Raw genomic sequence first — 57,671 nt, forward strand, 5'->3', positions numbered from 1 at the left:
AAAGGAATGAAGTAGAAAATGACGATTAAAATACCTAACATCTCACTTGGAGAATATGGATATGAGGGCACTATTACTCTAGACGCTTGGAGTGGCTATCTTACAAAAAAGAACGGGGCATTCGGCCTAGATTTCGGTGGAGATATGGTAATAGACAGTCCTATAATTGAAGATGAACACATTGCAGCATATCGTTATATTGTCGATAACCAATATGCAATTAGAGATGCAGTTCTTGAAGCGCTATTGAAAAATTATAAAGATTTGCAGGAACATTACGGCTATGAAGATGAAGAGGCAGAGCAATATATGCCGGATGTAAATGAAATGGGTGACTTTAAAAAGTTAATTGGTTTAATAAATGTACATGTAATGAATGTGTATAAAAATGGAATGGCATATTTCGGTTTAGAATTCGATTGTACCTGGGATGAGGAACATGGATTTGGAGTAATGATGTATAAGGACAACGTTGTTGAGTTGGGAGGGGCAGACAAGTCAATTTTGACATGGGTTGCTGAACGGGCTAAGAATCAAATAGGTAATAATCATGACTAGGTCATTTCTTTTTTTCATAACGATTATTGTAATAATCGGACTGACAGCATGTGATCAATCAAACAGTCTAGCAGGAAGCCAACCTTCTGCAAGTTCTGTTATTGAAAAGCAGGTCCAGCCTAGCTCTAATGTAAAAATTGAGAAACCTAAGTCCGTTGAGGAAATAAAGGATTTTCTCATAAAGAATGTAGTTGAAATACAGAAATACAAACAGATGATTGAGACTAACAAATCCAAAGTGATATTTTTAAACGATGGTTTAATAAATATCCCTGAAAGCACGAGAAAGTATTACGATTTATATATTGGTGAGGATCTTAGTGATCATATTGTTAGGTGGCATACGTTTTATTTAAGTGAGGATTTGAAAGAGATCCTTGTTGATGATGTAATCACGGGTGACATTATTACTTTAGATGAGTGGAGGAAACAAGGAGCACATTAATTTTTGAAACAATTTTAGCGGCTTGTCGTTCCGTTAAGACCAACTATGACCCATAAGGACCTCCCCTTATTGGCGGAAGTCCTTATGGATACGTGTAACTCTCTTTAAGGAACTATATCATTGTCATTGAGATACATAACTGAAATAAGATATGGCACGCTTTAAACCTTTTACGAGAGCATCAATATCTTCTTCCGTATTGTAAATATAAAAGCTTGCACGTGCCGTGGATGAAACGTTAAGCCATCTCATCAAAGGCTGACAGCAGTGATGGCCTGCTCGAATAGCAATTCCTTCGGAATCCAGAACGGTTGCGAGATCATGAGGATGCACGTCCGACACATTAAAGGTGACTAAGCCGCTTCTTAGTTCTAGCTGACTTGGGCCATAGATCGAAATTTCTTTAATCAATGAAAGCTGCTCTAATGCATAGTTAACCAGTTGATTCTCATGATGACGAATGTTAGTTAACCCGATTTGTTGCAGGAAATCGATTGCGGCTCCAAGCCCGATGGCGCCTGCAATATTCGGTGTTCCTCCTTCAAACTTCCAAGGAAGCTCCTTCCAAGTAGATTCGTATAAATCCACGTGATCGATCATTTCTCCGCCATATTCATAAGGCGTCATTTTTTCCAAGAGGGCTCTTTTGCCATACAGAACACCGATGCCGGTTGGGCCAGCCATCTTATGACCGGAAAAGGCCATAAAGTCACAATCCAAATCTTGAACGTCCAGCTGAAGGTGTGGTGCACTTTGAGCCGCATCAACGCATATTACGGCTCCGTGTCGGTGGGCAATTGCCGCAATCTGTTTCACCGGATGAATAGTTCCCATGACGTTGGAAACATGGGTTATGGATACGAACTTGGTTTTCGAAGTGATAGCTTCCTCCACATCCTCTAACCGAATAGTGCCATCAGGTTGGATGGGAATATAGCGAAGCGTTGCGCCTGCTTTTTTAGCTGCCTGCTGCCAAGGGATGAGATTGCTGTGATGCTCCATTAAGGTGGTCAAGATTTCATCGCCTTCTTGTAGAAACTCTCTCACATAACATTGCGCGACTAGATTTAATGATGCTGTAGTTCCGCGAGTGAACACGATCTCTGCCGACTCTTTGGCATGGATAAATGATTTGACTTTATCTCTGGCATTCTCAAATGCATCCGTAGCTAATGAACCTAATGTATGTGCACCGCGATGAACGTTGGAATTGTAATTCGTATAATAATCTCGTAATGCTTCAATGACAGCATAGGGTTTCTGAGATGTGGCTGAACTATCTAAATAGACTAGAGGATGTCCATTAACTTGCTGCTTCAAAATCGGAAATTGATCTCTTATTTCTTGGATATTCATGGAGAAAACACGTCCCTTCAAAAGAATGACTATAGAATGACATGATTTGATCTATAATACAAATACTATTAATATTATATAATCATAATCATTTTGTTATATATTTGGGGGCGCTTATGAATACTAAACACTTGTCCTTGTTCATGCAAGTTATTAAGAAGGGGAGTATTACTCAAGTTGCAAAGGAATCCTATGTGAGCCAACCTGCGATTTCCATGCAACTTAAGCGTTTGGAGCAGGAAGTAGGAGTTCCCCTGTTTACGGTGGTTGGCCGGGATATCGCGGTGACGGATGCAGGACTTACTCTGATGGAGTATGCAGAGACCATGCTGTCCTTGGAAGGGCAGATTTATCGGGCCATGGAGGAATATCGGCAAGGGAATCGAGGCAAAATCATTGTAGCTGCCTCCCATGTAGTCGCCGCTTATTTGTTACCGAAAATTATGTATTCGTTTACTCAAACCTATTCCGATATTACAGTAGAACTGCAAACAAGAACGGATGAGGAAATTGAGAGATTAGTCAGAATGGGCAGCATTGATATCGGATTGACGCTGCAGCCGCCAGACGACCATTTTTCATTTCGAGTCACGCCATTCGCTCAGGAGCGATTGATGGGTATTCAACCTTCGATGTCATTTCATAGCCGAATGTTGATCGTTCCTCGAGATGTTGCATCCTTACCTACAAACGATACATGGGATATGGAGATCATGCATCTCGATTCCACCGAAACCGTTAAACAATTTGTCATGCAAGGGATGGGGTACGGAGTGCTCCTTGAATCTGCAGCTAGTTTAGAGCTAACTTGCGGGAAGCTGCTGCCTTGGACAACGTTCACACCAATACCTGTTGTAGCGAGTGTTATTACAAGGCCTGCCGAGCGTTTGTCCAATAGTGTATGGTATTTCTTGAATCATTTAAGAAATGAGGTCGACGGATGAGTCGAGAAAGAATGGCGGGATTGGTTGGGAAAGAAATCTCATAAATGGTTGGTTACTTCCCTTCGAGGCTAAGCTACTATTATGTAAATGAGTAGTCACCCTCTCATAAAAAATGACAAGATGATAGAATGGGGAGTATATGTTAGCTCTGAATACACAAAACCTATCGACCGGCGTTATGTCTGCGTTGATGGCCTGCACGGGTGGCGCCATCATGATCATAAATTGTGCTGAAACAGCGGGGTTCAGCCGCTCGCAGCTGATATCCTGGTTTTTCTGTGTCTACTGCTTAGGCGGTATTCTAAACTTGGTATTGACATGGAAATACAAGATCCCTTTTGCAGGGGCACACTCGATCACGGCTGTTGCTTTTCTAAGCACCGTTGTTGATCAATTTAGTTTGAATGAAATGGCAGCCGGTTTCATTATGGCGGGTGGACTTATCGCTGTATTCGGCTTTACGGGATTATTCAGTAAAGCGTTGGATTTCATCCCAAAGCCTTTTATTGATGCTATGCTAGCCGGTCTGGTTCTTCAATATGTGGTGAATATCATTCCCGCATTAAAGGAATCACCTCTTATAGGCGGAATGGCCATTTTAGGTTTTTTTATCGCACCCCAAATTTCGAAATCAATCCCTCCGTTACTAGGGGTGATACTCTTTGGCGTCTTGGGACTTTTTATGGGGTATGATTTTCCGGCAGTATCGGAGGCTGCTGAGTTTGCCTTACCTCAAATCATTATTCCTTCCTTCACCGTTCACAGTTTCTTATCGATTGCAATTCCGATTGCCGTATTGATTTTGACCAATGATATTGCAGTGGCTTTAGCTGCTTTGAAGAAAAACGATTATCAGCCTCCCGTTAACCAGACGCTTGTGCTTTCAGGGATTGGCACGCTTATTGCCGGTTTTTTTGGAGGCCATGCCGTGAACATTGGGGGGATGATGACAGCGCTATGCAGCAGTAAGGAAGCAGGTCTGAAAGAAAATCGGATAGGTGCGGCACTAGTTTCCGGAGGACTTGTCACTTTATTCGGTTTATTTGCATGGAAGGTCATTGTGATTATTGAAATGCTCCCTTCCGCCTTTATTACGATATTATCAGGATTTGCCCTCCTTGCTGTATTGTTAAATAGCATGCAAGCAGCATTCTCGGAGTCATCTTATCGATACTCGACATTGTTTGCTTTTCTAATCGCTATATCCAATGTCTCATTTATTGGGGTATCCGCTCCTGTATGGTCTTTGTTGGTAGGGATCCTTTCTGCGCAAATTTTCGGTGAAGGAAAGTTCAATAAGAGAACAGTGCGGGGAGAGCAGACTTAAGTGGGCATCGCATATATTGGCGGAGGAATGAGATAGAAAAAGGGGCTGTACCAAAAGTAAATAACATCAGCACAGCAATTTAATCCAACTGAAATAGTAGGAATATTTCTTGACTGAATAAAGTTAGTAGTGATAAGATGACAAAAGTTCAAATTACAACATGGAGGTCTTCAAATGAAAAAACAATATCTATCGGCGGGCATGATGCTTCTAGCGGGCTCTCTTATTTTTACTGCATGCGGAACAAAAGAAACGGCTAATAAACCTTCTCCAACTGCGGCAGCAACCAAAGAAGCTGTGGCGAAAGAAACACCTGGACAAGCAACTCAAACCTTGTTGGGTACGATCAAAACAAATGGGAAAATTCGTATAGGAACGGAAGGGACTTATGCACCTTTCACGTACCATGACAAGGATGGGAAATTAACAGGATTCGATGTAGAGATTGCTCAAGAAATCGCTAAGAAAATGGGTGTTCAAGCCGAATTCATCGAAACCAAATGGGATGGCATGTTTGCTGGGCTGGATTCCAAACGATTTGATATTATCGTGAACGAAGTTAGCATTAAAGAAGACCGTAAAGTAAAATACGATTTCTCAGATCCTTATATCGTGTCTAAAGCCGTTTTGATTGTACACAAAGACAATAAAGATATTAAAAAATTAACTGATTTGAAAGGTAAAAAAGCAGGGCAATCATTAACAAGCAACTTAACCGAAATTGCTAAATCCAATGGTGCAGAGATTGTACAAACCGACGGATTTAATCAAGCCATTGATCTGCTGCTGTCCAAACGTATTGACGCCACCATTAATGATGGCTTGTCTTACCTGGATTTGAAAAAGCAAAAGCCGGATGTAGCTATTCAAGTCGTCGATGAGACCAAGGAAGCATCTCAAAGTGCAGTTTTGTTAAACAAGGGCAATAAAGAGCTCGTTGATGCGATTAATATAGCATTGGCTGATTTGAAGAAAGATGGAACCTATCTCAAAATCTCTGAAAAATACTTTGGCCAAGACGTATCGAAGTAGGGTTATCCAACATGGACGATAGAAAATGGCAAATCTTCATAGACTCATTCCTTCCCCTGCTTAAGGCAGGGGTTGCTTTTACAGTACCTTTGACTTTAATTTCATTTACACTAGGGCTTTGTCTTGCCTTAGTAACCGCATTAATTCGAATTTCTGATATTAAACCTCTTGTTCAGGCAGCACGTTTTTACGTGTGGATTATTCGGGGCACCCCTTTGCTGGTGCAGTTGTTTATTATTTTTTATGGACTGCCAAGTATCGGGATTACATTGGATGCTTTCCCATCAGCTGTTATAGGATTTACCTTAAGTGTTGGCGCCTATGGATCTGAGATTATTCGTGGAGCTCTGCTCTCGACGCCAAAAGGACAATGGGAAGCATCTTATTCGCTCGGAATGACAAAGCTTCAAGCACTGCGGAACATCATATTGCCCCAAGCAATTCGAATTTCGATTCCATCACTTTTTAACTCGTTCATAAGCTTGGTGAAAGACACCTCACTCGCAGCTACTGTCACGGTGACGGAAATGTTTCAAAAAGCTCAGCAAATTACGGCTACCGTTTATGAACCCTTATTGCTTTATTGTGAAGCTGCACTCATTTATCTGGTGCTTAGTACAATTCTTTCAAATATTCAAGGTCGTTTGGAGAAAAAGTTTGACCTTCATACGGCTAGATAGTGGTGGATGTATGATTACAATCAGCAATCTATTCAAAACCTTCAGTTCTCAGCAGGTGTTAAAGGGTATCAATATTACCTTAGAGAGAGGCAAAGTGATGGTTGTCATCGGTCCCTCCGGCTCCGGGAAATCTACCTTGCTTCGTTCCATTAACGCTCTAGAAATTCCTGATAAAGGCACGATTGAGGTAGGGAACGCTCATCTTACTTTTACTGAAATAGTTAAGCCAAAACAGAGTGAGATCCTCGCTTTAAGGAAAAAGACAGGGATGGTTTTTCAGTCCTATCATTTATTTCCTCATTTAACGGTATTACAGAATGTTACGGCAGCTCAGGTCATTGTGAAGAAAAGAAGCAGGCAAGAGGCTAAAAGTAAAGCAGTCGAACTGCTTAGGAAGGTCGGTTTAGCGGACAAGGCTAGCTCATATCCCCATCAGCTGTCCGGAGGACAACAGCAGCGGGTTGGTATAGCCCGAGCATTGGCTGTAGATCCTGAAGTACTCTTATTTGATGAGCCAACTTCTGCCTTAGACCCTGAGCTTGTGGGGGAAGTGCTTAAAGTCATGAAGGACTTGGCCGTGGAAGGTATGACTATGATAATTGTTACGCACGAAATGCAATTCGCTAAGGAAGTAGCGGATACTGTTGTCTTTATGAACGATGGCAGTATTGTTGAGCAGGGTGCTCCCGATTCTTTGTTTAATCATCCTAAACACGATAGAACAAGATTGTTTTTATCTAGACTTAGCGGGGCAAACAACTAATATAGCTGTTTGCCATAAGGCTAGTATGAACAATACTATGGCTGCTGAATCTTTTCGGCAGTCTATTTTTATTTATCAAGATACTGCTCTCTAAATTGAGAGGGGGAAGAGCCATGAAATTCCGAAAAGGTTTTGATGAAATGACTACTGCTGTAATAACCAAGTTGTTTAGCTATTTCTTGAATTTTCATGTGCGTTCTTTCTAACAATATCTCCTTGGCTTTATGCATACGAATCTGGGTAATGTACCTCGAAAACGTGACACCGCATCGTTTGCTAAAGAGTGTGCTCAAATAATTAGGTGTAATATTGAATTGTGTCGCTAGTTGATGGATGCCGATATCATCCATATAATGCTGCTCAATATGGCGAATGACTTGATTAATCAAATCCTGATTGGCCAAGTCTTTATTAGCTGAAGTAGGTAACAACTTCTCGCCGAGTTCCCTGAGTTTGTCTATCCATAATTTCGAATGACTGTTAGGGTCAAACGCTCTTTTGATGGTCGTATTAAAGAATTCACAAATGGCGTGAATGGTTTTGATCTGATGCAGGGGAAGAGAAGCTAATTGTCGCTCCAGGGTGTCTATTTCTTTCTTATAGAATAAGTATTCATTGCTTTGATAAAAGCGTACTACCTTTTCGGCAGTTCGGCTAATTTCAACGATAGGCTGATCGTTGTTTTGATAGAAATCCAAATCTTTCCTTAACCATACACCACTATGGGGGAAGACGGCACGTAGCGGAGCTGAGTTTTGAAGACTTGAAATTTGATGAATACATGTTTCCAAGTTATCGCTAATATCACTTTGCAAAGCAGTTAGTGAAAAGTAATCGGTTTTGTATGCTATCATCTTGGATTTAATAAAATGGATTAACTCTGAACGTATACTCATCATCATTGAACGATGCGAAGGACTCCAGGCTGTGATAATTGCATAATCACCATTACGTAAAGTAATTTTGGCATACCTGATATCTTTATGATTCATCGTTTTTTTCATATGGGTATGGATCTCTTTCAACCACGTTTGTATCAGTTGGAGTTTTAAGGATTCAGATAAGGAACTGTCCATACAAATAAGGGTGCCGGAAAACTGATGAGATTGGATCTCTGATAAATCCTGTAAAGTTCTGTTGCCCCATACATAAGAAGAAATTAGAAACTCGAATTCATCATTATCTTTTACCAAATCATGATTGTAATCCTCTGAAATCTCCTCTACACACTCTGACAATGATTGTGGGTCAACTGGCTTTAACAGGTAGTTTTTAACGCCTAGTCGAATGGCTTCTTGCGCGTATTTGAAGTCGGATGAACCTGACAAAATGACCCATCTAGTTTGAGGGGACAGTTCTTTAGCTACTCTAATTGCCTCTAGACCATCTATCTTTGGCATACGGATGTCTACGAAAGCGAGCTGAGGCTGATGCAATTGAGACATTTCAATCAATTCATCACCATTGCTTGCTTCTCCAACAATATCGAGATGCATGTCTAGTTCCAGCAGCATATTTTTAATTGTCGTTCTAACCCAAGTCTCATCATCGGCAATGATAATTCTCATAAATGTGCTCCTTTTAGTGGAATAGTAATATGGACGGTTGTCCCCACTCCAGGTCTACTCTGAATCATGAAACTAGCATTCGGATAAAGCATTTCTAATCTTGCTTTTACGTTAGTGATTCCAATATGCTGCTTGGTTGATTGAATATCACTCATCTCGAATCCGACCCCAGTATCACGCACTTTGATTTGGATGAATTCCTTTTCTTCATGAACATAAATAAGCGCTTTAGCTTCAACAAGACCTGTGTTTTCGCTAGGTTCAATGCCATGAATGATCGCATTCTCCACAATCGGTTGAATTAAAAGCTTAGGAATTTGAAATGAACCTACAAATTTCTCGTAACTGATATCAATTTGCAGTTTCTCGTTGAACCGAAGTTTTTGAAGCAAGGCATATCCCTGCAAGATTTGAAACTCTTGTTCAATTGTAGTGGTTTGATTATTCGCAAGAATATAACGGAGCATACCGCTCAAGGCAAATATGGCATCTTCAAGCTTTCGCTTTTCACCTATTTGATTCAAACCAATAAATCCTGTTAATACATTGTAAAGAAAATGAGGTTGAATTTGTGATTGAAGTGCTTGATATTCGGCTTCTTTTAAGGAAAGGGCCGTCTTATATTCGCGGTTAATCATATCATTCAATTGAAAAATCATCTTGTTTAAGGATTGTCCAAGCTGTGAAATCTCATCCTTTCCGATAGAGGTAAAACGTGCTTGTAAGTTTCCTGTCCGGACTTCTTTCATAACGCCATTCATTTGTTTAAATGGCGTCACGATCCATCTGGTTAAATACATAAAAAGAATGAAGGTGACCGCGATACCTCCGGCGGAGACAATGATGGCAACAGTAGAAATCCATTGTATTTTCCTATTCATTTCTGACTCAGAAAGAAGAACGATGATATTCCAATTCGCAGATTTTAAGTTTTTGGAAAGGGTTACATATTTTTGGTCACCGACGGCAATCTTGCTGCTTTTGTTAGTGAGTTGAGTCACCAAAGTGTCGGGCACTTCTTTATTGGAATAAAGCAGTTGATTGTCCTCATCCATAATCACAATCATGGAGTTCATACTAAATGAAATATCTTCCGTTATTTTGCTCAGTGCCCCATAATCTGCATCTGCTATGATAACAGCTATAGGTTCTTTGGAATCGGGATCTTTGATCATACGAGCAACTGAGAATACCCGAGTGTTCATCGTTCCAGATAAGTAGTCTTGTTTATGGGATCCTACAAAAGCTGCATTACCATTAGCTAGAAGCGCCTTCTGGAACCAATTTTGTTCTTGATAAGGAAAGTCCTGCACCAGATTAGTCGCATCAAACCTACTACTCAAATGTCCTTGTCCATCATTAGTTACAATAACCGTGTTTAAGATCTCTTTTCTTGTGCCGATCAAATAACTGGGCAAGGCCCCATTGAGGGCACGAGAGGTTTTTAGTTTGGTATAATCGTCCAAGCTCGAATTGGACTGATATGCGGTAATTTTGAGCGCTTGTATAAGTTCATCGTTATAGTAAGGTAACAAGGTCAGACGATCCAAGTCATCCAAATACGTTTCTAAGTTTCTTGATAAGGAGTTCATGGCGCCTGAGGTTACATGCTGCGTTTCTTCACTAATCAAGCTTTTGAAATAATAAGGTAAAATAATGGCTAGAGTAAGAAAAGGCAAAATAATAGTTGCCGTAAAAATAATCATTAGTTTATTGCGAAGCGATAAGCTGATTGTCATGAAAGCGCCTCCTATGAACAAGGATAGAACAAGCATATAGTGAGGGTGGGGGCGTGTCAATCCATGTTGAAGTGTGTAGAAAATCACAATCAGAGTGTAGATATCCATCATTGAAAACGTTAATACTCATGTTAGGATATGAATGTAAGCAGTTACAGAACATATTTTGAGGGGGAAGACAAAGATGAAAAGTGTAAAATGGCAAGCCACATTGTGCGTATTAATCGCATCAGCGGGAATATTGTCCGCTTGTGGCTCAAACAGACCGGTATCCGATATCAAACCGGCTGCTACAACGGAAATAAAGCAAGAGGATAAGAAGGATACAGTTAAGCCAGTCACAATTAGTGTTGCAACAAACGCGATCGGTGAACAAGCCAAAGTCTTACAAACCATCGCTGATAATTTTACCAAAGAGAATCCAACGATCAAAGTTGAATTCAGCGCTCCAGGTAAAGATTACGAAAACATAATGAAAGTAAAAATGGCAAGTAATGATCTCCCGGATGTTTTCTCTACACATGGTTGGGCCAAAATCAGATATGGTCAGTATTTGGCTGATTTGAAAGATCAAGCTTGGGTGGGAGCTCTGGATGATGCTATTAAACCTGCTGTAACTGACGACAAAGGCAAAGTATACGTTTTGCCAATGGATCAAGATAAATCAGGAATTGCTTACAATGTGGATGTATTAGAAAAATACAACATTACAGTTCCAAAAACGTATGATCAAATGATGCAAGCGGCAGAAACAATTAAAACCAAAAGCGGTGGCACAGTAGCACCTTTCCATATGGGTGGGTCAGATAACTGGCCAGTGGGACAGTATTTTGACTATTTTGCAACTCCTCTTTATGCAAGTGCCGCTACAAACAATTCTGCCCAGCTGCTGGATGGTACTTTTGATTGGAATAACTGGGATAAATTCGCCAATATGTTTGCTGATCTATACAAAAAAGGTTACTTAAACAAAGATGTCTTAACGGCTAAGTACAATGATGATGCGAAAGCATTAGCAGAAGGAAAAACGGCCTTTCTTTTCTACGGAGCTTATGTGATTGAAGAAGCAAAGAAAGTGAATCCACAGTTGAAAGCTGGTTTCATGCCAATTCCATCTATCGTTGAAGGTGACAGCCCTACCTTTGTCGGCGGGGAAAAAACAACATGGGGAGTCTCTAAAGATTCCAAAAACATAGAAGCAGCCAAAAAGTTTGTCGCTTACTACGCAAAACCTGAGAATGCTCAATTGGTGGCTGTCTCCAATGCGTTGCCTTCAGGAATCAAAGGTGCCAAAGTGGATGCTGGCGATTTAAGTAAATACTATGAGCAGTATAAAGATGTGCGTGTACTTCCGTATTTTGACCGTGTATTTTTACCGAACGGTATGTGGGATGTTATGTGTAAAAATGGTCAAGATATCATTGCTGGCGGAATTACAGCTAAGCAATTCTCTGAAAATATGAAAAAAGAATATACTCGTTTAAGAGCAACAGTTACAAAGTAAGGATATATAGCTGGAAATAGCATAGCCCCTAATTGTGCATGTAAGTTTAGGGGCTATTCTTGTTCCGCCTCGCAGTGGTTTAGGAAGGAGAGAGAAAAGTTGGATACTGTAGATATAAATGCGATACAGAATAAAAATCGCGCAGAAAAACATCAATCTAGTTGGATGAAGAAGCTGCTTTTGTCTCCAAATGCGTTAAATATCATGTACGTACCTGCCTTGCTTTTGTTTGGTTTATTTATTTTTTATCCAATGGTCAAAGGAATTAGAATCTCTTTTACGGACTGGGACGGCTACTCACCAACGTTTAACGGGATAGGTTGGGATAAGTATACACAGATGTTTACGGATAAAAAAATATTCATAACGATGAAGAATACGCTTATATATGGGCTTGGAAGCACGCTGTTTCAAAACCTGTTAGGGCTTGCATACGCCTTGTTTCTGGATCAGAAAATACGTGGAAAAGGGCTGGTCAGAACCATTGTTTATCTGCCAGTTATTATTAGTCCGTTGATTATGGGATACATTTGGTATTTCTTTTTTCAATATGATGGCGGAGCGATTAACGATATTAGGATCCTGTTTCATCAAGCTCCCACCGATTGGCTCGCTAATGGACCTGTGGCTGTAGGGATTATTACCTTTGTTAATACCTATCAGTTTATGGGAGTAGCGATGATTATTTACTTGGCAGGTTTGCAATCGATACCCAAAGATTATTATGAAGCTGCTTCAATCGATGGCGCCAGATGGTTTGCACGATTCCAAAATGTAACGTTACCGCTATTAATGCCATCGATTACGATTAATGTTGTCGTCAATATCATTGGGGGTTTGAAGCTGTTTGACGTTATTGTGGCTCTGACCAACGGGGGGCCTGGCTATGCGTCTCAATCTTTATCTACAATGATGTACAACTTGTACTTTACACGACAAGACGCCGGGTATGCGGCTGCTCTGGGAAATGTGATGTTTATACTTATTGGTATTGTCAGCTTGACCTTATTGAGAATGCTGCGTAAAAAGGAAGTGAGCATGTGAGTAAGAACATTTTGAAGTATGTAATCATAGGGCTTATCTCGATTGTTCATATTGTTCCTTTTTATATTTTAATAAACTTATCATTTAAGGGGGCAAGCGATGTCAGTTCCAAGTGGCTTCCCGCTACATCATTAAGTCTTAGTAACTTTGTTGATGTTTGGAAACAAGCTCACTTAGGTAAAGCGATTCTGAACAATATCATCATCACTGCTGTCGTTCTTGTGCTAGTTATTCTAATTGGTTCGATTGCTTCCTATCCGCTGGCTAGACATAGAACCAAATGGAACAATTTTATTTACACCGTATGCATATCATGCTTAATTATCCCTGCACTTACGATTCTGGTACCTCTATATAAATTGATTGTGGATATTGGAGGTATTAATACGTACTGGGCGATCTCGTTAGCGCAAGTAACTTTTGCTCTTCCAATGACCATTTTTCTCTATACTGGCTTTATAAGTACAATACCAAAGGAATTGGATGAAGCAGGCGTCATTGACGGTTGCAATCAGTACGCTATTTTCTTTCGTCTTATTTTGCCATTATTAAAACCCATCACTGCGACTATTGTTATATTAATTGGTGTCCAAGTTTGGAATGATTATCAATTCTCCTTATTTTTTCTGCAAAAAAGGGAGTTTCAAACGGTTCCCGTTGTTCTATCCATGTTTATTTCACAGTTCCAAAGTAATATAAATTGGGTAGCAGCCGGATGTTTGATAGGGATGTTGCCAATTACAGTCGTTTATCTGTTTCTTCAAAAGTTTTTTGTAAAAGGTATGGCGGATGGAGCCATTAAAGGATAGACGTCAGCACGCACTAACCGTACCAGGTTAGAACGTGCTTTTTTTTTTGCAGAAAGGCGTGTAAATAACAAGACAGCATAACTAATTACATACCTCTACCTCTAATTGTGTCATACAATAGTAGTGAAATGTTTCATTTAAATGAGGAGGAATCAGAGTGGCTATCACATTCGGTATAGTCGGAGGCGGTTGGCGTGCAGAGTTTTTTATGCGTATTGTGCGAGCTCTTCCGGATCGTTTCATAGTTAGCGGTGTTGTTGTACGCAATGAAGAGAAGGGGCGTGCGTTCGAGGAACAATGGGGAGTGCGGACGTTCCGCTCAACCGAGGATTTATTGAAGCAAACAACACCTTCGTTTGTTGTCCTTTCGGTTCCTGTTTCACAGACTCCGGAATTGGTTAAACAACTCGTATGTGAAGGAATTCCCGTTCTGTCCGAAACACCGCCTGCGTCTGATCTGGAGCAATTGAATCAGCTCTATCAAGACGTTGGACCGGACGCCAAGGTACAGGTGGCGGAGCAATATGCCTTCCAGCCGCTGCATGCAGCACGAATTGCTGTCGTACAGTCCGGCTTGCTGGGCACTGTTAGCCAAGCGCAAGTCTCTGTTGCCCATGGCTACCATGGGATCAGCATCATGCGCAGTCTCCTGGGCATACGATTTGAAGATGCAATAATTCGAGGTTTCGGATTCTCTTCTCCGATTATTAGCGGACCTAACCGAGAGGGAGATCCAACTAGTGAAAAGAGTTCGAGCTCTAATCAAGTGATCGCACACCTTGAGTTCGGGGACAAGTTAGGTGTGTTTGATTTTACCGGTGATCAGTATTTCTCATGGATTCGTTCAGAGCGAGTACTTGTACGAGGGAATAAGGGGGAAATTAATAATACGAGGATTGCCTATTTGCAGGATTTTCGCACTCCCATACAACTGGAGCTAAGACGGCTGAATGCCGGGGAGAATGGCAACCTTGAAGGGTATTATCACAAGGGCATTTTGGCAGGCGATAAATGGGTTTATCGAAATCCCTTCCAGCCAGGCCGTCTGTCGGACGACGAAATAGCGATTGCTACTTGTCTGCAAAAGATGAGTCAATACGTGCAGGGAGGACCCAGCTTTTATAGCCTTGCGGAAGCGGCTCAAGATCACTACCTGGGTATGATGATCACTCAAGCGGTTAATTCGGGTGAAACCGTCCAAACGACCCAGCAATCGTGGGCTACGTTTTAACGGAGCGCTTCAGACTAGATTTGGCCGAACCAAACAGGACTTCCCTTTGTCTTTTAGACAATGGGGAAGGTCCTTTTCATAGGACCTGATTTTGATCCTTATTTATGCCATAATGGAGATCAACATGCCAAAACAACGTAAACTGACAGAACCTTCAGACTTTGAGAGGATGAGGGTATTTCGACAGCCCATCTCGATCTTTTTACACGGTGAACAAATAGGTGAAAATGTTATCATTCAATCACATAATGACGAATTAGTTGTAAGCACAACTGGCGAACAATTCGTGAAGGCAAATTGTGAATTTCTAAGTAAGGCACATTGACGACTGGAGGATTTCAAATGCCTAAGGTAGATTTCGACCACGACTCTGTTTATCAACAAGTGTATACCTTTGCTCCAAATGCTATAGCGTTGGTGTCCATGGATGGAACGATTAGGAGGGTCAATTCCTCCTTCTATCCAACCCTCGGTTATACGGAGCAAGAAGCATTTGGACTTACGCTTAAGGAAATAACCCATCCTGATGATTTGAATAAAATTAATGCACTAATCGATGAAGTATTGAATGGAAATTCACTATTCTATGAGTTAGAAAAGCGTTGTATTCAGAAAAACGGGAACCTTATTTGGGCGTCTGTAAGATTATCTTTGGTTCGTGACGAAAAACAAGGAACACCACTATACTTTATTGTTCATATCATCGATATTTCAGATAAAATAGCCACGGAACAAAAACTTTTAAAGATTAAAGAATTGTATGAACTTATCTCAAAAAATGCTCAAGATATTATTACTTTAGTGAATCCAGATGGCAAAATCGAGTATTTATCTCCCTCCGTGCGTGATTTATTGGGTTATGAGCCAGAAGAATTGATCGGAAAAAATAGTTCTGAAATAAATCATCCGGAAGACTTAGAAAAAATAAGATCTGAACCTTTCTCGGATAATGAGGTAGTTACCTATCGTTCACGCCACAAGAATGGTTCGTATATTTGGTGTGAGACTGCGATTAAACTCATTAGAGATGATCAAGGAAATCTACATAAGGTATTAGGGATAGGGCGGGATATTACAGAGCGAAAGAAATACCAGGATAATCTTGCGGAGGCCCAGCATATTGCCATGCTTGGCAGTTGGGAATTGGATATTCTCGATGATAAGATCACTTTCTCTGAAGAATTTTACCAAATTTATAACTTGCTAAAAAATAATTTGCCATCTGATCCTACGGATCTTGCATTTATGATTCATCCAGAAGATCAACAACGATTTAATGAATTCATTGATCAAGCCATGCAAGGTACAGCGATTAGCTCGGAATTTCGCAATCTGCAGCTTGATGGAACTATTAAGTATATGCAAATTCGCGTTTCAGTAACATTCGACGAAAATGGAAAGCCTATCAAAATGAATGGAACTACACAGGACATTACGGAACGCAAAAAAGTAGAGATGAAGCTGCAAGAGTCCGTAGAGCGCTATACGTCTCTGAAAAAATACAACCACGATGCTATTATTTCCCTGGATGTTAAAGGAAGGATCATTAACACCAATGAAATGGCAGAACGACTGACTGGATACAGGGTTATGGAGATGAGAGGAGAGCGTATTTCCAAACTTATTGGAGAACGAAATCTCCGTAGATTACTCTCCTATTCCATTGAAGACGTTACAACGGAACGAAATATTAATAAAATCAGACATAAAGATGGACACCATGTTGAAGTATTATCAACGATTGCGCCTATCATCATTAATAAGGAAAACGTCGGGTTCTATATTATTGCGAAAGATATGACCGAACAGAAACAATTGCTTATTGCTAAGGAAGCAGCTGAAAATACAAATAAAGCAAAAAGTGAATTTTTAGCCATGATGAGCCATGAAATCCGAACCCCTATGAATGGGGTGATTGGCATGACTGACTTGTTATTATCTACAACGGATTTGGATGACGAGCAAAAAGAATATGTAGAAATCATTAATAAAAGCGGGAACACGCTTATTAAGATTATTAATGATATTTTGGACTTCTCCAAAATTGAAGCAGGCAAGACTGAATTACAAGCTCAGCCATTTGATATCAGAGACTGTATCGACGATACGCTCGCTGTACTGATGCCAAAAGCACATGAAAAAAAGCTGGATATTCATGTTTCCATGATTCCGGAGTTGCCTAATAAATTAATTGGTGATTACGATCGCGTGAAACAAGTATTAATGAATCTCATTAGCAATGCGATCAAGTTCACATATAGCGGCGGGGTGTCCATTACGGTTGAAAATAATGGACGTGAAAATCAAAAGATTCAGCTTAAATTTACAATAAAAGACACGGGGATTGGTATCCCCAAAGAAAAACTCAATCATTTGTTTGATCCCTTCTATCAATTGGATAGTTTCATGACGCGACAATCGGAAGGCACAGGATTAGGCTTGGCTATTAGCAAAAAAATTGTTGGGTTGATGGGCGGAGATATTTGGTTCGAGCAAACGGATGAACCTGGGGCAATTTTTGTATTTACAGTCTGGTTTAAAGAAGAGGTAGTGCATCCAATAGACTCTTCTATAGAGGAAATCGCATTTGTTCAAAAACCTTTGAAAGTTTTGATAGCCGAAGATAATCAAATTAATCAGATCGTATTACAAAAAATGATTGAAAAGATGGGGCATTTCACTAGTATTGTCGAAAATGGCAATCAGGTTATTCGAGCGCTTGCTTACGAAACATACGATATCATCTTTATGGACATCCAGATGCCTATCCTGAATGGTCTGGAAACTACCCAACAGATCAAAAAAACAATGCCACCAGAGAAAGTCCCTTACATAATTGCTGTGACAGCTAACGCTTTAAAAGGCGATCATGAAAAATGTCTCGAAGCAGGAATGGATGATTACATCAGCAAACCTATCAAAAGCGAGGTCATCTTCGATAGGATTGAAAAGTTTCAAAAACAAAGGCGGGAAATAAATGGCGGATTATATAAATGAGGATCAAGACCAAAAGCCGAATGTCAAATTCATCGTCATTACAGATACTCATGTAGAAGATGATATAGAAGGCGTACATTCGCTGAATTTCATTCAAGCCTTACAGGATATCAGGGCAACTTCGCCCGATAGTCAAGGAATTATGCATGTTGGTGATATGACCAACAATGGCAAGCAAACAGAATTTGAAACGATGACTCAAATTTTGAAGGATCATAGAGAGGGTCTGCCACCCATCTATTTTACTTACGGGAACCATGATGTCCGTTGGGCAGACTTTGATAGACAAATGTCTTATTTTACAAATAGTACGGGTATGGATAAAAAGTATTATGATTTTTGGATGAACGACTATCATTTTATTTTCTTAGGGACAGAGAAAGGGTTAAAAGACTCTTCGTATTTATCAGTGACACAGCTTGGGTGGTTAGATCTAAAGCTATCGGAGCACGAAGAGGCTCACAAACCGTCCTTTCTTTTCGTTCATCAGCCTTTGAAACATACAGTTTCAGGGTCACAAAACAAGTTCGGGTGGCATGGTATTCGACAGGATAGGGAACTTAAGACAATACTAGCTAAGCACCCGCAAACGATAGTATTCACTGGCCATACCCATTGGGAACTGGGTTCGGCCGATACGATGTACAACGCCAAGTATGCAACGATGTTTAACGCAGCCTCCACAGCCTACTTATGGACGGATGAGAATGTGGAGAAGGCAGGCTCCCAGGGATATTTCGTAGAGGTTTATGATCATAAAGTGGTCGTAAAAGGAAGAGACTTTATTGCTAAAATGTGGATCGAAGATGCCACTTTCACAGTATCACTTCCTTCGTTAATTCCGAAGGTAGACCCTGAAGTCGATCCTGATCTGACACTTGGTAGCCCGACAATGCAAATAGACAGGGCCGTTTATCGGATCCGCGATTTGATTGAAGTTACTTACACGGGGTCATTGGGAGAAGATGCGTTCGGTATTTTCCCAAGAGGTGCTTTACCGAGTGAGATTCAACCGATTACTCCCATAGCGCATATTAAAACCAATTCGGCAAGTCAGCCGGATGGGATGATCATATTCACTGATTTGAATCTTCCAGCGGGATCTTACGATATCATTTATTTGGGGGAAACATTGAATACTGAGCTAGCTCGAATATCTTTTGAGGTTATTTCTGAGGATTAGAGCGTCCCGAAAGTAAATAGGGGTACAAAAAATGAGGTGCAATGTTATTATTGCCTCCTCATTTTTTTTGTTTTTGTCGATTGCAAAAGAAAGTCACCAGACCTCTAGTAAGCGGAACGTCGATCCGTTATTTCAGGAAATCTGCTTATGAAATTGAATAAGGGGAACGTAAGGGCTTTATTTGATCCAAAAGAACGATCTGGAGGCATAAAAACGCAAAATAGCGCCTTGTCGTTCCTCTTCCTCATGATTTTGGATGTTTTTCGTCTAAATAACGCATCTACGTTCCCTCCGCAAACAAGTTTGCTTCTTCAAGCGATGGGATAAGTAATTTAGGTTCGATTGGTGATGACATCACGATGAGAATCGTATTCGTCCCATATTTATCACATTGGTTGCCGAACTCTTCAAGAGAACGTGTGGAGTCGGTCATTACTTTCAATAAGTAGTTGTGTTCTCCGCTTATGCGGTTGCATTCGACGACATCGGGTGATGAGCGGCAAAAATCTAGGAATGCATGACAATTCCTAGTACGAAATAGGATGTAGGCGGCAGCTTGTTTCCCGATCTTCTCCGGGGAAATCATGGTGCGATACTCGTGGATGATCCCTTTTTCCTCCATACGTTTTACTCTCTCCGTTACTGCGGGTTGCGATAACCCGACACACTTGCCTAGTTCCGTCATTGATATTCTCGCTTGGTTTTGAAGATGGTAAAGGATTTGTTTATCAACATGGTCCATTGAAACCGACTCCTTTAAATTTAAGGTTTTGTTTAAAAATTAACTCGTTTTTATTTGTTAAAGGACAGACATAACTTGAATGCCTTATGTAAAGCAAGTCGCTTAATTATTATAATAGACTAACAATAGTAAAGGGACTATATGGAGCGGTTTATTATGCTGGCACTTGTATGTATTGGATTTAAAATCTTTTGCTTTAACCGAAAGGATTACAGGTAAATCGGGTTTCAAACGGGGCTTAACTGAACAGCAAGGAATAAGAGAATACGGGCATCGAATAAGAGAAATATGCTATAATTCAGTGAGATTTATTTCCAGATACATAAGATGTGATTATCGATTTAAATAAAAGCTGTATTGGATCGGGGAGGAACTGGATCAAGATGAAACGAACATTTATGAAATGGGCACTTGCTAGACTTGCTAGACTAATGTTCGCAACAGTGGTGTTAGTTTCCAGTGGCTACGCGTTATTGGGGAAAGAGAATCATGCTATTGCCAGCGTACAAACACCGTCTATACTAATCTCACCTATACGAACGGTTATAATGGACACTGCACCTGAAGTTATTATGCGAGCTCCAATAGGCTCAACGATCGAGATTTTTGAAGGCATAACGAAGCTTGCTTATAAAGACGGGAATGGAAATTCGAATGTAATACTTGAATTGCCTCCACTTCGTAATGGGGTGCACATGCTTACAGCAAAAGTCGTATCGAACAGTGAAACGAATACTTTTTCTTTGCCTCCTATCATTGTTGATGATAACGAAGCCTTCAATATTGAAGACATCGTACCGATTGCTTCAGACGTGGCTGACCACGAGTGGGATATGAATGGAGATGGTGTGTTTGGCCTCAAAGGGGAGATTGAATATTTACTTTCTCGAATTGAACCAAACACGATATCATACCCAATCGATGACTTCACCGTTGTACCAACTGCTACATCAGCGACATACGCGACCTTTACTTTTAGCAAGCCATTTGGGGCGACAAGTGTGAAGTTGTTAAAGAAGACTGCTGAGGAATCAACATTTATGGACGCAGGGACTCCCAGCGTCAGCGAAGCAACCTATACCGTAACCGGACTTACACCGAACACATCTTATGAATTTAAATTGATGGTATCAGGAGGACCCAAGGCAGGGGAATCGAACAGAGTCTCTGTTATGACCCCACCTGTTCCATTGGTCGCCGAACCGTATCGAGCTTTGGATTTCAACGGTGCCGGGGATTATGTAGAAATCGCGAATGACATGTTCTATAATTCGTTGTCATTCACGATCGAAGCATGGGTTAAACCAAAGGATTTCGAATGGAAGACAGGAATTGTGTCCAAATATCAGGCGCACGGTCAAGATTCCTTCACACTTCGTTTGAGTGACGGTCCGCCGACTTATCCTGACTACAATAAAATAAACTTCCAGATAGGGGATGGAATGGAGGTTAATTCAGTTACCAACCTTGAATTAAATAAATGGTATCATTTAGCAGCTTTATACGACGGTACGACTCAAACTATGAAACTATACATTAATGGAGTACTCGATTCCATGAGATCGGGCGTCACTTACAAGACAAATTCGTCCCCGATTACGATTGGCGCCGATTTTTTGGAGGATCCTCGATATTTCAATGGTCAGATCGGAGAGGTCAGATTCTGGACGACGGTAAGAACAGAAGTTGAAATCCAAGAGGATATGAACAACCATGCTGAATCCGAAAACCATACGGGCCTTGCAGGCTATTGGACTTTCAACGTTGGGGCCCAGGATCAGTCCGGCAACAGCCGAAACGGTACGATTCATGGCAGTCCCGTAACGATTAAGTAGTGACTTGTGGAGAATAAAGACGTACCATTCAAGCAGGCGCTTAGGGCGACCTGCTTTATTCTTTGAAGTAAAGGGCAGGTTGATAGGTAAAGTTTGTCTTTATGGAATTCCGTTAAACACATAGCCCTTTCTGTTCTGGAGGAACGAAATGAACTTATTTAAAGAGCCGATTCATTATGATGATCCTCTTCTTCGTATTCAAGTGCTTAGCTTCAACAGCATGAAAATATGTCAAGATGGATGGCATTATCATCCTCAAATAGAGATTATAGCTGTTCGGTCTGGAAGAATGGAAATTCATACACCTGCGGAAGTATACCACTTGCAAGCGGGGGATGTGATGATATTGGGTTCTTGCCAACCCCATCTGGACCTGAGAAAACAAAACGAGGTCGTTGATTATGTAGCGCTTCAATTTGAGCTGGAAGCCTTCTTTGATTCCAACATGCTTCCATACTTATATCTGTTTCAGGAATCAATGCTACCATTAGTCGAACTAAACACATTGTTTAAAGAGAATTCTGAACTGCGTCAGCAATTCTACCGTACGGTCATTGAATTGCAACTGGAACATCAGCAGAGACAGAGGGGCTATGAGCTCGCAATGAACTATTTGGTGAAAAAATGTATTTTTTTATTGTTACGTCATGACAACATAGGATTGTTAGGACCAAGCCGATCGATAAACGACTCCAACCTAAAGCCAGTGTTCGATTACGTGGAAGCCCATTTATCTAATAAAATAACCGCCCAGCAAGCATGCGATCTCGTCAATTTCAGCTATACCTATTTCCTCAAATATTTCAAACAGATCATGGGCATTTCCTTCACAGACTATGTGATTCACCGCAGAATCAAATATGCTGAACGTCTGCTTTTGACTGAAGATCTTAGCATTGCTGAGATTGCCGAACTTGTCGGCTTACCGAACATATCCCACTTCTACAAACTATTTAAAAGACTCCATCAATGTTCCCCTAAAAGCTTTAAAGACACTATGATAGCCCGAACTCATGAAACTACTGGCATGGGTACAATGATCACAACAGAATAGCATCATAATGGAGTGGAATTGGATATGGGCAGCCTAATTCTTTACTGCTACTATAGGAGAAGAGAATAATACGAAGGAGCTCATACAATGTCACCTGACTTTCCATCAAAAGGACCCCATGGCGTACGATTTGTTTATTACACAGATATGGAAGTGAATACTGTCGCCTTAGCGGGGACCTTTAATAACTGGAACGGCGATAGAAACTATATGAACAAAAGGGAAGATGCAAAAGGCTGGGAGATTGAGTTAGCGATCCCTAAGGGAAGACATCTTTATAAGTTTGTAGTGAATGGGGAAGCATGGATTTTGGACCCATTGAATCCGAGTGTGTCGGAAGATGGGCAAAATAATTCGGCCATAACTGTTACTGAACATGGGGAAGTACTGATCCGAACAAATGAAATTTCAAAAGAGCAACCGGGATATATGTATGAAAACTTTACGGCTATCCAAAGTCCTGACTGGATTAAAAAATCAGTGATTTATGAACTCCATCTCAGGGCGTTTACCGAAAATGGTTTTATTGGACTAACAGACAAAATCGACTATTTTAAAAAAATGGGAATCAATACACTATGGCTGATGCCTTTCAATGAAGTTGGTGATGAGGGAAGGTTAGGTAAATATGGCGACCCCTACGCAGTAAAAGATTTCTATTCCATTGATCCCAGCTACGGAACCAAAGAGGATCTACGCTCATTTATTCATAAAGCGCATGACAACGGGATCAAAGTTATTATGGATTGGGTGTTGAACCGCACAAGTGTGGATCACATTATGACAAAAAGTCATCCGGAATATTTTACTCGAAATGAACAAGATGAGATCTATTATGATGTGCCTAATCGAGCGTATTTTGCAGGTCTAGAATTTAGTAACCGCGAGATGAGGAAGTATGTCATTGAGGCTATGAAATATTGGATAGTTCAGTTTGATTTTGACGGTATTCGATTGGACGATTCGGACATAACTCCCTTTGATTTTCTCTCTGAAATTAAGCATGCGCTGCAAGAAGTAAAAGCTGATCTCATCCTAATCTCACAGTCATACGATGAGTATCATCATATTGAATCTTGTGACTTGACCTACGACGGCAGTCCCCGCATTCTGATAAGCGATATGGTTGACGGAACGGTCACGCAGAGCGATTTTATAGCGATTTATAACTCTTATAAATACAGCTTTCCTAGGAATGCGCTAAGAATGAGTTGGCTGGAGGAAAAAGAACGGTCGAGAGCATGTAACTTTTTTGGCGAAAAGCTTGCAAAGGCTGCAGCATCTATCCTACTGACGCTTGAAGGTGTTCCATGTATGATGATGGGGCAGGAATTTAATGAGAGTACGTTGGAAACATGGACATCCTTATTCGATGAATATAAGCTGAACTGGAATCAATTCGATATGGATATGTTCGAGCACTATCAATTTCTGATTCATCTTCGGACGAACAATCCGGCATTTTGGATGGGAGAATTAACGTTCATTCGCAACTCTGAAGAGAAGGTTTTATCTTACTTGAGGCAGTACGAGGATAGTAAGTATTTGATCATCGTTAACTTGTCAAAGGATGCTTTATTTGTTCAATTTGACAACGACGAGTTAGCAGGCGAATTTATCAATGATAGAGAAAATATGATCTATCGTACCGGAAGGGACGACCGCCGCGCTGAGAATGATTCATTCAGTTTATGGATTGATAGCTATGAAACAATGATATATAAAAAATGATAGTTTAACCGAAAAGCCCTCTTTGAACACTTCAAAAAGGGCTTTAACAATATGTTAGAAACTATTGGTTTTTAGCAAGTTCTTTTCTGTTTGGTGCAATTGGAGGTTGTTCTAACCATTTATTTTTTATCATGAGATCAAACCAATTTTTTGATACAGTCAAATCCTTGAGAATGATCCGCTCATAATCAAGAATGAGATCAGACCTCATGGAACCCGCTAGTCCTAATCCATGATAGGATTGAGAAGTCAGAAACAAAAAACCAGTGTGAAACATGATGAGTTTATCTGAAAACGGTGAGTCTGTAGATTCGGTTATTTCCGTTTCCCATGACATCGGAACAGGTAAGTTATCATCCTTTAGTTTTTTGCTTAGCAATTGAATGTGGTCATTTGACGTTTGAACGGCATCGGTTAGAAATTTCCTTATTTCTTTGGAACCGGCAATTTGACTAAATGCAATGCCAAGTGTTTTTGCCATAATACTTTTCTTTAAGTTAAGCGAAATATTACCTATTTCTATGGCTGAAAGAGGACGTTTATCTCCCCAAAAACCATCGAGATATTTTTTGCTATCAATAAACTCTGGGGTTGTACGCGGGAAAAAATAAGGATCTCTTTGGAAATGTCCCTTTTCGAGTAATAAATCAACAGTGCGTTGGTACATATTTTTTCCATCTGTCAAACAGGTATCAAAAAAATCTCTTAAATCTTTTCTAACTGATGTAGTAAGCGAATAGATGTGACCGTTTAAACCATGTATGGTCATGAGATACAAATAATCCAAACAGAAAATATCTGAAAATAACCTTCCAACATTGGGATTGCTATCTGCTTCTGTAAACCCTATAGGTAATGGAAATCCATCATTAAGCATAAAGGTAGAGACCTGCTGCATTTGATTCTCTGATATTTTTATTGCATCGTCAAAAACCTCTCTAATGGACGTATCCTCTATAATTGAAAGCATATATTTATTTACTTGATTTACCATAGATTCGTTTACATATTGCCCCCACAAAGCTCCGATTTCCGTCGATGTTAGTTTTAATTGAGTAGTGTTCATATCTGCATCACCTCTAAAAATTAGAATATCCAATTTGAAAAGGATTTATCATTTATCTCCGGTTGAAACTAGAGCAGGTGCAGTAAGCTTGTACCACACCAACATGACAAGAGAACACAGACCAACCAAAAATAAAAGGCCATAAACATGTTTAAAAGAATGAGGAAGTGACGTATTCTTTTGAATTTCGAGTAGTATGCCACAAATCGCAACAGAAATTGAACCTCCAAAAAATTGGATCAGCTGCATAAGTCCCATGCCAGAGCCTATTAACGATTTTGGAAGAATGCGTGAGGTCTCGTTGTTTAAAGATGCAATTGTTGCTGAAAAAGCAGGCGAGAAACAAACATATCCAAGAAGTAGAACGAGTGGCGAAGCGCCGAGAGTCGTATAAAAAGCAATCATCACTAATGATAAAATACAATGCCCTATAAACATAAAGCGTAGATTACCATATCGATCTATCCATCGTCCGACGAAGCGTGTCAAGAAGGCCGACAGAATGGCGCCTGGCGCAATGGTTAAGCCAATCAGCATAGCTGATTGATCGAACACCTTGGCTAACACCAACGGCATAAGAAATAAATTGCCAAGGTTCAATACTAAGATACAAAAACCGATCGTAACAAGCTTGCGATAAGCTGGATTGGTCAGCAGTACAGGGTTAATGAACGTTTCTTTCCCACGTTTCAAGTGCCAAGCATGAATAAGCAATGAAATACAACTGACAGCAAGCCATGCCCCAGAAACTTGCGTCACAGCTAACAGCAGCGAAGTCGCATTGACGATCGTTAAGAGACCGCCTAGAATATCGAACCGAAAGGTTGGCGTATTTTCTTTGGGAAGCAAACGCACAAGAATGGGAAGAATGACAAGAACAAGGCAAGTGATTGCGAACAATCCGTTCCAACCCAAGTATTCGCTAATCAAGCCGCCAACGATCGGACCGAGTCCGAAAGCCATTGCACTCCCTGCGGAAATCATGGCGATGGCTGACCCGCGCCTTTCAATTGGAATATATCGACTTGCTAATACTAATCCTAAGCCTGCCATTACCCCTGCGCCTGCGGACTGAAGAATTCGAGCCAGTAGCAAAGCATGGAATTCCCGGGCAAATAATCCGAAAACCGATGAAGATCCAAGCACCAAGAGCCCCACGGTCAGCAGCTTGCGAATCGGTACGACATCTGAGAGCCTGCTGTAAATCACTGTCGATAAGGCATACCCGATGGAGTAACTTGAAATCACCCACGATCCGAGATCTGCGGTGATCCCAAGATCTTGAATAATACTAGGGATAGATACATTGAACATCGTCGTATTCATGACAACAATGAACAAGCCAATTGTCCATACCGGCATTACAATTTTATCGTTCATCTAATACCATCCAGTCTAACTAGAGATCTATTTTATTTATCCCCCTATTATAAACATGTTAGTCAAACATAAAAAGAGCTGCCCGCGGCAGCTTTTTTTAGTTTCTTTGTTTGGCTGACTATTCCTTACATGCATAATAGAATGTTCTTTTATCCACACTAGAAGGTATGAAGCAAAAAGCAAAAATGCGAGGGGGAAAGATCTATATGGAAAAGATATTATTGCGGATTTTATTTGCCTCATCATTAGCAGCAGCCCCATTCATTTTGAAACGTAAAAACCTGCTCATGTATCTGACTGTATTCTTTTCGAAATGTGTTTTATCAAGTTCGATCGATTCCTACTTTATTAAAAAAGGGAAGATAGCGTACCCCGTTCGTCCTTTCGCCAAAGTATTTGACACGAATATTTTGTACGATTTGTTATTCTATCCGCTTTTAAGTGTTATCTGGGTAAGAACGACTTATCAAAGCAAGCCAGTTGAACTTCTCACGAGAAGTTTATATTTTAGTGGACCAATGACTTTACTTCAATGGTTTTTAGAGAGAAAAACAGATTTGTTTAGATGGAAATCCTGGTCTGTTCTTCATACATTTGTATCACTTAATTTTACTTTGTTTACAATAAGAGGGTTTGTGGGTTTATTAAAAAGGATTACGCCTGAAGTAAGAGGAGGAAATTTTGTAGAGGAACGATCCCATAGCAAGATGCCTTCACCTGAGTTCATAGTAAGTTCAGCAAATCACCGACTGCCAAATGACAACTATGCACAAATCCAATAAAATTGAGAAACTATTATGGGCCATCGCACTCCCTGGGTTTGGTCAGTTTTTGAACGGGAAATATGTTAAAGGAATCACGTTGATTATCTTGGAATTTATCGTGAACTACATGTCAGATCTCAATCAAATTATAATCGACAGTTTCAAAGGAAACATTCAAGAGGCCATCCAGCAAACCGATTATCATTGGTTAATGTTTTACCCTTGTCTCTACATGTTTGGTATCTGGGATGCTTATAAAGACGGGGGAGATACGGCAGAGTATGCGTATATTCCTTTTGTATTAGGCGCTTTCCTGGGGACGGTAGGAATCATCTATTCGGATGTGTTTCAACCATTCGGTAGTCTTTTAGGTCCAGTTTGGCTGCCTATGCTATTTTCATTTGTTGGTATTACAATAGGCGTTGTTCTATTTCTTTTTTTAAAACGACGTCATTCGACACTTTAAAGGGTATCCCTGTCAGATAGATAAGACAGCTGGAGATCCCTTTTTTATATAGTCAACCTGATCTACTGCCAAATCGTTGCGAAAAAGGATTGCCACTTAAACTGTAACATGTTATTATACACTTTATTAGAATATGAACCTTCGGGGCAGGGTGAAATTCCCTACCGGCGGTGATGGATACGTAAGTATCCAAAGCCCGCGACTCCCAGTCTGTATAGAGTGGGACTGACTTGGTGAAATTCCAAGGCCGACGGTATAGTCCGGATGAGAGAAGGTGAAGGACAACTTGTTAAAAATTCAATTTTTAATAGGTCTGTTTGTCAATGCCCCTGTTGATCTAAACAGGGGTATTGTCTCTTTCAGGAGGTTCAATTCAAAACATCATATAGGGATCTTTGAGCTAATCTCAAAGTCTCTCTTATTAGGAGGTTTTTGAATTGGAAAATGTATTTAAGCTTGGAAGTAAACGCGCAAGTTTGTATTCATCAAGTATCAAAGGCATCAGTGGGATCTGGTATGTGGCACTAGGAGCTACAATGTGGGGGTTGGACCCTCTATTTAGAATCTTATTGTTGAAAAGTTTTACCTCTGCACAAATTGTATTCATTGAGCATCTGCTGCTGGCATGCTATGCGCTTCCGGTGCTGATGAAGTACCGCAAGTCCTTAGCCGGCAAACTAACACTAGCCGTTATTGGCGCTCTTCTATTTATTTCTTGGGGTGGATCGGCCATAGCCACCATACTCTTCACTTCGGCCTTCGCTCACGGCAGTGCTAACTCCGTACTTCTGTTGCAGAAATTACAGCCCTTGTTCGCCATCGTATTGGCTCGTGTACTGCTTAAAGAGACACTGCCTTCCAAATTTTTTGCCTATATCATAATGGCGCTGTTAGGCACGTATCTGCTGACGTTTGGTTTTGCTTCACCGGAGATGGGCTTGAAAGACTTAGGCACGTTAAGCTGCTTATTTTCAATTCTGGCGGCTGTCTTATGGGGAGGATCGACCGTCATGGGTAAATTCCTGCTGCAGAAAAACTTGGATTTCCCTGTTGTCACATCGCTGCGCTTCCTGATGGCGATCCCGCTGCTAACGGTTGTTCTTTTGGTAAGTGGCGATGCTTGGCATGTAGGCGGTTCTAGCGGTGATCTAACACTTATTGCAGTGAACCTGTTGTTCCAAGCCTTTTTCCCAGGGTTGATCAGTATGCTCCTTTATTATAAAGGGCTATCATCGACAAAGGCATTCTTTGCAACGCTAGCCGAGCTTGCTTTTCCAGCTGTAGGTGTATGCATAAACTGGGTTGTATTTGGTCAAAAGCTGACTATAGGACAACTCGTAGGCTTCGTGTTTATATGGTTAACCCTGTGGTTAATGAGCCGCAGTAAAGGAAATGTCTAAGCCATATCAAAACAAGAATTTCTATTATTGAACGTAAAAAGAACCCGCTAGATTTAGCGGGTTCTTACTATTTTCTTAGAAACTAGCTGCAACTTCTTTTGCTTGTGCAATTGCTTTTTCTTTAATGGATTGAGCTTTATCCGGCGTTACAGCCATGCCTTCAACAAAAATGGCTTCGAAGGAAGGGATACCGTAGAATTGAGAGATTTTTTTCAGGTAGCTGAAGCCACTTTCAAATGCTGCAGCAGGACCTTCGGAATAAATGCCGCCACTCGCTTGAATATGAAGGCCTTTTTTGTTTGTCAACAAACCAACTGGACCACTTTCCGTATATTTGAAAGTTTTACCTGCAACGGAAATTGCATCAATGTAAGCTTTCAATACTGGAGGGAATGAGAAGTTCCACATTGGAGAAACAAAAACATATTTATCGGCAGCCACGAATTGGTCAACGATTGCGCCTAAACGTGCAACTTTTGCTTTTTCTGCATCAGACAGCTGGTCAAAAGCTGTTCCTGATTGAAGTTTCCCCCAACCGCTGAATACATCAGCATCAATTTGAGGAATATCTTGTTTGAAAAGATCCACATGAATAACCTCATCTGATGGATTCGCTTCACGGTATGCATCGATAAATTCTTTACCTACCGCTAGGCTGAATGATGTTTGGTGATCGTGCGGGTGTGCAGTGATATAAAGCACTGTTGCCATAATAAATTACTTCCCTTCTATACTTAAAATAATTACAGTTGTATTATAACTTATTTTCGGTAAATATCAAACAAAAAATTAGTTACTTATAATAAAAGGCGAAAATGGAGTGGTCCAACACCTATTTTAATAGAAATAGATGATTGTCTATCCGTTATTAGATCAATGTCCATACTTCCACTAGAGCAAAATCATAATATATACAATTGGTTTAATTGGAGGTGTCTAACTTGTGGTCTTTAATACCCTTAACAAAAATCGAATGACTCAAGTTACAAGAAAACATACAAGTAAAAAGAAATGTATCATCATAAAAAAAAAGAATAGTTGTGTAACATCAAAAATAAAATGGAGGGACTCTAAGACAAGTAAGAAAAAAGATTGTAAAAAGAAAACAATGATAATTTACCCTCTTAGAAGGAAAAAACGGAAACTTGCAGCTTGTCCACGACCAGAAATTAATATAACTGCTCCGCAAGGAGCTCAAGGCACACAAGGAGCTCAAGGGCCTCAAGGTACACAAGGAGCTCAAGGGCCAGAAGGCACACAGGGTGCTCCGGGGCCTACGGGACCTGCGGGACCAATCATCATCCCCATTGTCAGCTCTTTGCTGACTGCTAACAGATATTTATTTATTGCGAACACAGATGTTACTCTCCCAACAGTTATTTCTGCAAATCAATTCACAAACGATGAAAATGAATCAGTAGCTGAATTTACTGATCTCGATCAAAATAGTTACGCTAATCTCTACATTAACGGGATCATGCAAGTTGGTGCCTCTTACACTGTGAGTACAAATGCCTTGACCATTATAACCGGCAATGACACCATTTTTGCAGGTACCCCAATCATACTTGAGATCGTTCGATTATCGATTCAAATCATTTCTTGAAATGTTCTATTGTTCGCAATTGATCAGCCCTTCCCTTTTACTATCACTAGCATAATCTAGTTGAGAGAAGGGAGGTGATATATATGCCAATTACAAAACCCTTTATGGCTTCTAGAAGATTTAGTGCTACTATAGCGGACGGAACAGGTGTAGGTGCTGCTTATAATATTCTTGCTACAGCCACCACCAATGACGCCGGTGCTGCTGCCACAGCTTTTCCAACTGCACCTGCGTATTATAATCTTTATATTAATGCACAGATTCAAACAGCTGACACTTCAACAGTTACCACTACGGCTATTACCATTCCAGGCGGTGATGCACTCGATCCTGCGACTCCAATTGTGATCGAATTTGTTGTAAACTAATTACTTTTCTTGACAAGCAGCCGACAATTTTTATTATTTTTAAGATTGCCGGCTTTTTCAAAATAAACGCCAATTGGGTATATTAGCTAGCTTCATACATATCTACTAAACTATATTAGTTAGTAAGGAAGTGAATATTAATGGCGATTATATACCCAATCTCTCCGCCAATTGTTTCCGGATATATATATAATATAAGTGCTCAAACTGTTCCTATAGAGGCTGATATTATTTTTGATACAAATGGTATCCTTAAACCTGGCATTACACATGTCCCGGGAACCACTGAAATTGTAGTTACAAATCCGGGCAGCTATGAAGTTACTTTTTCCGCGTCAGGTGTAGAGCCCAATCAATTCGCATTATGTGTAAATGGCACACCAGCTACGGGAACCGTTTACGGTTCAGGTGCAGGAACACAATATAACAATGGGCAGGCTATAATCGCTTTAGATGCCGGCGATGTACTTACACTACGAAATCATAGTTCGGCTGCTGCGGTTACCCTTCAGACTTTGGCAGGTGGCACACAAACAAACGTAAATGCTTCGGTTATTATCAAAAAAATAAGTTAATTTCAAATGAGGATCGCCTAAGGAGCATATTTAGCTCGCTTATAGGCGGTCTTTTTTTATGAAAAGAAGCATAAGAAAGAATCAAGGTATTTGATTGTTTTGAAGATTTACAATTTATTATCATGTGGTTGACACAGGAGAAACAAAAATACGTTATTTTTGTTATGTGGGAACGGTCTCACACGAAGAAATGGGGTTGCAGCATGGAGCTTACGATTAAGGAAATTGCCCTGCGTGCCGGTGTATCCAAATCAACCGTGTCGCGGGTGATTTCTGGCAAGGGTTATACCAGTTTGGAGGTACGCGATAGGGTACTCCAGCTGATTGAAGAATTGCAATACAAGCCCAATGCAGTGGCAAGGGCAATGGTTTCACAGAGAACGCACAACATTGGCGTACTCATTTATCGCCAGCATCATCCCATTGCGTCTCATCCGTTTTACGGCAAAATTCTTGATGCTATTTTGATGACAGCCGCAAGCTTGAATTATTCCGTTTTCGTTACAACAGATCATGATATGTCACTGCGTTCTGCTGATTTTATGATGGAGAAAAGGGTGGACGGATTGATCCTGATCAGCCGATTGCAACAGAACGTCATTGATTACATCGCTAACTTCGGAGTTCCGTACGTGATGGTCAATGGCTCCACGGATGTCGACGGGGTCATGCATATTGTCAATCAAGACGAGGAAGGCGGACGGAAGGTCGCTGAGTATCTAACGGATTTAGGACATCGTCAGATTTTCGTGATTGCCGGACCGCAGACGCATCGCAGCCATAATCTGAGGCTGAAAGGTTTTAAGAAGTACATGGCAGGAATTGGTGTTCCGATCCCAGCATCATCGATCTTACAGGCATCGACCTCCACCTTCGGGGAAGGCTATGAGTTAATGCGCAGCCATTGGGAGCAGTTTCGTGCAGGCGGGTTTACATCGCTTTTTGCCACCAACGATATGATAGCGCTGGGTGCCATGAAGTATATGTTGGAGCAATCGGTACGCATTCCTGAACAGGTAGCGGTTGTAGGCTTTGATGATATCGATTTTGCCGCAATGTTCTCACCCTCTTTAACAACCGTCAGGGTCAATACAGAGGAGATGGGGACTCAGGCATTGAGCTTGTTAGACAAGCTCATCCGTCAGGAAGCTAACATTGAGAATCCCAAGCAGCTTGTACCCAAATTAATTGTCCGGCAATCGACCAAATAATTTTCATAGGAAAGGAGTGGTTAGTCCGCATGCGCTGGTATCTAAAAGCGATAGGTCCACGTAAAATCGTGGAATTTATCATACTTATTGTGTTCGTCATCTTTTTCTTGGGCCCGCTGCTCAACCTAGCCATACTTGCTTTTACTGGCAAATGGACCTACCCCGATATCTTGCCGCATGAGTGGTCACTGAAATGGTGGACATTTGTGTTACAGCAGGAGGATATCGCGAAGTCGATCGGTTTGTCGTTTCTGATCGCATCCATCGTGACCGCTCTATCCATTGTGCTTTGTATCCCTGCAGCCTATGCGTTCGCTCGCATACGTTTTCCGCTTAGTCGGTTCTTCTTGTTCTCATTTCTACTGACTCATGCTTTTCCGAAAATGGGGCTTTATGTTTCGATCGCTGTGCTCTTTTACAAACTTGGACTGATGAACACTTTGATAGGCGTTGTTTTGATCCATATGATCAATGTGCTCATGTTCATGACCTGGATTCCAACGGCAGCTTTCCGCAATGTGCATACAGCCCAGGAGGAGTCAGCCAGGGATGTGGGGGCGAGCCCGTTCCGCGTATTCCGCAGTATTACGCTGCCGATGGCGATGCCGGGTATTATCGTGGCTTCGATCTTTACGTTCCTTAATTCGCTTGATGAGGCTCAGGGTACTTTTCTGGTGGGTATCCCCAATTACAAAACGATGCCGATCGTCATGTACTCTATCATCAGCGATTATCCGGCCTACGCGGGTGCAGTATTTTCCATTATCTTGACAGCGCCGACGATTATCCTACTGCTGGCCGCGCAGCGCTTTGTGAGTGCAGATATTATGTCCAGCGGCTTCCAGCTCAAATGAAGATAGACCAGTTAGCAAAGCGTATGCTTCCGATGCGAGTTTTGTTTCGAAGTAATCGCTTAGAAGCAATGCTCAACAAAACTTTTAGGGGGCACCTATGGACATTCAGCTTTCCGTTCAACAATTGACGAAGCGTTATAAAACAGGAGAAGGCGTAACTGGGATCTCCCTCGATGTTCGCAAAGGCGAGCTAATCACACTGCTGGGTCCTTCAGGCTGCGGTAAAACAACGGTGCTTCGCAGCATTGGCGGGTTTCTCGACCCAGATTCAGGCGACATTCTCATTGAGGGCAAAAGCGTGCTAAAATCACCTCCGGAAAAACGTCCAACTTCCATGGTGTTTCAAGGGTACAATCTATGGCCGCATATGACGGTGTTTGACAACCTGGCATTCGGTCTCAAAATACGCAAGATGAAAAAGACTGACATCGATAAGGCTGTGAACGAAGTGCTTCAGCTGGTTCGCTTGCCTGGAGCAGAGCTCAAATATCCCGGTGAACTCTCCGGCGGTCAGCAGCAGCGCATAGCAGTTGCGAGATCCTTGCTCCTTAAGCCTGCTGTTCTATTGCTGGATGAACCCTTTTCCGCACTTGATGCGAAGCTTCGGCACGAGATGAGAGAAGAGCTGCGGGAAATTCAATCCAAGACAGGCCTTACGATGGTATTTGTCACTCATGATCAAGAAGAAGCGTTATCGATTTCAGATCGCATTGTCGTTATGAACCAAGGCAATATTGAGCAAATTGCTACTCCGCAAGAAATTTACGATGAACCGAATACGCTGTTTGTTTCCCAATTTATCGGTAAAATGAACTTTTTGAAAGGGGTGATCACGGCCGGCGGGTTGACCGTAGGGCATCTAAGTTTTCAAAATACAAAAAATCTGTCCGGGCAAGTAAATCTGGCCGTTCGACCTGAAGACGTGATGATAGAAGGTGAAGAGGGAGAAGGCCTTTCCGGCGTGATCAAACAGGTTATGGTACTTGGGCATTATGCCGAAGTGTCCATCGATTTGCCAGAGTACGGTACAATCCGGGCGTTTCAACCAAGGGATTTCGTCAAGGATCTTCATACAGGGCAACAAGTAAAAGCAAGCTTTGCAAAAGTTTTAGCGTATCCGGAAAATTAGACCCATATCCCAAGGAGGAATTATCTATGTTTCGCAAGAAATCCGCTGTTATGTTAGTGACATTAATGACCGCTACTGCCGCTTTTGTATCTGGCTGTGGCAGCTCTTCAACGAATGCAGGTTCTGCAGCTCAAAGCTCCAGTCCGGCCAAAGAAGCAGCTGGTACTAAACAACAGCCTGTCGAGTTTAACTTCTATTTTACCGGCTCGCAAAATGTCAAAGATCTGTGGGATACGTTGATTCCTATGTTTGAGAAGCAAAATGCGGATGTAAAAGTGAAACCGGTCTACATTCCTTCAGGAACAGGCGCACAACCAACCTATGACCGCATTACGGCTGCCAAGCAAGCGAACAAAGGCTCAGGCGATATCGATTTATATGAAGATGGCTTGTCTTATGTAACTCGGGGGCAAAAAGATGGTCTATGGGACACGTTACCAGGCGACAAAATTAAAAACTTGGCAAATGTTGATGAAAAAACGTTAAAAGATATCTCTAATCTCGCTATTCCTTATCGTTCATCTGCGGTCGTTTTGGCTTATAACAGTGATAAAGTAAAGACGCCTCCAACGAATTTGGATGAATTATATGATTGGATCAAGAAAAATCCGGCCAAATTCGCTTACAATGATCCATCCACAGGGGGTTCCGGTAATTCTTTTGTAGCGACAACTCTATATAAATTCCTGCCAGAAGAGGCCATCCATAATTCAGATCCAAGTGTTGAAAAAGGGTGGGATCAAGGCTTTGCGCTGCTCAAGGATCTAGGGAAATCCGTATACGGCAAAGGTATTTATCCAAAGAAAAACCAAGGAACTTTAGATTTACTGACGAGCGGTGAAGTTGATATGATACCGGCATGGTCGGATATGGTTCTTGAGCAATTGGCGAAAGGTCAGCTTCCAAAAACAACAAAAATGGCGCAAATCAAGCCAGGATTTAACGGCGGACCAACCTACTTAATGGTTCCTAAGCTTTCGGAAAAGAAGGATGCTGTCTACAAATTCCTGAACTTCGTTCTTTCTTCTGAGGCACAAGCTGTGGTTGTAGACAAAATGCACGGTTTCCCAGGGATCAAGCTTTCCAATATGTCGAAAGAAATTCAAGACTCATTCAAAGGTGCATCCGAAGGATTCCGCTCTTTCAATATCGGCGAATTGGACAAAGATATGACCAAACGCTGGCAAAGTGAAGTTGCTGCACAATGAGTAAACAAATGAAAATGGGGATACTGGGATTGCTTCTGGTCATCCCCTCTTTTTTATTGCTCTTCGTCACTGTCGTCATTCCGATCGTCATTTCCTTTAAAGAAAGCTTTACCAATAAGTCTGGCGGTTACGATTTTTCCAATTATACGTATTTATTTACGGATAAGCTGATGCGCTCCAACATTATTTTTACACTGGAAGTGACGATTATTTCGGTCATTCTCGTGCTAATTATCAGCTACGCGCTTGCAGCTTATATGAGGTTTAATAACGGTACGATGGTGAAATGGATTCGCAATATGTATATGATTCCAATCTTTATCCCATCCGTTATCGCTACGTACGGTTTAATTCAATTGCTTGGCAACCACGGTTGGGTGTCCCGCATGTTACTTCTGGTTAACGGTGGGGAAATGCCGCGTATTATTTTCGACATGAAGGGGATTATTATCGCCAATTTGTGGTTTAACATTCCGTTCACAACGATGCTGCTTGGATCAGCCTTATCCGCTGTCCCCAATTCTGTCATTGAAAGTGCGAAGGATGTAGGGGCACGGAGATTGCAAATCTTCGTCCGTTTCATTTTGCCGCTTACGTATAAGACTTTGCTCGTTGCGATTACTTTTGTATTCATGGGCGTGATCGGTTCGTTTACGGCTCCATTTCTGATTGGACCCAATGCTCCACAAATGCTAGGGGTATCCATGGAACAAGTTTTCGGTGTTTTCCAAGAAAAACAACTAGCTGCGGCTATCGCTTTCTTTACGTTCCTGCTATGTTCAGTAATGGGATACTTTTATATCCGCAGTATGATCACGGAAGAGAGCGCGAGGTCACGATGAATCAACTTATTCTGGATGTACAAGGAATTGTACATCCCAATTCCTCCAAAACACATATTTCGTATCGGTTTCACTTAGGAACTCAAGGTGGCAAGCTAAGGATCCATTTTGCTTATGAACCTAAAAACTTGGATGATTGGGAACAATCAAAAACGATGATTTTCGAGAGTATACACAAGTACACGGAACCCAATCAGCGTGAGCGGGTTCAGGCGAAATGGGAATCCTTCCTCCCGCTGAAAAACTTAATTACGGTGTCCGTAGACGACCCTGAACGGCACCGCGGTGCGGGGCATCGGCATGATCCTGAGCAGCTGTTGGTTATTAGTGAGCTGGAAGCTTCGCCAGGCTTTATCAGTGGTAAAATGCTTGCAGGCATGTGGCACGTTACGTTAAGTTTGCATGCGATAGTTACAGAAAGCTGCCGTTACACCTTACAAATTCATCATGAGGAGGAATAATCGGCATGCCCTGGATTGCTTGTGAATTACACAGTCATACTTTCCACAGCGACGGAAGACAAACGCTCATGGAGCTTGCTAATGGTGCAAAGGCGCTTGGTTTCGAGTGTATTGCGTTGACCGACCACAATACCATGACGGGTTTGCATGATAAAGCTGCCGTGGAGCAAGAAACCGGAATTTCGATCATTTCCGGGATGGAATGGACGACCTTTTACGGGCATATGGTGACAATCGGGCTGACCAATTTTGTTGACTGGCGTCCGGCAGGCCCAGACGATATCCATAAAGGGATTGCCGATGTTCATAGGAGCGGGGGAATTGTCGGTATGGCACATCCTTATCGCATAGGAAGTCCAATTTGTACGGGCTGTTTCTGGGAATTCAACATCGAGGATTGGAACGATATTGATTATATCGAGGTTTGGTCTGGCACGTTCCCTTCGATTAAAACAGACAACGACCGCGCTTACCGATTATGGACCGACAAGCTGAATGAAGGCTACCGGATCGCGGCCACGTCAGGGCGTGATTGGCACGCCCAAGAGCAAACGGATGAACCGGTATCGGTGACGTATCTCGACATCGATGACGGGGAAGGGACTGTGACGAACCGAGCGGTGCGTGCACTCGCGGCTGGTAAAGTATCGGTAACCATGGGACCTTTGGTAACGCTAGAAATTCGGACAGATACTGCGTGCTACGGTGTCGGCGCCGTCGTTTCTTCGAAGGATCACTTCGAAAGTTATAAGCTCCAAGTAAACATAGATTTTCATGTACGGAAAGAGATATGGGATTTTCAGGAACCCCATTATACGCTAAACTTGATTGGGAATACCGGTGTTCTAAGCGAGCAATTCGTTACTATGGATCAGCCGAATTACGAGATCGAAATTCCTGGCGATGAACTTTTATGGATTCGGGCTGAGCTCAAAGGTAACGTTCGTGGAGTTCGCACATTGATCGCCTTTACGAATGCTATATATGTAGATCGATGAAAGGGAGTGTTTTGTAGCATGGGTTATCGATTTCCACTCATAACCGCTCACTGCGGCAGCATGAACACGATTGATCATACGCTCGATTCCGTGCAAACGGGGATTAGGCTCGGTGCAGACGTGGTTGAGGAAGACGTTAGAGTGACAAAGGACGGCATCCCGGTTTTGGCTCATGATGATGAATGGGTTACCGTTGATGGCTTGAAAATGTCCATTTCGCAAATGCTCTTTGATGAATTAAGAGAGCTTCAGTTTGAGGTCACTCATGGGGAACAACGTGAAACGATTCAAATCTGCAGATTGGAAGATATGCTTCCGCTTATCCAAGCTTCGGGTAAAGTCGTGAATTTGGATTTGAAAGTGGATGAGAGTATAGAACCTGTTGCTTCGTTGGTGAAGCAATATGGGATGTCAGAGCAGGCTTTTTTATCCGGCTGTGGGATGGATCGTGCGATGCTAGCAGAGCGATTGAACCCAGAAGTACGCAAACTGCTCAATACCGACCACGACTTGTTTAGAACACTTCCGTATAGAGATGCTATGGTACAAACCTGCGAGGATGCACTTGCAGCCTCCTGTTTTGGCATCAACATCCATTACAGCATCGTGAGCCAAGAATTAATGGATTATGCAACATCCCTAGGGCTTCCGGTTTATGTATGGACTGTGAATGAAGAAGACTTAATGATGAAGTATGCAGATTTGGGCGTTGCATCTATAACCACACGAAATGTTGCAGCTCTGGTGCAATTGAAGCAAAAGATGCGTGGTGAGCGTTTATGATTGAAATCTACGCCCATGAATTCAAACTTGCTAGTGAGACACTTGCGGCCAAAATGCTGAGCGGTGAAGTTAAAGCGGGAAGCGCTTATTATCAAGCCATGCTTCCTTTATTGGAGTTGCTCCAGCAGGCTTGCCCTGAGCAATCCGAATATTCGGCCTGGCGGGCGGAATATTTCCATCTTGATGGAAATTTACGGCGCGCGGGCGAGCAGTATAAGCGTACGCTGGAGTTGGCTCCGCCGCAGCCGCTGGAAGAGCGCGATACTCGTTTTATTCGCAAATTTTGCCCAATGTTACTTACAACGCCGCTCGAGTGTTTTCCTCTAAAGGATGTGGTGGCTGTTCATCATCCAACACTTCCGCTTATTGGTTACCATTTGTTTTGGGAAGACGATTATGATTTCCCTGACGATTATGAGCCATGCGATCATGAAGAGATTTGGGTAGCGTACGATCCATACACGGAAGCCGTTACGAACGTGCTGACCTTTTTTCATAGTAGTGTCATCGAATCACAGGCCGCCGTACAAGAGGCGCATGAAAATGACGGGCGCCCAATCGTGCGCATTGAGTGGGGGAAACACGGTTCCCTTCTCAAAGGTTGGGAAAACTTAGTGATCCCGATGAAGGAAGTCACTGCCATGGAGTGGCTGCAGGAGACTTTTGAGCAGGTGAAAGCTGGCGGGCGCGTTCCCGATCATCCCTTGAAGAGGCATTGGCCGAAAGGTTTCGAAGGTGACTTTGAAGCCTTTACTAACTTCTCGGTTCCGGTTGATCCGCTGCAATTTCTTGATCAAAAGCCTCTGATTTTCAAATCGCTATGGGTAAATGCTATTATATATACAGAGGGGCTGCTGTACAATTTCCATCCGAAGATGGAATGGCCGCAACGCTTTCAGCGCATTTAAATCAGATCTCTCTGGGGGATACGATGAGAATTCAACTTGAAACAGACCTTTGTAAAATTTTTGATATTCGTTATCCGATCTTCCTCGCGGGAATGGCGGGTGGGCCTGGAACTGCTGAGTTGGTGGCAGCTGTCTCTAACGCAGGCGGACTTGGGACGCTGGGGGCTGCCTATATGACGCCTAGTGCAATCCGTAAAGCAATTCAGGAGATTCGTCAGCTAACAGATGCGCCGTTTGGGGTGAATTTATTTTCCATTCAAATGACGGACAATAATGAAAGAACGAAGGAAGTTCAGCGAGAGCTTAACCAGGTAAGAAACGATCTTGGAATAACGCAAGCAGCTGAGGAGCTCGTGGTAACTCCGGACTATTTTGAGGAACAGTTTGCGGTCGTGTTGGAAGAAAAAGTACCTGTCATTAGTACAGCATTTGGTGTCCTTCCTGAAACCCTGATGCGACGAGCCAAATCAGCTGGCATGCGAATAGTCACGATGGTGACTACGGTTAACGAGGCTATTTTGGCTGAGCAGTCCGGTTGCGATGCCATAGTAGCACAAGGAAGCGAAGCGGGCGGTCATCGGGGAACATTCGACATATCGAATCATCCAATGGGTGCAAACATCGGCACGTTAGCGCTGGTTCCGCAAATTGTTGATTGTGTTCAGATTCCAGTCGTTGCTGCTGGAGGCATCATGGATGGTCGTGGGCTTGTCGCTGCTCTCGTTCTTGGAGCGCAAGGTGTACAGATGGGAACGCGTTTTTTGACTGCGATTGAATCCGGCGCTCACGTCTCCTACCAGGAGGCACTATTAAATAGTACCGAAGAGAGTACAGTCATTACCAAGGTGTTCTCAGGTCGACCAGCAAGAGGGGTTCTCAACCAATTCATTAGAAAATGGGATGCGAAAGGTGTAGAGCCACTTCCTTTTCCAACGCAAAATACCGCTACACGCGATATTAGGAATGCTGCAGCTAATCAAAGCAATGCTGACTATATGTCCTTGTGGGCAGGACAAGGTTCAAGAATGCTTACATCCGGACAAAAAGCAGGGCATATCGTGGCTGAAACAATCCAACAAGCCAAGTTCATATTGTCGATGGAAAGTGTAGGCGATACGAAATAAAGCGGGCTCTCCAAAAGGTAAAAGTGCACAGAAAAACAAAAAATGAGGCGGCAATGTTATTGCCTTCTCATTTTTTGTTTTATGTCGATATTGCAAGGGGTAAGTCACCCGATCTCTATTTGGCGGAACGTCGATTCGCTATTTTGGGAAATCTGCGCTTGAAATCGAATGAGAGGAACGAGGGGACGCTATTTGACCAAAAATGCATGATCCAAAGGCAAAAACCGCGAAATAACGGCTCTACGTTCCACATCCTCTTAATTTCGGTGTTTTTCGCCCAAATAACGCATCGTCGTTCCTCATCCTCGTGATATTGGAGGGGAGCTCGATCAAATAGCAGATCGACGACGCTCCCCTCAGCAAATTCTGAATTCTGCTTACTGTAACATTATTGAGATTATTTATGAATCCAAACTAATCCAGCAGAATTATCTTTTGCCTCACCGACAACTTTGAACTTCAATCCATAATTCGGCACAATACGGCCAGCGTCTGGAATTACTGTATTCATATAGCTGTTGGAGTCTGAAAACTCCTCTACACCATGCATGGATTTGTAATTATACTCGCCTCTAGTTGGGTTATTGATGTACCACGAAGGCGTTTTGTCCAAGGAGAAGGCCGCATCTGCAACTTGATAGCGAGTCGTCTGAGCGACGGAATCCTGTCCATCTTTCTTGAATATTAAAGCGTCAGAATGAGAATCGACTACGCCAAGGAATCCTTGTCCAGGATGGATACCAACCCAGTTGTCTAGATAACTGTCATCTGCATACCAAACGACAAGTCCGGTATTATATTTGACACCACGGCTGTAGGCAAGAGCTTTATCGGCTCCAGCGTAGTTTCTCCATTCCAGATAGTAATAGTGCTTCTTATATTCCAAACCGTTCGATACAACAAAGCCGTCCAGGTTAAATTTAGAAGCGCCTTCGGCATCGTCTGAGAATACAACTTGACCATTTACGGTTAATTTCGCATTATCCATTGCAAAACCATTTAATGCGAGTCCACCATCCGTAACGTAGTCAAAGTGGAGGGTAACCTTTTTGCCAGCAAAATGGCTTAAATCGTAGGACTTGTCTACCCAGGCTCCGTTTGTAGTTTCCGCGCGCGCGTCTCCGTTCGTATCATTGTCACCAATGATATCGAGGGTAACTTGTTCGTTATAAGTTGATGCTGTAACTGTTAAGTAGTCATACTCAAACTCGACATCATATAAGGTTTTAAAATCAAATGCAGCCGTTTGGGCTTGGGTTAAATCAAACTCAGGAGTTGAGAGAGTGGTATGAAGGTTATCGCCTTTTGTACTGTAATAATAACGTGCACCGAATGCTGGTTGAATACCTGGAACTGCTTTATCCGGTAAATTGACTTTAACAATACCTGGGTTTTTTGACTTCGTTACACTCTGATCGATGATGGCACCTGTACCTAATTTCGAAATGTCTGCGGCATCAATTTCACTTACATTTGCCCAGTTTCCGCCCATAGTTTTCTGGAAAAACTCTTTATTTTGAGGTGAAAAGGAGCTAGGTGTTGTGCCGGCAATTTTACCGTTCCAACTACCGCCGCTCATAATGGACCAAGAAGCAACGGGCTCACCTTGTCCGGTATACTGGGTATCGTATTCATCTGGCAGACCTAAGTCATGACCGAATTCGTGTGCAAAAACTCCTACTGCACCATCTTCAGGTTGAATGGTATAGTCATAAGCAGCCATACGGCCACCCCAATAGTCGACCCCCGCAGTCGTGCCAGCAACAGGATACACACCATTTAAAGTCCAGCGGTGAGACCAAATGGCATTATCGCCTAATTGTCCGCCACCAGCTTCTTGGCCCGTTCCTGCATGAATAATCATCAGGTGGTCAATTATCCCGTCGGGTTCGTTTTGATTACCATCCCCATCTATATCGTATTGATCAAATTTGTCATAATCAGCCAGATTAATGCCGGATGCTGCTGCCGCATTTAGAGCATCTTTCACTAGATCGCGAGGCCCCTTAGGGCTTAAGTTATCATGACCGCCAGCCGGGTTATCATCTCCGTATTGGGCAGCTTGACCAGGAACGGTTAACCAATCGGATACGTATCCATTTACGGTATAACTGCCACCGGATTGCTCTTCATAATATTGTTTGAAGGTTTGGATCTTAGATCCATCGAATAAGGTGAAATCATTATTTCCAAACATCAGCTTCTGATAATGATCTCGATTGAAATCGTTTGCGTACATGTAACCAGGCTCTTGCTTTACGTTGTTATGTTTAAAGTCTGAAAATTCCGTCAAAAGAACGAGTACTTTGTCTTCACGAACAGAACCGTTGTATGTATCTTGTTTTGCCGAGGGTACGGGTAAGCCATTTGGATTGCCTTTTTTCAAGTTCTCTTGGCCTTTGTTCAGTTGGGAAAAAAGCTTGGTTTTCTGCTTCGCTATGAAATCCTTTGACTTTTTGTCTATTTCATCATGATTTGTGTCTTCTTTTGATTTAACACTTTTATTGTTTTTAGCTGCTACGTAAGACTTGACTGCTTTGGCTATTTGTTCAGGAGTGGCACTTGTGCTTAACAGCCCTCTGTCCATTAACCCTTTTGCCAAACGCTCATCGTCTAAAATATTAAAATCTACCGGCGGTGCTTCAAGTGCCTCTGAGTAGTCGGATTCTGCTGCGAATGCAGAAGATGTTGTGAAAAGTCCTGCTGTTAAACTTGTTGCTAGTAATAGTCTAGTGATTTTCAAGGTGCTTTTTTTCAAAATGAAACCTCCTACAATAGAGTATGAAACCTATGAAACCAACCTATTAATTTAACCATTGGTATATTAAAATTAAATAATAGTTTGACTATTCTAGTAAGTGCTTTTAGTCCTGCGCAGTTTGACCCATATATTTCCTATTTCGACCATTTCCTTGATTTTTCGCAGCATTTTGATAGGACATTAGTGCGCATTCGACATCGTAATTTTGTTCTCTTTTATATTTAACTAGACTCTAGTATTTAGACAGACGAGCTAGTGATTCAGAAACATGAAATCTCCCCATCTAATGGATGTGGGAGATTTTTTTGATTTGTAGAGTTAGGGGGAAGCGAAGCTTATCCCTTTTTTGTAAGTTAAGAATTTATATGTTTTGGGTGACTGAGAGGTTACCCTTTATTACAGGTGAGATAAGGCCTGATATTCGCGCTGAGTGTTCAAAAGTCCAATAAATAGCAATCATAGGAGTTAGTGGGCATAAAATGTGGCTTCTAGTGGGATTGGGTGAATATATCACGAAAATTCACTTGAAAGCGTTTAAAAATTTGTTGACAATGCAGCTTTTGTTGGTATTATAAGTGTATAGGCTTCAAAAAGCCACATTGCAAACGCTTTATTTTGTGGGATTTTCGATATACAATGTGGCATTGGTTGTCTAACCATTTAATTAGGGGGAATGAAACCGTATGAAGAGAGCAAATAAATCCATGTTGGTTCTACTTAGCACAGCGCTCAGCACTGGATTAGTGTTGACTGCATGCAGCACGGATAAAACAGCTAGTTCAAGTCCAAGTGCCAGTGCTGGAACTGGTGCAAGTCCAGCTGCAAGTGCCGCAGTAGAGAAGCCGAAGGGGAAAGTTACACTGGATTTTTGGACTCATTGGGGTTCTACAACACGTCGTCCTATTATTGAGAAAATTATTAGTGATTTTAATGCTTCTCAGGACCGCATTACCGTGAAACATACGTTCTTACCTTATGGAGATGGTTGGACGAAAGAACTGGCAGCCATTGCTGCAGGTAATCCGCCCGATGTCATCATTCACGATATTAGCCAGGTTGCTCAACGTGCCAGCAAGAAGCAAGTAACGAATCTTACGCCTTACTTAGCGAAGGACAACATCAAAGATCGTTTCTTCCCGCACTTATACAACGCGATGCAATATAAAAACGAAGTTTATGCTTTACCATTTGTAACAGACACTCGCGTATTGTTCTATAACAAAGCTATTTTTAAAGAAGCAGGACTCGATCCAGAGAAACCGCCAAAAACATGGGCTGAGTTGGAAGAGTATTCCAAGAAAATCGATAAAATCAACAACGGTAAAATTGAGCGCTTAGGCTATCATCCTCGCTTAGCAGGAGGGCAAGATGTGTTCTTGAACAACGCGGATGGCGGAAGACCTTGGCTGGACGACAAAGGTATTTATATCAATTCACCTAACCGGATTGCTGCACTCGAATGGTATAACAGCTGGGATGCTCGTCTAGGCAAAAAGGAAGTTGACGCTTTCAAAGCTAGTTTTGGCAGTAAAACGAACGATCCGTTAATTGCTGGGAAATTAGCTATGAAAATTGATGCGGGCACATTCTGGACTCAAATCCGTGACTTTGCCGCTAAGAAAGAAGACTTTGGTATTGCTGCAGTACCTGAATACAAAGCAGGAAGCGGAAACTGGAGCGTCGGTGGAGGCTTTACCATTGAAATTCCGTTTGGCGCTAAGCATCCAGATGAAAGCTGGGAGTTCTTGAAATATATGACGGATGTCGATGCACAGAAATATTGGGCGCAATTCAACTTCGATAACGTATCCAATATTAAAGCATCCAATGATCCAGATTTGATCAAGGATCCAATTTACAAGTTTACTGTTGATAACTTGAAAGATACTGTGCTTGCGCCAGTACCAGTAACAGCACCTGATTTTGCTAACTTGATGAATCCACAAATTGATGAGGCGATTCTAGGGAAGCAAAGCCCGAAAGAAGCCTTGGATAAAGCACAGAAAGCGGTTGAAGACTTAGTTAAGCAAAATACAAAGTAAGCTTTAGAACATAAGGGTGGAGTCGTAGTGTATTACTGCTCCACCCTTTTCACATAAGCAGAAGATTTGAATTGTCAGATATAGAAAGAAATGTTAAGGAGGGACACATGTGAATCCCCAAGTGAATAAGGTTATCCATCCGAAAAAGAGAAGCAAGTGGTCTTTGGATAAGAAAGAAGCGCTAGAAGGCTATGGTTTCGTTGCCCCGTGGTTTATTGGTTTTCTGATTTTTACAGCAGGTCCTCTGTTGTTCTCTTTATACGCTAGCTTTACGAACTATGACATCACTTCACGTATGGACTTTATTGGTTTCGACAACTATAAACGCATGTTTACGGAAGATCCACTGTTCTGGAAATCACTCCGAAATACCCTTTACTATGTTGCACTTGCCGTTCCGTTAACCACTATGGGCTCTGTGATTCTTGCCGTTTTACTGAATGTGAAAATTCCCGGCATGCGATGGTTTCGGACGATTTACTACCTGCCAACTGTCTTGTCCGGTGTAGCTGTTTATATGCTTTGGATGATGCTTCTTAACCCAGAATCAGGTCTCATTAATACGGTGCTAGGCTGGATTGGAATTGAAGGACCGGCTTGGTTGACGGATCCTGCTTGGACGAAAAATGCGATTGTCATGATGAAAATGTGGGCAGTCGGCGGAGGGATGCTGCTGTTTCTAGCGGCGTTGCAAGGAGTATCCGATCATTTGTATGAAGCAGCTGAAATTGATGGCGCATCCAGCATTCGCAAGCTTTGGCATATCACGGTGCCGATGATTACGCCTGTTATCTTCTTTGATGTCGTCACAAGCTTAATTGGCGGCTTCCAAATTTTCCAGGAAGGTTATGTCATGGCCGATGACCCTGGTGCTCCGGGATCTCCTGCGAACTCCCTCTTGTTTTTCAATCTTCATATGTTTCTGAAAGCTTTCAAAATATTCGATATGGGATATGCCATGGCCATGGCCTGGTTCCTTTTCATCATCGCAATTATCGTTACCATCATTAATATGGTGATGTCGAAATACTGGGTTCACTACGAAGGAGGAGATTCGCGATGACTGTCGCTGCAGCTGTAAATAAGAAATCATATTATCAAAGCCGCAAGACCAAGCAAAGGATCTCCAAATGGGTCGTAACCTTGATTCTCATTGTCGGCAGTTTGTCTTTTCTCATGCCGTTCTGGTGGATGATTCAAACATCCTTGAAATCGTTGACAGAAGTCGTCACATATCCGCCGACCTGGTTTCCTAAGAAATTCGAATGGTCCAACTATAAAACGGCGTGGGAAGCAGGGAATTTTGCGAGATATTCGGCCAATTCGCTATTAATCGCTACAACCGCGGTAATTGCGCATGTAATCTCGAATTCATTCATCGCTTATGGATTTGCGAAAATTCGCTTTCCCGGGAAAGGGCTTCTGTTCTCCATCATTCTTGGGACGATGATTATTCCGGGATTCGTGACCCTCATTCCACAGTACATTTTATTTTCAAAATTGCATTGGGTTGGGACTTACTTGCCCCTCGTCATACCAGGTTTTTTCGGAAGTGCCTTTCATATCTTCCTTATACGTCAATTCTATTTGGGAATTCCCAATGATTTAGTTGAAGCTGCGAAAATTGACGGTGCAAGCCACTTGTATATTTGGCGCTCGATTATGCTTCCGTTGGCTAAGCCGGCACTCGCTACGGTGGCAATCGGTACTTTTACAGGAGCCTGGAATGATTTCCTTGGACCGCTGCTTTATGTAAATGATGAATCAAAGTATACGCTGCAGCTTGGTTTACAGGCTTTCAAGGTCAGCTCGGGCGTTAGCCAATGGCACTTGCTGATGGCGGGTTCGGTGATGGTAATGATTCCGGTCATCGCAATATTCTTTATTTTCCAAAGATATTTTATCGAGGGAATGAACATCAGCGCCGGTACGAAAGGGTAAGGAGGATAAAAACTTGGATCGCAAATATCGTGTGTTTATTTACCATCATACCCATTGGGATCGGGAGTGGTGGGCGACGATGCAGGATTTTCGCATCCGCCTGGTAGAGCTTATCGATGAACTGCTGGATACGATGGATAACGATCCGGAGTTCCGCTGCTTTTTGCTCGATGGTCAAACGATTGTCTTGAAGGATTATCTGGAGATTCGGCCGGAAAATCAAGAACGTCTTCTGCATTATATCCATGAAAACCGGATTCAATGCGGTCCTTGGTACATCTTGCCAGATGAGTTTCTCGTCAGCGGTGAGGCGCATGTGCGTAATTTGATGCTAGGTGCACGCATGGCTGAGAAGCTTGGCTATACGAACTTGGATGTCGGTTATATCCCGGATACATTTGGTCATATCTCTCAGATGCCGCAGATTCTCCAAGGCTTCGGGATTGATAATGCGATGGTCTGGCGAGGGCTCGGCGGAGCTTCACCCGACTTTAAACAAGAGTTCCTGTGGGAAGCTCCAGATGGCACGCAAGTGTTCACGTACTGGTTCCCGGATGGCTATTATATGGTGGATTTTCTCCACTTTGACAATCCGCTCAAGACTTATGACGAAACTTACGGCAGAGTCCGTAAATCCTTGGAACGCTGGGCTCCACGGGCAACGACGGATTGCTTGTTAATGCCCTATGGCGGTGATCACAGGCTTATTGATGCGCGATTGCCGCGATTAATGAAGCAGGTGGGCGAAGATTTGCAAGAAATCGCGGAGCTGCACTGGGGAACAACGAAAGATTTCATCGAAGCCGTTCGCAGTCAGAATCCTTCATTAGAAGTTATACATGGCGAGCTTCGTCATTTTGGCGTAGATTTACCCCATGTATTGCCCGGTGTATTGTCAGCACGTCTATATTTGAAACGACATAATTTCATTGGACAGCTGGCATTGGAGCGCTACGCGGAGCCTTTCTCAGCACTTGCCTGGCTAAGCGGCCGCAAGTACGAATCAACCCTGCTGTGGACCGCATGGGAGCTTCTTGTCCAGAATCACCCGCACGACAGTATTTGTGGATGCAGCATTGACGAAGTACATCGGGAGATGCTGCCAAGGTTCGCGCAATCGAAGCAAATAGCTGACATTTTGACCGAGAAAAGCATCCAACACATCAACAATCAAATTGATACAAGCGATTTGGAAGATGGTGGTTTGGCGATTGTTATCCATAACTCACTCAGCTGGACGCGTCACGATACGGCAACCGTATGGGTGGATCGAAAGCTTATGGTTCATCCAAGAACCTATAGGCTGGAGGATTCGGATGGCAATGAGGTTCCTTTTCAGGTGAAGGAAGTCAGCGGTATGAAGCCTATGACGGATAAACATTTTTATACGGAAATACGTTTTCCAGCTGTAGATCTTCCTGGTTTTGGCTATAAGACCTACTCATTGCGTAAAAGGGAAGCAACATGCGATCCCAAACAGGTGTTTTTCAATGCCCTGCTGCCATCTGCCAAGTTGAAAGGAAGCGAAGCTGTAACTGATTTGCAGATCGGACTCCATATCTTGGAAAATGCTTTACTGCGAGTTGAAGTGAATCAACAAAACGGCACGCTGCGCATTACCGACAAACAAAGCGGCCTTATTTATGAAGGTTTAGGCGCCTTTGAAAGCGGAGGGGATGCTGGAGATACCTATAATTATGCAGCCCCATTAGTTGATCGAGTGCTCCGCACAACAGAAACTCCTGTCAGAGTACACGTTTCCGCAGCTGAAGTAGGTTATGCGAGAGGAACGCTTCAAGTGGACATCGATTGGTCCTTGCCGAGGAAACTTAGCGGAGACCGATTAAGCAGAGAAGCTGCCTACACAGAATATCGGATTACGAATTATGTGACGCTTGCCGCAGGATCCGCAAGAGTAGATGTGCGCACGGCGTGGAACAATCAAGCAGAAGACCATCGACTACGGGTGTTGTTTCCGCTTGGTGAGAAGCTCAAGGTTGCACATGCCGAAGGGCATTTCGATGTTGTGGCAAGAGAAGCTGCTGCCCAAGATCACGGCAATGGTTGGCCGGAAACTTATGTACAGCAAAAGCCTCAGCAAGGCTTTGTCAGTGTGAGTAGCAGAGATAAAGGAATGACTGTAGCCAATAAAGGGCTGACCGAGTATGACATGCTTGATGATGAGCAGGGAACGCTGGCTATCACTTTATTAAGGGCTGTAGGCTGGTTGTCCCGTGAGGATACGCTAGTTAGGATTGGCGGAGCAGGCCCCGAAACACCGGTACCTGATGCGCAGAGCCTTGGGTTCAATGAAGCAGAGTATGCAATCTTTGTTCATAAAGGGGATTGGCTGGAATCCCATATATCTCCAAGGGTACATGAATATTTAACGGCTAGCTACGGATCGATAACTGGGAAACATGACGGTGTTTTGGCAAAGAAAGATGGTTGGCTGGAGATAGTGGGAGATCATACCCTTATGCTCAGCGCCTGCAAAAAAGCGGAGAAGTCCGATGCCCTTATATTGCGATTCTGGAATACAGCTAAAAAAGCTACCTCAGCAAAAGTAAGAATGAAGATAAAGCCTGATCAGGTACGCTACGTGAAATTGAATGAACAGCCCATGGATACGAAAGACCTTACTATGGATGGCGATGGAGCATTCACGGTTCATGCGAAAGGTGCCGAAATCATTACACTCGAAATCAGCTTTCCATCTGTAAAAATCAAATAGATAAAAAGGAGAGATCACCATGAATACTGAATTAAGACCCAAAAACGTCATTACACTCAAACAAGCCTTAGAGGTAGCCGAAAAATACGGGTTCGCAATTGGCTCGTTTTCCCCTCGATATACACCGATGATTACGCCCGTTTTGAGGGCTGCCGAGAAGATGAAATCTCCGGCCATTGTTCAGATATCTCATAAAGAACTAATCCGATATGGGATTACACCGAAGGAATTCGCCGATGAATTTTATGAAAAAGTGGTAACGGAAGGGATAACCGTGCCCCTAGTCCTGCATCTTGATCATACTAAGGAATTGGAAACCATCGCTCTTGCGATTGACGCCGGCTTCACCTCTGTCATGATTGACGCCTCTGAGAAAAATTTAGAGGACAATATTAGCACCTCCAAAGAGGTCGCAGATTATGCCCATGCGAAGGGTGTTTCCGTTGAAGCGGAGCTCGGCATGATCGGTACGACGGATTTCGTGGAAACGGATAAAGATGAGGAGCTGTATACCGATCCTCAGGAAGCAAAACGATTCGTGAATGAAACGAATATCGATGCATTGGCGGTTTCCTGCGGGACAGCCCACGGCGTGTATATGGTTAGACAGCCTAAGATCGACGTCGCTCGATTGCAAGAAATCCGTTCTCTAACACCCGTACATCTTGTTCTGCATGGCGGTTCCGGTGTGCCTGCCGAAATGATGGAAGGAGCCATACGCCTTCCAAGCGGCGGTGTGAGTAAAGTGAATATCGCAACGGACTTGGAGCTATCTTTCTTGGGGGCATTGGGACGGGAAGAGAGATTGACGAATGAAGAATGCAAAGCATTGGAACCCTCTCTTTTGGAAAAGGGGAGAGCTGCAGTTGAAAACACGGTCATCGATAAAATGATTCATTTCTTAGGAAGCAAAGCGCAGGCTGATCATTTTGTTTAAAGTGATAAAGGCATAAATGACTGAGGATGGGAGCTTATATGGAAAAAAAGGTGATTTGGAGCATTCAACCATGGGGATTAGCTACTGTGCGGATTGAAATAGTGTAATGCTTCCACCTGTCGGACTCGGGGAATGTGATTTGCCTAACTCCAAAATTCGGTTTTGAGTCGTTCAGCAGCTTCGCTTGGGTAGATTGGGCTATCGTGATTACCAGTGTTGTATTTTCTACAACAATTCACACGCCAAAAGGCTATTTTGCATGTAGATGTTGCATTTTGTACAACAATTTGAACGCATTTCATGCGAAATGGCCTGTATAGGGCCCAATTGTTGTACTTAGTGCAACAATGAAGGGTGAGAAGCGGGGCCTAGGCAGCAATTGTTGCACTTTCTACAACATCATTCGATCGAGAATGTGGTTTCATTCATCCGGGAAGCTCAAGTTTGCTTAGAAGATGATGGATACCTTCTCCGCGAAGCTCAAGTGTGCCTATAAGATGATGGATACCTTCTCCGGGAAGCTCAAGTGTCAATAAGATGATGGATACCTTCCTCAGGCATGCTCAAGTGAGCCTATCTGAGGAAGGATTCCAATTTAAGTCACCTCCGTTGTCAGATTTAATGGTTTGGGTTCTGTTTAAAGTGACAGTTTAGCCCCATTGGGATTGTCGAATTAGAACGGTGGGAGCGCCTCTTTTAGGGGAAGGCTGTGGGCTCGGACGAAACAAATGAAACGATGGCGTGCTCGGACATGAGCAAAAGGAACGACGAAGGGCTTGGACAAGAGCAAAGGGAACAACGGAGGGCTCGGACGAGAGCAAAGGGAACGACGATGCGTTATTTTGTAAAATAACTGTTTTTTCGAGCGTTGAGGGAACATGGATGCGTTATTTCGCCATTTTGGGCTGAATAACGGCTTTCAAAGCGGAAATAAGTGATCTACGTTCCGTTTCGCTAGTCGAATAGCGACTTTCTAGGTAAATAGCGCATCGACGTTCCCTTTCACGATGGTTTGGGTGTCATGATCCCTTTCATGAGGTTTTTGGGTGGCATGATCCCTTTTCTCGAGGGTTTTGGGGTGGCATGTTCCCTTTCATGAGGTTTTTGGATGATAAGTCCCATTTCCCGAGGGCTCTGCATCTTATGTTCCCTTTCATGAGGATGTACCGCTAAAGAAGTTGAACAACAAGATACCTATGACCTAGCCTCGGTTATCTTTTAATAAAGGAGGATCCTCAAATGTCTAAAGCTGTTAAACTCGCAGAAGATTTCTACGTTGTATCTGGCGACAAGCTGACTCATCAGTGGGATGCGAGTGCTTATTTGATTACAGGCAAAGAGCCTGTGCTAATTGACTGTGGAGGTGCAGATGGCTATCCGGCGTTAAAGCGTAACTTAGGGGAGCTTGGCGTGCAGCCGCAAGATATTACGAAGGTGATTGCGACACATGGTCATTGGGATCATGTATCCGGCTTTGCACAGTTGGCGCTGGAAAGCAGAACTGAGCTTTGGATTCACGAGGCTGATCGAGAGCAAGTGGAGCAAGGCGATTACGATCGAACGAGTGCTTTTCTCTATGGCAAGCCTTTTCCTGCTTTGCAGGTTCATCGGACGCTAATTGACGGGGAGATGCTGCAAATAGGCAGGTTCTCTGTAGAAGTTATACATACACCAGGTCATTCTCCTGGGAGTGTATCGCTACTGCTTACGGATGGTATTCACAAGATTCTCATTGCCGGTGATACCCTGTGGGGAGGCTACCATACCAAAGTAGGATCTGATATTGAAGCATGGGGCAGCTCGCTGGATAAGCTGTTGACTTATGATTTTGACATGATGACATTCGGTCATTTGCCTCCGACGTTGGTCTATGACGCCAAAACGAAAGTAGCCGAGGCACGGAAGCAGCTGGGTGTTTATTTTAACCCATGGTTCAAGCCCATGTATGAGACTTTCCAATATTGATTTCACTCCAATAACCAAAAAAGGTAGGGGAATTTATGAAACAGAAGAAACTTTACATGATCGGAAATGCGCATCTGGATCCAGTTTGGCTTTGGCAGTGGCAGGAAGGCTTTCAAGAAACGAAGGCAACCTTCCGGTCAGCTCTCGATCGCATGAAGGAATATGATGATTTTATTTTCACCTCGAGCTCCGCTGCAAACTATGAATGGGTTGAGAATAACGACAAAAAAATGTTTGAAGAGATTAAGGAACGTGTACGTGAAGGCCGCTGGCAAATCGTTGGCGGATGGTGGGTGCAACCAGATTGCAACATTCCCGGAGGGGAATCGTTTGTTCGTCAAGGCTTATATGGCCAGCGTTATTTCAAGGAGAAATTAGGCGTAACCGCGAAGGTGGGTTATAACGTCGACAGCTTTGGACATCACGGCATGCTGCCGCAAATTTTGCTCAAAAGCGGTATGCCTTATTATATTTTTATGCGTCCCATGCCGAATGAGAAAGGCTTGCCAGGACGTCTATTTCACTGGGAATCGGATGATGGCAGCCGCGTGCTGACTTACCGGATTCCATTTGAGTACTGCACATGGGGCAAGGACCTCGAGAAGCATGTTCGCCGTTGTATGGAGGAGCTGAAGGATCCCTTTGGCAATTTGATGGTCTTCTACGGGGTTGGCAACCATGGGGGAGGTCCTACGAAAGAGAACATCGACAGCATCAAACGGATGAATGGGCTGCCTGAATTTCCGACGATGGAGATGGCTGCACCGAATGAATTTTTCGCAGATATGGAAGCTATGCAGCTGCCGATTCCAGTCGTCCACGATGATCTTCAGCACCATGCCAGCGGTTGTTATGCCGTTCATTCGGGCATCAAGCATTGGAACCGTCAAGCTGAGAATAAACTTCTAGCGGCTGAAAAATGGTCGTCATGGGCTGAATTAAGAACAGGGCAAGCTTATCCAACGGATTTTCATCGAGCATGGAAAAATGTGTTGTTTAACCAATTCCATGATATCCTTGCCGGGACTAGTCTTGAATCGGCTTATGAAGATGCTCGCAACATGCATGGAGAAGCGATGACGATTGCCGAGCGTGGTTTGAACTATGCGATACAATCGATTTCCTGGCATATCGGCATTGAACAGGAAGATGGGATGAAGCCAATCGTTGTATTTAATCCTCATTCTTGGGAAAGCACCGTTAATATCGAGTTAGAAATTGGCGGCATCAAGGATACGACGATATTGGTAGATGAGAACGGCAAGCAGGTTCACTTCCAATTGGTGCAATCTCAGGCAACGGCTGGCGGGAGATACCGTCTTAGCTTTATTGCCGAGCTGCCGTCCATGGGGTACCGGGTGTATAAGGTGCTAACAGCTTCGCAGGAACCCAAATTGGCAACACAATCTATTAAAGCGAATGACTATGCGTTGGAAAATGATAGATTCCGCCTGGAATTTGATCCGAAGACAGGCTTCATCTCCAGCTTATTTGATAAAAAAGTAAATGCTGAAGTATTCCGCGGGCCCGCGGCGAGACCTGTCGTTATCGAAGACAAGTCAGATACTTGGAGTCATAATGTATTTCATTTCAACAATAAAATTGGTGAATTCACGGCGACAAGTGTTCAGCGCGTCGAGCATGGCCCGGTTAAATCAGTCATCCGAGTCACAAGTGAATATGGCAGCTCCAAGATCGTGCAGGATTTCACCTTGTATAAACAATTGGGCTTTATCGATGTCAAAGTGACAGTGGACTGGCGTGAACAGTTTAAAATGTTGAAATTGGTATTCCCAATTAATTTGGTATTTACCAAACAGACCTATGAAATCCCATACGGCTTCAAGGAACGGGAGCATAATGGGGAAGAAGAGCCAGGCCAAAGCTGGGTAGATTACGGCGGTATTTTACGTGACATCGGAGAGCATGGAGGGACTTCCTATGGTGTTTCTCTCATGAACGATGCGAAATACAGCTATAGCATTATGAATAAAGAGCTTGCGATGACGGTGATTCGCAGTCCTATTTATGCCCATCATGATCCTGTAGTTCCCGAGCCTCAAGGACACTATTCCTTCATCGATCAAGGCATTCAGACGTTTAATTACAGACTGCTGCCGCATCAAGGCAGCTGGGAGCAGGCTGGAACGGTCAAGCATGCACTGGAGCTAAATCAGCGTCCGATCACACTCATCGAAACCTATCATGAGGGAGAGCTTCCTCAAAAGGATTCCTATTTGAACGTAAATAAGGATAATATCATTGTCAGTGTAGTGAAAAAAGCCGAAGAAGGCAGCGATCTAATTATTCGTGCTTATGAAACAACGCGAGAAACGACCGAAGCGACCATTCGTTTACCTCACTTGGATCGGGAGATAACAGCCAAATTCGGTCCTTGTGAAATTAAAACCTTCCGTGTTCCTGCCGATCCGAACCTCTCAGTTATAGAGACGGATCTAATCGAGTGGTAGGGCGGTGTCTGATATGACTATAACTCAAATTAGTTTGAACGGAAGCGATTGGCTCTTCAAAGACTTCTTAGGTGAGGACTGGATATGGCGAAATGCAGAAAAACCCGACTCCAAAGATAGTCGTTGGTGGAGGAAAGGGACAGTTCCTGGAACTGTCCTCTATGATCTATGGCAAAATGGGGAGGTTTCGGATCCCTATTTTGAGCGTAATAGTCTACTGGCAGAATGGGTGCCTGAACGAACGTGGATTTATAAAAAATGGTTCGACATCGATGCTTCCATGTTTGGTCAGCGCGTTCAGCTTCATTTTAAGGGTGTTGATTTTGAGGCGCAGTTTTTCCTGAATGGTGCTAAAATAGGTCATCACAAAGGCATGTTTACGGCAGCGGAATTTGATGTCACGGACACCCTTCATTATGGCGGGTCGAATCTATTGTCTGTTGTGATTGAAAAAGCACCGGACGAACAACCGCAGGTTAGCAAAACAAGCTATGTTCGCGAACATAAAAGCCGGATGACGTATTGGTGGGATTTCTGCCCGAGAATGATTCATCAAGGGATATGGGACGATGTGTATTTGGATGTCACGGGTCCGATTCGTATCGAGGATATTTATGTGAGATCAACGCTTTCCAATGATTTTGGGCTAGCTAATCTTACGATAGAGTCGACGCTTTCCTCTGGGAAACAAGCGGAAGTACGTCTGGAGACTTGCATTTTTTCAGGTGATGACCAAGTAAATTCTGTCATATCCGATCACCTAGTAAGTGAGGGGGAAAATAAGCTTAGCTCTATTGTTGAGCTTAACCATCCTCGACTATGGGAGCCGAACGGTTCGGGTGAAGCCCATTTGTACCGAGTCCGAATTAACGTGTTTGAAAGGAAAAATGATACTGAGGGACGTGCCGACAGTCTGCTTAGTACCGTCAAAGAAATAACGTTCGGCATTCGAACAGTGGCATGGCATCGGAATGAAACACCTGATCCTACGGCAAGGCCTTATGTACTAGTGGTGAATGGGCATAAAACGTACATTAAAGGCTGGAACTGGGTACCTATGGATGTCATGTATGGTAGAGAGCAGCCGGCTAAGCTGGAAAGACTGTTAACGTTAGCCAAGCAGGCAGGAGTTAAT

49 protein-coding genes and 1 riboswitch (1 of these 50 only partly in view) are annotated in these 57,671 nt (G+C 42.7%); of the genes, 41 read left to right on the plus strand and 8 right to left on the minus strand.

The features are described from left to right. Positions 1 to 18 precede the first annotated feature (18 nt). Together AC58U0_RS16190 and AC58U0_RS16195 are read left to right on the plus strand one after the other, a co-directional pair. Positions 19 to 558, plus strand: a complete 540-nt coding sequence (locus AC58U0_RS16190; protein ID WP_497380000.1) for a DUF6985 domain-containing protein — start codon at positions 19 to 21, stop codon at positions 556 to 558. Further along, on the plus strand, positions 551 to 1,003 hold the full coding sequence (locus tag AC58U0_RS16195) for a hypothetical protein (protein WP_497380001.1): 453 nt from the start codon (positions 551 to 553) through the stop codon (positions 1,001 to 1,003). The genes AC58U0_RS16190 and AC58U0_RS16195 overlap by 8 nt, the downstream gene beginning before the upstream one ends. 123 nt (positions 1,004 to 1,126) lie before the next feature. On the opposite strand, the gene AC58U0_RS16200 is transcribed toward AC58U0_RS16195, so the two are convergent. Further along, positions 1,127 to 2,359 carry a cysteine desulfurase gene (locus AC58U0_RS16200; RefSeq protein ID WP_497380002.1) on the minus strand — a complete coding sequence of 411 codons (1,233 nt, stop codon included), beginning with the start codon at positions 2,357 to 2,359 and terminating at the stop codon, positions 1,127 to 1,129. 116 nt (positions 2,360 to 2,475) lie between these two features. Between AC58U0_RS16200 and AC58U0_RS16205 the strand changes: the two genes are divergently transcribed. From AC58U0_RS16205 to AC58U0_RS16225, 5 genes are all read left to right on the plus strand, one after another. Next, positions 2,476 to 3,303 carry a LysR family transcriptional regulator gene (locus tag AC58U0_RS16205; protein WP_497380003.1) on the plus strand — a complete coding sequence of 276 codons (828 nt, stop codon included), beginning with the start codon at positions 2,476 to 2,478 and terminating at the stop codon, positions 3,301 to 3,303. Positions 3,304 to 3,442: 139 nt separating this feature from the next. Continuing rightward, on the plus strand, positions 3,443 to 4,630 hold the full coding sequence (locus tag AC58U0_RS16210; protein ID WP_497380004.1) for a benzoate/H(+) symporter BenE family transporter: 1,188 nt from the start codon (positions 3,443 to 3,445) through the stop codon (positions 4,628 to 4,630). Between the two features lie 174 nt (positions 4,631 to 4,804). Beyond that, on the plus strand, positions 4,805 to 5,662 hold the full coding sequence (locus AC58U0_RS16215; RefSeq protein WP_497380005.1) for an amino acid ABC transporter substrate-binding protein: 858 nt from the start codon (positions 4,805 to 4,807) through the stop codon (positions 5,660 to 5,662). Between the two features lie 11 nt (positions 5,663 to 5,673). Further along, complete coding sequence (locus AC58U0_RS16220; RefSeq protein WP_057306640.1) at positions 5,674 to 6,342, plus strand: amino acid ABC transporter permease; 669 nt, start codon at positions 5,674 to 5,676, stop codon at positions 6,340 to 6,342. Between the two features lie 10 nt (positions 6,343 to 6,352). Beyond that, a complete protein-coding gene (locus AC58U0_RS16225) occupies positions 6,353 to 7,105 on the plus strand; it encodes an amino acid ABC transporter ATP-binding protein (protein ID WP_497380190.1) in 753 nt (250 codons plus the stop codon). A 68-nt stretch (positions 7,106 to 7,173) separates the two neighbouring features. On the opposite strand, the gene AC58U0_RS16230 is transcribed toward AC58U0_RS16225, so the two are convergent. Further along, positions 7,174 to 8,673 (minus strand): helix-turn-helix domain-containing protein, encoded by a 1,500-nt coding sequence (locus AC58U0_RS16230; protein ID WP_497380007.1) that lies wholly within the window; start codon positions 8,671 to 8,673, stop codon positions 7,174 to 7,176. Further along, complete coding sequence (locus tag AC58U0_RS16235; RefSeq protein ID WP_497380008.1) at positions 8,670 to 10,412, minus strand: cache domain-containing sensor histidine kinase; 1,743 nt, start codon at positions 10,410 to 10,412, stop codon at positions 8,670 to 8,672. The genes AC58U0_RS16230 and AC58U0_RS16235 overlap by 4 nt, the downstream gene beginning before the upstream one ends. A 184-nt stretch (positions 10,413 to 10,596) precedes the next feature. Between AC58U0_RS16235 and AC58U0_RS16240 the strand changes: the two genes are divergently transcribed. The 7 genes from AC58U0_RS16240 to AC58U0_RS16270 all read left to right on the plus strand — a co-directional run bounded on the left by AC58U0_RS16240 (position 10,597) and on the right by AC58U0_RS16270 (position 19,180). Then, positions 10,597 to 11,916: an ABC transporter substrate-binding protein gene (locus AC58U0_RS16240; protein WP_497380009.1), complete on the plus strand. Its 1,320-nt coding sequence runs from the start codon at positions 10,597 to 10,599 to the stop codon at positions 11,914 to 11,916. A 165-nt stretch (positions 11,917 to 12,081) separates the two neighbouring features. Then, the gene (locus AC58U0_RS16245) at positions 12,082 to 12,960 is read left to right on the plus strand and encodes a carbohydrate ABC transporter permease (RefSeq protein ID WP_497380191.1); all 879 of its coding nucleotides are present in this window, start codon (positions 12,082 to 12,084) and stop codon (positions 12,958 to 12,960) included. Next, positions 12,957 to 13,769, plus strand: coding sequence for a carbohydrate ABC transporter permease (locus AC58U0_RS16250; protein WP_497380010.1), 813 nt, complete (start codon positions 12,957 to 12,959; stop codon positions 13,767 to 13,769). Before AC58U0_RS16245 ends, AC58U0_RS16250 begins: the two co-directional genes overlap by 4 nt. 157 nt (positions 13,770 to 13,926) lie before the next feature. Further along, positions 13,927 to 15,000 carry a Gfo/Idh/MocA family protein gene (locus AC58U0_RS16255; protein WP_497380012.1) on the plus strand — a complete coding sequence of 358 codons (1,074 nt, stop codon included), beginning with the start codon at positions 13,927 to 13,929 and terminating at the stop codon, positions 14,998 to 15,000. Positions 15,001 to 15,124: 124 nt separating this feature from the next. Further along, complete coding sequence (locus AC58U0_RS16260; protein ID WP_497380013.1) at positions 15,125 to 15,325, plus strand: hypothetical protein; 201 nt, start codon at positions 15,125 to 15,127, stop codon at positions 15,323 to 15,325. A 17-nt stretch (positions 15,326 to 15,342) separates the two neighbouring features. After that, on the plus strand, positions 15,343 to 17,997 hold the full coding sequence (locus AC58U0_RS16265) for a PAS domain S-box protein (RefSeq protein ID WP_497380014.1): 2,655 nt from the start codon (positions 15,343 to 15,345) through the stop codon (positions 17,995 to 17,997). Beyond that, positions 17,978 to 19,180 (plus strand): metallophosphoesterase family protein, encoded by a 1,203-nt coding sequence (locus tag AC58U0_RS16270; RefSeq protein ID WP_497380015.1) that lies wholly within the window; start codon positions 17,978 to 17,980, stop codon positions 19,178 to 19,180. Before AC58U0_RS16265 ends, AC58U0_RS16270 begins: the two co-directional genes overlap by 20 nt. Before the next feature lie 280 nt (positions 19,181 to 19,460). Here the strand turns inward: AC58U0_RS16270 and AC58U0_RS16275 are convergent, their stop codons facing one another. Then, on the minus strand, positions 19,461 to 19,922 hold the full coding sequence (locus tag AC58U0_RS16275) for an Lrp/AsnC family transcriptional regulator (protein WP_497380016.1): 462 nt from the start codon (positions 19,920 to 19,922) through the stop codon (positions 19,461 to 19,463). Positions 19,923 to 20,305: 383 nt separating this feature from the next. Between AC58U0_RS16275 and AC58U0_RS16280 the strand changes: the two genes are divergently transcribed. The 3 genes from AC58U0_RS16280 (at position 20,306) to AC58U0_RS16290 (ending at position 24,542) form a co-directional block, all read left to right on the plus strand. Beyond that, complete coding sequence (locus tag AC58U0_RS16280) at positions 20,306 to 21,757, plus strand: LamG-like jellyroll fold domain-containing protein (protein ID WP_497380017.1); 1,452 nt, start codon at positions 20,306 to 20,308, stop codon at positions 21,755 to 21,757. 148 nt (positions 21,758 to 21,905) lie between these two features. Beyond that, positions 21,906 to 22,811 (plus strand): AraC family transcriptional regulator, encoded by a 906-nt coding sequence (locus AC58U0_RS16285; protein ID WP_497380019.1) that lies wholly within the window; start codon positions 21,906 to 21,908, stop codon positions 22,809 to 22,811. Positions 22,812 to 22,898: 87 nt separating this feature from the next. Next, entirely contained in the window at positions 22,899 to 24,542 is a 1,644-nt protein-coding gene (locus AC58U0_RS16290; RefSeq protein ID WP_497380020.1) for an alpha-amylase family glycosyl hydrolase, read from the plus strand. A 61-nt stretch (positions 24,543 to 24,603) separates the two neighbouring features. On the opposite strand, the gene AC58U0_RS16295 is transcribed toward AC58U0_RS16290, so the two are convergent. Both AC58U0_RS16295 and AC58U0_RS16300 read right to left on the minus strand, forming a co-directional pair. Beyond that, entirely contained in the window at positions 24,604 to 25,608 is a 1,005-nt protein-coding gene (locus AC58U0_RS16295) for a DUF3231 family protein (RefSeq protein ID WP_497380022.1), read from the minus strand. Positions 25,609 to 25,656: 48 nt separating this feature from the next. Further along, on the minus strand, positions 25,657 to 26,988 hold the full coding sequence (locus AC58U0_RS16300) for an MFS transporter (RefSeq protein WP_497380023.1): 1,332 nt from the start codon (positions 26,986 to 26,988) through the stop codon (positions 25,657 to 25,659). Between the two features lie 206 nt (positions 26,989 to 27,194). On the opposite strand from AC58U0_RS16300, the gene AC58U0_RS16305 reads away from it, so the two are divergent. The 3 genes from AC58U0_RS16305 (at position 27,195) to AC58U0_RS16315 (ending at position 29,618) form a co-directional block, all read left to right on the plus strand. Continuing rightward, positions 27,195 to 27,770 (plus strand): CBO0543 family protein, encoded by a 576-nt coding sequence (locus AC58U0_RS16305; protein ID WP_497380025.1) that lies wholly within the window; start codon positions 27,195 to 27,197, stop codon positions 27,768 to 27,770. Positions 27,771 to 27,819: 49 nt separating this feature from the next. Then, a complete protein-coding gene (locus AC58U0_RS16310; RefSeq protein ID WP_497380027.1) occupies positions 27,820 to 28,218 on the plus strand; it encodes a hypothetical protein in 399 nt (132 codons plus the stop codon). Between the two features lie 133 nt (positions 28,219 to 28,351). After that, positions 28,352 to 28,498, plus strand: a riboswitch (FMN riboswitch). A 196-nt stretch (positions 28,499 to 28,694) separates the two neighbouring features. Next, positions 28,695 to 29,618, plus strand: a complete 924-nt coding sequence (locus AC58U0_RS16315; RefSeq protein ID WP_497380192.1) for a DMT family transporter — start codon at positions 28,695 to 28,697, stop codon at positions 29,616 to 29,618. Positions 29,619 to 29,693: 75 nt separating this feature from the next. Here AC58U0_RS16315 and AC58U0_RS16320 read toward each other — a convergent pair whose 3' ends face one another. Continuing rightward, the gene (locus AC58U0_RS16320; RefSeq protein WP_497380029.1) at positions 29,694 to 30,329 is read right to left on the minus strand and encodes an FMN-dependent NADH-azoreductase; all 636 of its coding nucleotides are present in this window, start codon (positions 30,327 to 30,329) and stop codon (positions 29,694 to 29,696) included. Positions 30,330 to 30,561: 232 nt separating this feature from the next. On the opposite strand from AC58U0_RS16320, the gene AC58U0_RS16325 reads away from it, so the two are divergent. The 13 genes from AC58U0_RS16325 to AC58U0_RS16385 all read left to right on the plus strand — a co-directional run bounded on the left by AC58U0_RS16325 (position 30,562) and on the right by AC58U0_RS16385 (position 41,685). Then, positions 30,562 to 31,224 carry a DUF4183 domain-containing protein gene (locus AC58U0_RS16325; RefSeq protein ID WP_497380031.1) on the plus strand — a complete coding sequence of 221 codons (663 nt, stop codon included), beginning with the start codon at positions 30,562 to 30,564 and terminating at the stop codon, positions 31,222 to 31,224. An 83-nt stretch (positions 31,225 to 31,307) separates the two neighbouring features. Further along, positions 31,308 to 31,592, plus strand: coding sequence for a DUF4183 domain-containing protein (locus AC58U0_RS16330; protein ID WP_497380032.1), 285 nt, complete (start codon positions 31,308 to 31,310; stop codon positions 31,590 to 31,592). A gap of 140 nt (positions 31,593 to 31,732) precedes the next feature. Continuing rightward, the gene (locus AC58U0_RS16335; protein WP_497380033.1) at positions 31,733 to 32,167 is read left to right on the plus strand and encodes a BclA C-terminal domain-containing protein; all 435 of its coding nucleotides are present in this window, start codon (positions 31,733 to 31,735) and stop codon (positions 32,165 to 32,167) included. Between the two features lie 203 nt (positions 32,168 to 32,370). Next, complete coding sequence (locus AC58U0_RS16340; protein WP_497380034.1) at positions 32,371 to 33,378, plus strand: LacI family DNA-binding transcriptional regulator; 1,008 nt, start codon at positions 32,371 to 32,373, stop codon at positions 33,376 to 33,378. A gap of 29 nt (positions 33,379 to 33,407) precedes the next feature. Beyond that, positions 33,408 to 34,232, plus strand: a complete 825-nt coding sequence (locus AC58U0_RS16345) for an ABC transporter permease (protein ID WP_497380035.1) — start codon at positions 33,408 to 33,410, stop codon at positions 34,230 to 34,232. A gap of 97 nt (positions 34,233 to 34,329) precedes the next feature. After that, complete coding sequence (locus tag AC58U0_RS16350) at positions 34,330 to 35,361, plus strand: ABC transporter ATP-binding protein (RefSeq protein ID WP_497380036.1); 1,032 nt, start codon at positions 34,330 to 34,332, stop codon at positions 35,359 to 35,361. Positions 35,362 to 35,387: 26 nt separating this feature from the next. Beyond that, the gene (locus AC58U0_RS16355) at positions 35,388 to 36,569 is read left to right on the plus strand and encodes an extracellular solute-binding protein (protein WP_497380037.1); all 1,182 of its coding nucleotides are present in this window, start codon (positions 35,388 to 35,390) and stop codon (positions 36,567 to 36,569) included. Beyond that, positions 36,566 to 37,411, plus strand: a complete 846-nt coding sequence (locus tag AC58U0_RS16360; protein ID WP_497380038.1) for an ABC transporter permease — start codon at positions 36,566 to 36,568, stop codon at positions 37,409 to 37,411. The genes AC58U0_RS16355 and AC58U0_RS16360 overlap by 4 nt, the downstream gene beginning before the upstream one ends. Further along, positions 37,408 to 37,872 (plus strand): hypothetical protein, encoded by a 465-nt coding sequence (locus AC58U0_RS16365; protein ID WP_497380039.1) that lies wholly within the window; start codon positions 37,408 to 37,410, stop codon positions 37,870 to 37,872. The genes AC58U0_RS16360 and AC58U0_RS16365 overlap by 4 nt, the downstream gene beginning before the upstream one ends. A gap of 5 nt (positions 37,873 to 37,877) precedes the next feature. After that, the gene (locus AC58U0_RS16370; protein ID WP_497380040.1) at positions 37,878 to 38,870 is read left to right on the plus strand and encodes a CehA/McbA family metallohydrolase; all 993 of its coding nucleotides are present in this window, start codon (positions 37,878 to 37,880) and stop codon (positions 38,868 to 38,870) included. Positions 38,871 to 38,888: 18 nt separating this feature from the next. After that, a complete protein-coding gene (locus AC58U0_RS16375) occupies positions 38,889 to 39,653 on the plus strand; it encodes a glycerophosphodiester phosphodiesterase (RefSeq protein ID WP_497380041.1) in 765 nt (254 codons plus the stop codon). Then, positions 39,650 to 40,561, plus strand: a complete 912-nt coding sequence (locus AC58U0_RS16380; RefSeq protein WP_497380043.1) for a hypothetical protein — start codon at positions 39,650 to 39,652, stop codon at positions 40,559 to 40,561. Before AC58U0_RS16375 ends, AC58U0_RS16380 begins: the two co-directional genes overlap by 4 nt. Positions 40,562 to 40,584: 23 nt before the next feature. Then, on the plus strand, positions 40,585 to 41,685 hold the full coding sequence (locus AC58U0_RS16385) for an NAD(P)H-dependent flavin oxidoreductase (protein WP_497380044.1): 1,101 nt from the start codon (positions 40,585 to 40,587) through the stop codon (positions 41,683 to 41,685). Positions 41,686 to 42,082: 397 nt separating this feature from the next. Here AC58U0_RS16385 and AC58U0_RS16390 read toward each other — a convergent pair whose 3' ends face one another. Then, a complete protein-coding gene (locus AC58U0_RS16390; RefSeq protein ID WP_497380046.1) occupies positions 42,083 to 44,443 on the minus strand; it encodes an immune inhibitor A domain-containing protein in 2,361 nt (786 codons plus the stop codon). Positions 44,444 to 45,129: 686 nt separating this feature from the next. Here AC58U0_RS16390 and AC58U0_RS16395 point away from each other — a divergent pair. The 8 genes from AC58U0_RS16395 to AC58U0_RS16430 form a co-directional block, all read left to right on the plus strand. After that, a complete protein-coding gene (locus AC58U0_RS16395; RefSeq protein ID WP_497380047.1) occupies positions 45,130 to 46,488 on the plus strand; it encodes an ABC transporter substrate-binding protein in 1,359 nt (452 codons plus the stop codon). A 109-nt stretch (positions 46,489 to 46,597) separates the two neighbouring features. Continuing rightward, a complete protein-coding gene (locus AC58U0_RS16400) occupies positions 46,598 to 47,551 on the plus strand; it encodes a carbohydrate ABC transporter permease (RefSeq protein ID WP_497380048.1) in 954 nt (317 codons plus the stop codon). Further along, a complete protein-coding gene (locus tag AC58U0_RS16405) occupies positions 47,548 to 48,429 on the plus strand; it encodes a carbohydrate ABC transporter permease (protein WP_497380050.1) in 882 nt (293 codons plus the stop codon). The genes AC58U0_RS16400 and AC58U0_RS16405 overlap by 4 nt, the downstream gene beginning before the upstream one ends. Positions 48,430 to 48,442: 13 nt before the next feature. Next, positions 48,443 to 51,163, plus strand: a complete 2,721-nt coding sequence (locus tag AC58U0_RS16410) for an alpha-mannosidase (RefSeq protein ID WP_497380052.1) — start codon at positions 48,443 to 48,445, stop codon at positions 51,161 to 51,163. Positions 51,164 to 51,182: 19 nt separating this feature from the next. After that, positions 51,183 to 52,100 carry a class II fructose-bisphosphate aldolase gene (locus tag AC58U0_RS16415; protein WP_497380053.1) on the plus strand — a complete coding sequence of 306 codons (918 nt, stop codon included), beginning with the start codon at positions 51,183 to 51,185 and terminating at the stop codon, positions 52,098 to 52,100. 1,239 nt (positions 52,101 to 53,339) lie between these two features. Then, positions 53,340 to 54,065 carry an MBL fold metallo-hydrolase gene (locus AC58U0_RS16420; RefSeq protein ID WP_497380054.1) on the plus strand — a complete coding sequence of 242 codons (726 nt, stop codon included), beginning with the start codon at positions 53,340 to 53,342 and terminating at the stop codon, positions 54,063 to 54,065. A gap of 35 nt (positions 54,066 to 54,100) precedes the next feature. Next, positions 54,101 to 56,536 (plus strand): alpha-mannosidase, encoded by a 2,436-nt coding sequence (locus tag AC58U0_RS16425; RefSeq protein WP_497380055.1) that lies wholly within the window; start codon positions 54,101 to 54,103, stop codon positions 56,534 to 56,536. 13 nt (positions 56,537 to 56,549) lie between these two features. Then, positions 56,550 to 57,671, plus strand: partial view of a glycoside hydrolase family 2 protein gene (locus AC58U0_RS16430; protein ID WP_497380056.1) — the start only. Its footprint extends 1,473 nt past the window's final position; 1,122 of the gene's 2,595 nt are visible here — the first part of the coding sequence; the start codon lies at positions 56,550 to 56,552; the stop codon falls past the right edge of the window.

The organism is Paenibacillus sp. J31P190, assembly GCF_059692075.1.

Excerpts from the sequence above, each read along its gene's own strand:
- AC58U0_RS16420 (WP_497380054.1), top strand. The coding sequence starts at position 53,340 with ATGTCTAAAGCTGTTAAACTCGCAGAAGATTTCTACGTTGTATCTGGC.
- AC58U0_RS16285 (WP_497380019.1), top strand. The coding sequence starts at position 21,906 with ATGAACTTATTTAAAGAGCCGATTCATTATGATGATCCTCTTCTTCGT.
- AC58U0_RS16200 (WP_497380002.1), bottom strand. The coding sequence starts at position 2,359 with ATGAATATCCAAGAAATAAGAGATCAATTTCCGATTTTGAAGCAGCAA.
- AC58U0_RS16395 (WP_497380047.1), top strand. The coding sequence starts at position 45,130 with ATGAAGAGAGCAAATAAATCCATGTTGGTTCTACTTAGCACAGCGCTC.
- AC58U0_RS16330 (WP_497380032.1), top strand. The coding sequence starts at position 31,308 with ATGCCAATTACAAAACCCTTTATGGCTTCTAGAAGATTTAGTGCTACT.
- AC58U0_RS16220 (WP_057306640.1), top strand. The coding sequence starts at position 5,674 with ATGGACGATAGAAAATGGCAAATCTTCATAGACTCATTCCTTCCCCTG.
- AC58U0_RS16340 (WP_497380034.1), top strand. The coding sequence starts at position 32,371 with ATGGAGCTTACGATTAAGGAAATTGCCCTGCGTGCCGGTGTATCCAAA.
- AC58U0_RS16350 (WP_497380036.1), top strand. The coding sequence starts at position 34,330 with ATGGACATTCAGCTTTCCGTTCAACAATTGACGAAGCGTTATAAAACA.
- AC58U0_RS16320 (WP_497380029.1), bottom strand. The coding sequence starts at position 30,329 with ATGGCAACAGTGCTTTATATCACTGCACACCCGCACGATCACCAAACA.
- AC58U0_RS16425 (WP_497380055.1), top strand. The coding sequence starts at position 54,101 with ATGAAACAGAAGAAACTTTACATGATCGGAAATGCGCATCTGGATCCA.
- AC58U0_RS16345 (WP_497380035.1), top strand. The coding sequence starts at position 33,408 with ATGCGCTGGTATCTAAAAGCGATAGGTCCACGTAAAATCGTGGAATTT.
- AC58U0_RS16260 (WP_497380013.1), top strand. The coding sequence starts at position 15,125 with ATGCCAAAACAACGTAAACTGACAGAACCTTCAGACTTTGAGAGGATG.
- AC58U0_RS16280 (WP_497380017.1), top strand. The coding sequence starts at position 20,306 with ATGAAACGAACATTTATGAAATGGGCACTTGCTAGACTTGCTAGACTA.
- AC58U0_RS16245 (WP_497380191.1), top strand. The coding sequence starts at position 12,082 with ATGAAGAAGCTGCTTTTGTCTCCAAATGCGTTAAATATCATGTACGTA.
- AC58U0_RS16380 (WP_497380043.1), top strand. The coding sequence starts at position 39,650 with ATGATTGAAATCTACGCCCATGAATTCAAACTTGCTAGTGAGACACTT.
- AC58U0_RS16405 (WP_497380050.1), top strand. The coding sequence starts at position 47,548 with ATGACTGTCGCTGCAGCTGTAAATAAGAAATCATATTATCAAAGCCGC.
- AC58U0_RS16295 (WP_497380022.1), bottom strand. The coding sequence starts at position 25,608 with ATGAACACTACTCAATTAAAACTAACATCGACGGAAATCGGAGCTTTG.
- AC58U0_RS16265 (WP_497380014.1), top strand. The coding sequence starts at position 15,343 with ATGCCTAAGGTAGATTTCGACCACGACTCTGTTTATCAACAAGTGTAT.
- AC58U0_RS16215 (WP_497380005.1), top strand. The coding sequence starts at position 4,805 with ATGAAAAAACAATATCTATCGGCGGGCATGATGCTTCTAGCGGGCTCT.
- AC58U0_RS16275 (WP_497380016.1), bottom strand. The coding sequence starts at position 19,922 with ATGGACCATGTTGATAAACAAATCCTTTACCATCTTCAAAACCAAGCG.
- AC58U0_RS16225 (WP_497380190.1), top strand. The coding sequence starts at position 6,353 with ATGATTACAATCAGCAATCTATTCAAAACCTTCAGTTCTCAGCAGGTG.
- AC58U0_RS16300 (WP_497380023.1), bottom strand. The coding sequence starts at position 26,988 with ATGAACGATAAAATTGTAATGCCGGTATGGACAATTGGCTTGTTCATT.
- AC58U0_RS16190 (WP_497380000.1), top strand. The coding sequence starts at position 19 with ATGACGATTAAAATACCTAACATCTCACTTGGAGAATATGGATATGAG.
- AC58U0_RS16385 (WP_497380044.1), top strand. The coding sequence starts at position 40,585 with ATGAGAATTCAACTTGAAACAGACCTTTGTAAAATTTTTGATATTCGT.
- AC58U0_RS16205 (WP_497380003.1), top strand. The coding sequence starts at position 2,476 with ATGAATACTAAACACTTGTCCTTGTTCATGCAAGTTATTAAGAAGGGG.
- AC58U0_RS16195 (WP_497380001.1), top strand. The coding sequence starts at position 551 with ATGACTAGGTCATTTCTTTTTTTCATAACGATTATTGTAATAATCGGA.
- AC58U0_RS16375 (WP_497380041.1), top strand. The coding sequence starts at position 38,889 with ATGGGTTATCGATTTCCACTCATAACCGCTCACTGCGGCAGCATGAAC.
- AC58U0_RS16240 (WP_497380009.1), top strand. The coding sequence starts at position 10,597 with ATGAAAAGTGTAAAATGGCAAGCCACATTGTGCGTATTAATCGCATCA.
- AC58U0_RS16370 (WP_497380040.1), top strand. The coding sequence starts at position 37,878 with ATGCCCTGGATTGCTTGTGAATTACACAGTCATACTTTCCACAGCGAC.
- AC58U0_RS16415 (WP_497380053.1), top strand. The coding sequence starts at position 51,183 with ATGAATACTGAATTAAGACCCAAAAACGTCATTACACTCAAACAAGCC.
- AC58U0_RS16210 (WP_497380004.1), top strand. The coding sequence starts at position 3,443 with ATGTTAGCTCTGAATACACAAAACCTATCGACCGGCGTTATGTCTGCG.
- AC58U0_RS16335 (WP_497380033.1), top strand. The coding sequence starts at position 31,733 with ATGGCGATTATATACCCAATCTCTCCGCCAATTGTTTCCGGATATATA.
- AC58U0_RS16305 (WP_497380025.1), top strand. The coding sequence starts at position 27,195 with ATGGAAAAGATATTATTGCGGATTTTATTTGCCTCATCATTAGCAGCA.
- AC58U0_RS16365 (WP_497380039.1), top strand. The coding sequence starts at position 37,408 with ATGAATCAACTTATTCTGGATGTACAAGGAATTGTACATCCCAATTCC.
- AC58U0_RS16355 (WP_497380037.1), top strand. The coding sequence starts at position 35,388 with ATGTTTCGCAAGAAATCCGCTGTTATGTTAGTGACATTAATGACCGCT.
- AC58U0_RS16290 (WP_497380020.1), top strand. The coding sequence starts at position 22,899 with ATGTCACCTGACTTTCCATCAAAAGGACCCCATGGCGTACGATTTGTT.
- AC58U0_RS16230 (WP_497380007.1), bottom strand. The coding sequence starts at position 8,673 with ATGAGAATTATCATTGCCGATGATGAGACTTGGGTTAGAACGACAATT.
- AC58U0_RS16360 (WP_497380038.1), top strand. The coding sequence starts at position 36,566 with ATGAGTAAACAAATGAAAATGGGGATACTGGGATTGCTTCTGGTCATC.
- AC58U0_RS16270 (WP_497380015.1), top strand. The coding sequence starts at position 17,978 with ATGGCGGATTATATAAATGAGGATCAAGACCAAAAGCCGAATGTCAAA.
- AC58U0_RS16235 (WP_497380008.1), bottom strand. The coding sequence starts at position 10,412 with ATGACAATCAGCTTATCGCTTCGCAATAAACTAATGATTATTTTTACG.